Source organism: Bacillus sp. V33-4 (assembly GCF_002860225.1).
Lineage (GTDB): Bacteria > Bacillota > Bacilli > Bacillales > Cytobacillaceae > Bacillus_BJ > Bacillus_BJ canaveralius.
Genome location: NZ_PGVC01000054.1, coordinates 1 through 56,995, shown reverse-complemented (window position 1 = coordinate 56,995; position 56,995 = coordinate 1). Strand labels below are relative to the sequence as shown.

The following is a 56,995-nucleotide window of genomic DNA, read 5'->3' as shown; positions in this document are numbered from 1 at the left end:
ATACCATACTACGCGAATAACTACTGTCACAGGCCCAAAAAAAAAACATACAATACATTATAAAATGAACTAACGGGGGAAAGGTGTATGTCCAAACAGCATGTGCAAGATGATATCGATAAATTGTTGTACCAATTAAAAACGTACAAAAAAATAATTAAAAGCTATCAGGAAAATGACACAACCCAGGAGTATTTAGATACTAGAAAAAAATTAGAAAGTGAAATGAAGGAAAGAGAACTTGACCAACAGAGATACAAAGAGTTAATGAAAAAGTTCAAATCCAATTCAGAAAAACTCAAGTCGACTGAAGAAAAATACGATGAATTAAAAGAAAAATTCGAACGTAAGATTGAGGCAAAAGAAAAAAAGTATGATGAATTAAAAGCAGCCTATGAAAACCAGAAAAAAGAATATCAACAGTTAAAGACTACTTTTGAACAGCAGAATAACGTTGTTCGCCGTCAACAGCAAATTGATACTGAAGAAGACAAGACGTCTTCAGCCGAACTACAAAGACAGAATACGGATGCGGAACAACGACCAAAAAAACATTTGCACACTCCGCTTGATCTAGTAAGGATGTCAAAACAAAATGAAATGCAAACCATTACTCCAAAGCGGGTAACCTTCAGGGACATTCAGCGCAATCTGCAACAAATAAAATGTAAATAAACAAATGAAGTTTAAATCAAATCAATTTACCATTCTGTGCATGAGAATTCGCTTCTTCAATAAATGGATGGCTGTATAGCGAAGTAAAGATTAAATTCATAACAATCCTCCAGCCATCTATTACATATTTCTATTGCAAAGAAAAAGCTACCCCCATGACAAAGGTAGCTTTTGATAAGGAGTATAAAACTGAGCATGAGCGAAACCTAGGCAGTTTATGACTGGATTATAGTCCCAGCGTAAAATTGCCATTAGCATAAGGAGCATCCCGAGACACCAGCGATGGATTCACAGTATGAACACTACAGTCCGCAAATCCAAATTGTTAGAATAAAACATTTGCATAGGACATTCTAGTGATGCCTTAAATAAATTCAATCACCGTCGTAGTGATCGTCTTTAATAAATTTGCAAATCAGCTTCTTCTTTCGTTTTGGATGTTTCTTTTTCGGTTTACATGGATAGTGATGATCTTTCTCCACATACAATTCGACATCGAAATGCTTCACGTAATAATGTTTCTTGTCATCATGTTTCTTATCATAGTATTTTTTATCGTAGTCGTCATATTCTTTTTTATCGTAATCATCATAGCCATCATAAGATTTCTTATCGTAGTCATCATAAGATTTCTTATCATAATCGTCATACTTATCATAATGTTTTTTATCGCAATCGCAATCATAATACTTATGATCGTCATAACACATATAAATTCACTTCCCCTTTTTTCATAAATTTAAGATATCCCTTGAATATTTCCACACCGACGAAAACACACAATCCTGAATGAAGTTGTTAGCTGCTTGGTTGTACATGAGTTTCGATTGTTGCCACTACTTACATTCAATCAGTGTCGTAATGATCATCTTTAACAAACTTGCAAATCAGCTTCTTTTTTCGTTTTGGATATTTCTTTTTCGGTTTGCAAGGATAGTCATGATCATGGTCAAAATATACTTCCAAGTCAAAATACTTTACGTCGTAGTGTTTCTTGTCGTAATCATAGTGGTGTTTTTTGTCGTAGTCGTCGTCGTCGTAGTCTTTCTTATCATGCTTATCATCTTCATACCACATATGCTTTCACCTCCCTGTTGTGTATACTTCAAGATACGCAGGAGGTGTACAAGCCGAAGCGGCTGTTATCACTAAGGAAATAGCTCATTTTTTAATTTAGGATTTCAAATAGATAAAATGTTTCTATATACGTTTAAACTCTTCACATTAACGTTTTTCTTCTGATAAATTCAATTAGTTTAATAATCAATAAAAATAGGTATTTGCAATCATGATGAATGCCGTTTCAGCCTGTACATCAACTGCGTACGGTAAAGTATACAAAACAGGAGGTGAAATCAAATGTGGTTTGATAAATATGAAGTATCCAGAAAGAAAAAATACAGTTGTCCATGTTCTGAAAAGCATTATGAAGATTGGGACGATGAATACGAATACGATGAAGACTATGATGAGGATTATGATGAACCGAAAAAGAAATGTTCAAAGCATAAACCAAAAAAGAAGAAATTGATTTGCAAATTTGTTAAAGATGATTATTACGATAGCTATTGATTGTATTAATGTGCCGTGTAGTCATGTTGGGTACTGGCAGGAATTCTGAACTATAAATTGGTGTTCACTTTTGGTACCTAAAAGCATTAACTTAATTGTCGAAAGTTTATGCTCATGCTCAGTTTTATAGTCTTTTAAGCTACCTTATTCAGAAAGGTAGCTTTATTTGCCGTTATATGTTATTGAGGATCATAACAAGCTGGCAAACGAGTCCTTGTTACATGAATGGCTTCACTGGTGATCTTTGCTGAATTAATAAGCAAGTTCATAAAATATAAAAATGGATGGAGGAATCGAAATTTATGATCATTTCCCTTCGATTCTCCCACCCATCCTGTCAGTGGCAGGCGGATCAATATCCCAGTCAATATTTTATATTTTTCAATTTTCAAGGTTACTTTGAATGTCTCTGAAAGTGATCTGCTTTGCTGTTTGCATCCCATTCTGTCGAGACATTCTGGTTAAATCCAGCGGAGTTCGCATCTGCTTTTTTGGCCATTTATCCTCAACCATATTGGGTCCGTCTGTTTCCGATGGAGCCGTAATTTCTTCCGTATCAATATGGTCCGGAAGGCTAACACCGGTTTTCTGCTGGTCAGAAGTTGCCTTAAACTGTTCATATTCTTGCTTCTGCATTTCATAGGATGCTTTGGTCTCCTCATATTCTTGTTTTTGCTTCTCATACATTGCTTTGATCTCTTCATGCTCTTGTTGCTTCTGTTCGTATGAGTGTGTTAACTCTTCGTATTTTTTCTCGTTCGCCTCGAGTTTCTCTGAGTTGGTTTGCAGCTGTTTCAATAATTTTTCATATCTCTTTTGTTCGAGCTGTCGCTCCTTCATTAAACTTGTTAATTTTTTTTTCATATCCAGATAATCCTGGGTTGCATCATTTTCCTGATAGCTTACAATTATTTTTTTGTACGTTTTTATTTGATGTAGCATCTTGTCGATCTCATCTTGATCATAGTGTTTGGACATATATCTTTCCCTCCGTTTAAACTTTTATAGAGTATTGTATGTTTTCAGTTTAGGGCCGTGACAAAAGTTATTAGTAAAGCATAGTATATCAGCCCATTTTCCTGATTTTGATTAGAAACATGTCACTCATAAGGAGAGGTTGCCATATTTTGTACTATATCGAAATTCAAATAGAAGTAAGGAGTTGATCATATGGAAAACTCTGCTGAGTATGACGATGAGCTTTTGTGTATAAATACCGTAAAAGTTTATGATTGGGTGATTTTACAGTCTGCAATATCAAAATGCGTGCCCGCGGATGCTCTCCATTTAGATACCGATGTATGCAAGGCAAGAAACTTAAAAACGCGTTGTATTTTGGTAGATCCTAAGACCGGTTATCCTCTAGCCTATAATTCTGAAATCAAGATAGAGGAAACTGGTAAGAGAGACGACCGTCCTTTCATCATTGACAAAGATCTGGTTGAGTTACAGAGGGTCACGTTTACCAAAAAGCTATGCCTAGTTATAGAGTTTAGCGGAATTATTGACAAAGTTCCTTTTGTAGAAGTATCGAAGCCGATCACGATAGAAATGTCGGAGTCTTTATTCCTATGTGCCCCCCGTGGAACAAGATTAGTTGTAAAACTTGCCGATAGTGATTGTACAGTAAGGTTAAATTCTGACGATGAAAAAGATGAGTTATTAAGTGTAGACCTCACCCTGAATGTTTGCCAGAGCATTCAATCGGTGACGGATGTAACGCTAGAGCTATATGCTGCATTCTGCCTGCCGAGAGATATCCTGACGGAACAGTGTCCAGCTCCAAAAATTCCGAAACAGTGCAACAGCGTCTTCCCGGGCGACGAATATGAATATGAATACCATACTGATTGATGAAGAGTAAAGCAGTAAAAAGAGAGGAATAGTTCCTCTCTTTTTCTATAAGTGAATGAATTTCATAAAGCAATCCTTTAATTGAAAAACGAACAGTTTTTAAAATTAAGATAGTTTTTTCGTTTCCTACGGCATTCTCTGTTTATTGAGACAACTTCATTCGTTTTTCGGTTTTACCTTAATACATTGTGAAAATTTACTCGAGTACAAAATTTGTTGCGAAATGGACACTGATCTTGGTACACAAGCTAATTACGAAAGTAAAACTTACATATAAGAAACATTCAGAGAATTACAAAACAAGGAAATTTGCCAGGTTAGATCCGGATGGCTCATCTCAGCAAACGAAACGAGGGTTAGAAGCTTTCTTATGATTCGACCACCAATGCATCATCAGGCCTTCGGACCAAACTCAGGCAGGCAGATATTAAGTTTAGAGAAAGAGTTGTGCGCGCAGTTGCATTCCAGGCATTATTACGGACTAAACGCAACAAAATTTATTTTTCTACAATCAGCGATTGTAACAGTACCTGTACTGCTGACGAATGTTGCGCAATGATTGCCTTTGCAAAAATTCGCATTAATAACAGGCAACGATACACCATTAAATCCTAATGTGACACCTGTTCCTGGAGCGGTCTTACGCAGTACATCGCAGGCGCATCCGTTTGAACTATAACAGCCCATTTTTCACACCTCCTATAACTTGTCCACCCTTGCTTTTATGCTCTTAACAGAAGGGATAATTTATAATATGAAAAAAATCTATAACTTGATTGGGTATTACACAAAAAAATCAGGCTGCAGCAGCCTGATGGATTAAAAAAAATATATATATATTTTCTTTATACGGTTGGAGGGAATGCAAATGCATCGATTCGAAAACAGTCGACAATAAATACAGCGCCTGATGGGGTAATGCCTGCTCCTGTTATCAGAGTAACACAATGATCATCCTTACAGAACTTAGCAAAAACATAAGGTCCCGAAGGCACGCCATCTATGGTTAGAAATACAGTTGTTCCCGGCGTTATACGACGAAACTCTTTACAGATGCAACTTTTAATTTTGCATTTGTCATCATCGTCTTTGCAGCCACAGTCATGATCTTTTTTATGGCCGCAATCTTTTTTGTGACCCCAGTCATCATCATGGAAATAGCTTTTTTTACCGTAACCCATGGTTATCCTCCTTTTATCGAAATTCCTGAGTATGTCAGGGTTAATTTATTATATTAATACGGATAAAATTGTGTATGGGCTAAAAACCTACCAGTTAAGAAAATGGTTTACTGTTCCAAGCCCGGTGTGATTTGATTCACCCCGAAGTACCTCTAAGCATGATATGCATTGAGTCTATTTTAGTTCATCGACTACAAGTCATTAAATAAATTGCAAATCTAGATATTACATATTCAGATGCCGATAAAATTAAAAAGACATAAGTACACCGGCATTAATTTTGGCCAAACACAGCCAATTCTTTGGTGCATATAATAAAACACTGCTGGCAATGACAACAAAGATTAGAATCTAACGAAAAATATGATTAGTTGATTTGCTAAGGAATTAAATGTTTTAACTTTTCGATACTTATAAACTTATAAGGGGAAAATACAAATCACAATCTATCTCACCACATCGTTGCCCGAATTATCGCTATTTCCCCACTGAAAATATTTTAGAAAGTGGATGAAAGATGAAAATTATTTTACTATCTGGAGGATCAGGACAAAGACTATGGCCGTTATCAAATGGTTCAAGGTCTAAACAGTTTTTGAAGATGATGTTTAATGACAACGGAGTAGAAGAATCAATGATCCAGCGAATATGGCGGCAATTACAACAGGCTGGTTTAACGGAATCATCTTATATTGCCACGGGTAAGTCGCAAACAGATTTTATTCAAAGCCAAATTGAGAATATTCCTCCTCTTATCATTGAACCTGACCGCAGAGATACGTTTCCCGCGATAGCATTAGCTGCAGCTTACCTTCATTCCATTGAAAAACTAAGCTTAGACGAAATTGTATGTGTACTACCTGTCGATGCTTATGTCGAAGATTCATTTCTTGAGGCCATAAAGAAGTTTGGTCATGCATTAACAGATTCAAATGCTTCTCTCGCTCTTCTCGGCGTAAAACCCACCTTCCCTTCCGATCAGTATGGTTACATTGTTCCTGCACCGAATCATGAATCGCTATGTAACACCGGAACTTATGATGAGGTCGACTTTTTTATTGAAAAACCTGACCGTGATACAGCAAAAAAACTAATTAAGCAGGGAGCTTATTGGAACTGCGGTGTATTTGCCTTCAAGCTGGGATATTTGATCCAGTACCTGGCCGATAATGGAATTCCCTGCAATTTCGAACAACTAATTAGTCAGTATTCTGATATTCCAAAAAATAGTTTTGATTACGAAGTAGTGGAAAAAACGAATCACATTGTTGTCGTCCCGTATAAGGGAAAGTGGCGGGACTTGGGAACATGGAATACGATAACAGGCATTATGAATACGGATACGGTAGGAAAAGGAGTTATTGACAACAATTCAATAAACACTCATTTAATAAATGAACTCGATCTTCCTGTCGTTGTTGCGGGTATTTCCAATAGTGTAATAGTAGCAAGTTCAGATGGTATACTTGTTGCGGATAAAGCTGCTTCCGGTCGGATAAAAGAGTTAACTAAAGACTTTTGTCAGCGTCCCATGTATGAAGAGAAGCATTGGGGTCATTATCGAGTTTTAGATTTTCATAAACTGAGAAATGGCGCAGAAGTTCTAACAAAAAAAATAAGTATCTTCCAGGGAAAAAACCTCAGCTACCAGCTACATTTGAAGCGACAGGAAATCTGGACGATAACAGAAGGTGAAGGGGAATGTATCTTAGATGGACAGTTAACACACATGAAGCCTGGAACTGTGATTACGATTCCTGCTTGCACTAAACACGCGCTTAAAGCCATCACTGAATTACAATTCATTGAGGTGCAAATGGGCAGTGAACTAAGCGAAGCGGACATCATTCGTTTTCCAATGGAATGGTCAGAAATTGAAACAGAATAATGGTTAATCTGACCAGATGCGCCTATCAATCTTGGTATTTTTAACCTGTGTGAACGAAGGGGGTTGACCCAAGCGAAACGAATAATCACCTTGGGTGAACCCCTTTTCTTCATTTCCTGTAAGTGTCAAGCTGTGGTCCATTGACGAGACAGGAAGGAGTGTTTCCTGCTAACGCCTCAAGTAAATTATCAGCAGCAAGATTAGCCATTTTCATTCTTGTTTTAATGCTGGCACTCCCAATATGGGGCAGAGCAACAACATTCGCAAGTGACAGGAGCGGATGGTCCAGGTCGACCGGCTCCTCTGTAAACACATCAAGTCCCGCCCCCCATATCTGGCCATCTTTTAGAGCTTCGTATAGGGCCGTTTCATTGACAATTCCACCTCTCGCTGTATTTATAACAATCGCGGTTTTCTTCATCAATTGCAATTGCTCCTTACCGATTAAATTGACCGTTTCAGGAGTATACGGGGTCATGATGCAGATAAAATCGGAAACTTTCAGCAGTTCATTGAGCTCCGTATATCTGATCCCAAGCTCTTTCTCGGCATGCGGTTTTCTGCTTCGATTATAGTATAGGATATTCATATCAAAGCCCTTCGCCCGTTTTGCAACTGCTTCACCGATTCGCCCCAGTCCAACAATTCCTATAGTTGCCCCGTAAATATCCTGCCCTGTTAATAGCATCGGAGACCATGTGTCCCACTTCCCCTCACGAAGGTAATTCGAGGATTCGACCACTCTTCTTGCGGTAGCCATTAGAAGCGCGAAGGTCAAATCAGCTGTTGTTTCCGTTAAGACCCCAGGGGTATTGGTAACACGAATCCCGCGTTTTGAAGCAGCTTCCACATCAATATTGTTATAGCCAACTGCCATATTGCTGATGACCTTTAAGTTTTCTGCAATCTGTAACAGGTCTTCATCAATCGATTCCGTTATTAAGCACAAAAGCCCGTCTGCCATCGAAATTTCTTTTTTCAACACTTCACGGGGTACCGGCACGTTTTCTTTTGCCCACATTCGAACCTCGTATGAAATTTGCAGTTTGGATATAATTTGTTCGGGCAGCTTTCTAGTTACATATATTTTGGCTGTCACCTGCAACATCCACCTTTCTATCAAAAAAACTTTCCCAATACACCGAATGATCAGGTTATCTTAGCAGGAGAACAATTGCCAAGATGGCTGTACGTCATCCATTTCAACGATAACAATGTAATTCTCTATTACTAGCGGAAAACCTGCTTCCAAACAAAAAGAAGTGAATTGTAGATTTACGATTAAGCAAAACAAAGTTTTTTTAAAATAAAAAACTCCCCGCACTGGAGGAGTTCATGGTTTTATAGTGTTAGTGCGTCGCGCGTCCTTTAATCACTTTGTAGATAATAACGATTGCGGCAACTACAAGCAGAATGTGAATAAGCCCGCCAGCAATGTCAAAAATCAATCCAAGGACCCAAAGTGCAATTAAAACACCGATAATCATACCAATCACGATCAGTCACCCTTTCTATTTAAATCATCCATATTGTAAGATTACCCTAAATAGTAAGTCGCCAAACAGGAGCCATTCCATTGAATGTGTGCTCATTGCATGAATCGGCATAGAAGGCTGTTGACCTTTTCAGGCTTGAGCCATGGAAAATAGCCTCGAGCTATACCACTATATAAACAGCGAGACCGATAAGTGATAGCAATATTACCACTACATAAATCATCGTCAGATTAACTGTATTTCTTTTTGAAGAAGATGAATACTCTTGATCACTTTTTCCGGTTAGCAGCAATGTCGAGATAATCGCTATAATGATAATAATGATAACTAATACTATTGCAAAAGTCATGTCTTCCCCCCATGAATCTTCTTTACTACAATAATAATTAGATACTTACCAATAGTAAACCTTTTTGATGAAACACAACTATTCAAAGAATCTTGTTGAAAAAAATCACAGCAAACACTTAAAACCCCTCTACTTGAGAAGAGGAGTTGTTATATTGTGATATAGTCACAGAGCATCTTTCCAATTTGAACGGTTAAATTTCTTCCAGTTAGCTGATTTTCCAGGCCGTCGGTCAATACTGCCGCATAAGCTTTCTTTCCTTTATAGGAAATAATCGTACAGTCATGCTCAAGTCTGGGATCTGCTTCAATCATAACACTGACCCGCGCATCACATTCGTTTAACAGCGATCTTACTCGATTAGCAAAATCAAAGAAATCCATTGCCCTTACCTCGATGCGGCAACTTGCCTGGGGGCAGGTTTCCCTGTTATCTGCTTGTTGTATAAATGGCAAGCCACAAAGTGATTGGCCTCAATTTCTTGCCATTCAGGTTTCAATTCCGCACAAACCTGCATCGCATAAGCGCATCTAGTTCGGAACACACAGCCGCTCGGCGGATTGATTGGACTTGGGAGCTCTCCTTGCAAAATAATGCGTTCCCGCTGATCTTCGATATCCGGATCGGGAATCGGAATTGCCGATAACAATGCTTGTGTATAGGGATGGAGCGGTTTTTCGTATAATTGGCTGCTTGCTGTCAGCTCTACGAGGTTTCCTAAATACATGACGGCAATCCGATCACTGATTTGTTTGACCATCGAAAGGTCATGGGCAATAAATAAAAAGGTCAGCCCCTTTTCCTTTTGCAGCCTTTTCAACAGGTTCACAACCTGGGCCTGTACGGAGACATCAAGAGCAGAAATCGGTTCGTCAGCAATAATGAATTCCGGATCAAGGGCAAGCGCGCGGGCAATCCCAATTCGTTGGCGCTGGCCGCCGCTGAACTCGTGCGGATAGCGGTTTGCATGGTCCCTGTTCAAGCCAACATCTTCTAACAATTGGTACACCTTCATCAGCTTCTCTTGTTTATTACGGTGTAAGCCGTGCACCTCCATCGGCTCGGAAATAATCTCCCTGACCGTCGAACGCGGATTTAATGATGCGTATGGATCCTGGAAAATCATCTGCATTTTACGATGAAACGCAAACTTCTCCTTTTCATTTAAGGTATGGACGTTTTTCCCATCGTATTTGACCTCTCCGCCGCTAACATCATAAAGGCCGATAATCGTTCTTCCAGCCGTCGATTTTCCGCATCCCGATTCGCCAACAATTCCGAATGTTTCTCCTTTATAAATTTGGAAAGAAACATCGTCTACAGCTTTTAAAGTTTCCCCTCTGCCAAGGTAAAAATATTTCTTTAATCGATTTACTTCCAGCAAAGCTTTTTCAATCATGCTTACTCCTCCCTCTCCTGCCAGTAACGCCGTGCTGCACATAGCTCTTTTTCATATATGGTACCGGCAATAGGGATAATTTCTATTTCTTTTCCCGTTTTCGGTGAGTGCAGCAGTTGTCCATTGCCATAATAAATGCCGACATGGTGGATATGCCCTTTTCCTTCCTGGTAGGCAAAAAACAATAAATCACCCGGCTCGATTGCTGACAAACTTATCTCTTTTCCTGTTTCCGCCTGGTATGATGCATCACGCGGAATGATTGCGCCAATCGCTTTGCACATCGAATAGCTGAAACCTGAACAATCATAACCGTAACTGCTCAATCCTCCCCACAAATAAGGGAGGCCAACAAACTTTTCACCTGCTCTGACAAGATCTGTCCCGGTTCCTTTCGGAATATGTTGATAAGACTCGTAGATCGCAGTATCTTCATGTTTCAACAACGCGCTGCCAAGAGGAGATTTTACTTTCAGAGTATCACGGGAATTTTCTTGAACAGGAAGAATCGTTTGATAGCTTAATACTAGTTCAAAGTCAGAGTTAACCGGCCTGAGCACGGCTTGTTTACTTGTAATGACAGCAACCTCACTGTCAGTTATATTCCAATCTCCATACTCAGTTAGTTGTGTTATCGGTATCCAGCCCGGATAACCGTCCTTATTTTTCAAGGCAGGCTGGCCAGGAACAATGACTTCAGCCCAGTGCCCGTTTGTTCCAGTAACGATGACCTCTTCCCCAAATAATACCTGTGTCTGCAAAAGATTCGAACTGCATAATTCCAGCCGGGTGTCATACGTAAGCCCGTTGAGCCATGATCCAAGATCTACAGGGTTTGTAGTAACAGCTTCGTCAATCGGCCTTGCTGAATCGTACGAGGTCCAAACATTTGCAACAGATACATTAACGATCCGCTTTGTTTGATCCGCCATTATAACTCCTCCTTAATTTACCAGGACATTACGAATGCCCAGGCCAGGTTCTTTTGAAAAAGTAATTTTATTTATGTTGTATACAATGCCGCCTTCAACGATATCTTTAGCAAGCATCAGCGGTGCATCAAAATCCAAACGGGTAATATTGGCTTTGCTGGCGGCAAAATGAGCGGCAGCACTTATGCCGATCCGTGTTTCAATCATACTTCCGACCATGCATTCAATTCCGCAAACTTCTGCCAATTGATTGATGATCTGCGCCTTATAAATTCCGCCCGCTTTCATCAGCTTAATATTGAGCAAATCAGCACTTCTTGTTTTGATAACTTCGAACGCCTGCCTTGGCGAAAAAACACTTTCGTCGGCCATAATCGGCGTATCGGCGGTATCAGTTACTTGTTTTAACCCGGCGATATCTACTGCTTTTACAGGCTGCTAAGTAGCTCAACACAAGTAACCTTGACGACGATTGTTTCAGCTGTTTCCACCGTGCGCAACGCTGTTTTAAATGGCTTCACAAGCGGTACTGCTGCGCGATAAGTTTGCAAATGTTCTATTTTCATAACGAACCCCCTTACTGGATTCCACTCTCGATTGACAGTTTTTTTTGATCTGCATCCATGTGGGCCGTACACCCAAGTGGAAGCGATAGATTAGGGGAGCAGTGTCCGATCATAAATCCTGACAATGCCGGTTTACCTGCGGCCGCGATATAATGATTGACTACCTCTTCGAGAGTCAGCGAATCTTCTCTCTCGGGAAGGCAATTTTTAAAATCTCCGACTATAAAGCCTGCGGCATCATCCAGTTTTCCAGCCATCTTGAGCTGGTTCAGCATTCTGTCTATCGAGCGCGGTTCTTCATTTATATCCTCGATCAGCAAAAGCTTACCCTTTGTATCAACTTCAAAAGGAGTTCCCATTGTGCTGGTAAGCAGGGATAAATTACCGCCAACAAGTGGGCCGCGTGCACTTCCGGCAACGAGCGTTTTGAGGCGCGAATGCTGCTCCGAATAGTTCAATAGTTCAGGTTGAAACAACTGGCGAAATAGCTCTCTCGATACCGGATGCGAATCATCATTACCAATATCGGATGCAAGCATTGGACCATGAAAGGTTACGAGCCCTGTGAGCTGGTGTATGGCGGCATGTAAAAAAGTAATATCACTGTAACCCCAAAAAACCTTAGGATTATCCGAAATGATTTGATAATTGATTTGGTCTGCAATTCGGGCTGTTCCGTAGCCGCCGCATGCACAAAAGACTGCTTTTACCTGCTGATCCGCAAACATCGCATGCAAATCTTCCAATCTATCATGATCTGATCCTGCAAGATAGCCGTTCCTTTTAAATAAGTGCTTACCTAGCTTAATGGTCAATCCAAGCTCTTCAAGGAAGGAAAGGCCCCGCCGTAAATTTTCCTCGTTCGGAGGGCTGGCCGGAGCAATGACACCAACGGTATCTCCTTTGTCCAGTCGCTTTGGTTTAATGATCATATTCGCCTCCAGCTACTTTTTTATAAAAGGGGTGTTCCTGTGAACACCCCTTTTATGAGATTTGTGCCTATTTCTTATCCGCCCATTTTAACTCCAGATAACCAACCGGATGGCGGACGATTCCCGTGACCGCATCGTTTTGAAGATGTGGCTGGTTATAGAAGTGAACCGTGAAGATTGGTGCTTCATCCATCAACATCTTCTCAGCTTCGTACATGAGCTCAAAGCGCTTTTCTTCATCTGATTCTTTTTTGGCGTCCTGAATCAACTGATCATATTTTTCATTTCTCCATCCCGTCCTGTTCATCGAATGTCCGGTTTGGAAGTTTTCAAGGAAATTGATTGGATCCGCATAGTCGGCAAGGAACGAACTTCTGGACAGCTGGAATTTTAGTGCTGACTGCTGCTCTGCAAACACGCTTGATTCCATATTCGCCAACTTGACATCTACCCCGAGATTTTCTTTAAACATTTGCTGGAGTGCTTCGGCAATCTTTTGGTGAATATCATTAGTGTTATACGTTAAGGTGACTTCAGGAAGAGTGCCATATCCCTCTTCTTCCATTCCTTTTGCGAGAAGCTCTTTCGCTTCTTCAATATTGGTCTTCATTAGGTCGCCATTCACCTTGCGGAAGTCTGCCCCGGACGGATCTTTAAATCCAGGCGATACGAAGCCATAGGCCGGTTTCTCTTTATTCTTCGTTACAAAATCCACGATTTTCTTTTGATCAACGGCGAGTGCAAAGGCTTTGCGGATATTTTTATTTTGAAAAGGCTCGAGCCCAACATTGAAGCGGTAGAAATAACCTCCTGCCTGGTCGTCCACCTTCACTTTATTTTCTGCATACAGCTTTTCACTTAAATCAGGCGGAACATCAGAAGTATCCAATTCTCCGGTTTGGAACATTTGATACTCAGTATTTGTATCATTGACCATTGCCCAATGTACTTTGTCTAATTTAACATTGTCAGCATCCCAATACTGGTCATTTTTCTTCATCAGGAAGTAGTTATCATGCTGCCACTCGGCAAGTGTAAAAGGACCGTTTCCTACGAATGATTCCGCTTCTGAAAACCATTCAGGATTTTCGGTGGCCACCTTTTCATTAACAGGGAAAAACGCCGGGTTTGTTATCACGCTTAAAAAATAGGCTTGCGGACTTGTTAATGTAACCTCCAAGGTTTTTTCATCAACTGCTTTGACCATCACATCATCAGCAGTACCTTCTCCATTATTGAAAGCCTCACCGCCTTCAATAAAATAGCCTAAAAAGGCAGCCTGTGAACCCGTTTCAGGGTCTAAGAGCCGCTTCCAGGCAAACACGAAATCACCTGCCGTAACATTATCGCCGTTTGACCATTTTGCATTTTCCCGGATATGGAACGTGTACGTTTTTCGATCGTCTGAAACTTCCCAGCTTTCAGCTGTCGCTTCCTCCGGCTCATGATCAGGGCTTAACCGGGTTAATCCTTCCAGTAAATTATTCAAGGAATTCCATGAAACGGCGTTAAAGCCGATCGGCGGGTCAAAAGATGTTGGCTCCTCTGCGTTGTTCATGTATAATACTTTTTCATTCGCTTTCTTGCTACTTTCGCCGTCTTTCTTTTCGCCTGGACCCTCGCCGGCATTTTCATTGGCCGTACACGCTGTCAAAACAAGCAACAGCAATCCCGTCAAAAACAACTTTAAACATGATTTCATCAAGCCTGCCCCCTTCAGTTTTGTTTATATTAACTGCTTGAGAAATCCCTATATACATAGAGATTCCGTACAGACAATACCGTCTTCGCGTTTCTCTATCTGGCAGACGTGAGCAACTTCCGCGCGCGCTCATCCTGGAGCCAGCAATCAACTTGATGTTCCCTGTTTAACCGGGTTTGAAATGGATATACTTTGTCACACACTTCCATCGCATAATCACAGCGCGCCGCAAATGGACAGCCCGCAGGTGGTGAGAATAAATCCGGCGGTGAACCGGGAATCGGAATTAAATCGGCTCCTGCCTGATCAAGACGTGGGACCGAATTTAATAATCCCTTCGTATACGGATGCTGGGGATTATAGAAAATGTTTCTCCTTGTACCTGCTTCGACGATTTTCCCTGCATACATGACTGCAATCCTGTCAGCAACCTGGGCAACGACTCCAAGGTCATGGGTGATTAAGATAATCGAAACTCCCGTCTTTTGTTGGATATCTTTAAACAGTTCAAGGATTTGTGCCTGTATCGTTACGTCTAAAGCCGTTGTCGGTTCATCTGCAATTAATACCTTAGGCTGACAGACAAGTGCCATCGCAATCATGATCCGCTGCCTCATTCCGCCGCTGAATTGGTGGGGATACTGCTTAAGCCGCACGTGGGGGCTTGGAATGCCCACCAGGTCCATCATCTCCAGAGCCGTTTTTTTCGCCGCAACAGTTGAGACGTTGTTATGGCGGATAATACCCTCCATGATTTGGTCGCCAATTGTCAGTGTCGGATTAAGAGCTGTCATTGGGTCCTGAAAGATCATCGATATATCCGCACCGCGAATATTTCTCATTTGCGGCTCCTTCATTTTAGTTAAATCTTGTCTTTTGAAGAGGATTGAACCGGCCGTGATTTTTCCGGGAGGGATTGGAATCAAGCGCATAATGCTTTGCGCCGTTACGCTTTTTCCACAACCCGATTCGCCGACGATTGCAAGCGTTTCGCCTTTATGGAGGTCAAAAGTAACGCCTCTTACTGCTTTAACTGTGCCGCCATATGTAGTGAAAGTGACGTGGAGGTCTTTTACCTCAAGTACATTTTCCATACCTTTACCTCCTCAACCTTGGATCAAGGGCATCCTGCAATCCATCACCCAACACATTAAATGCAAACATCGTTAAGGAAATGAAAAAGGCCGGGAAAAATAGCCGCCACCAATGACCGGAAAGAATCGTCGACAAACCGTTATCCGCCATTACTCCCCAACTGGCATGTGGTGCCTGGATGCCCAATCCGAGAAAGCTTAAGAAAGCTTCAGCAAAAATAGCCGATGGAACGGTTAACGTCATTTGCACGATAATCGGGCCCATTGTATTAGGGAGAAGATTCTTGCGGATAATCCTTGGTGTCTTTGTCCCAAAAGTTTTAGAAGCTAAAATGAATTCATAATTTTTGATTTGCAGCACCTGCCCCCTGACAATTCTCGCCATGCCGATCCACCCCGTCACAGTTAAAGCAACAATGATCGTCGATAAACCAGGACCCATTACCACCATTAAAAGGATCACAACCAATAAATACGGGAGACCATATAAAATTTCGATAACCCGCATCATTACTTGGTCCGTTCTGCCGCCTTTATAGCCGGCAATGCCCCCATATATAACGCCTACCACAAAATCAATCAACGCGGCAACTACCCCGACAAATAAAGAGATTCTTGCCCCATACCATGTTCTTGTAAAAACGTCGCGGCCAAGTTCGTCAGTTCCAAACCAATAAGTAGAGGAGGGGGGAAGATTTTGCTGGCTAAGATCATTGTCAATGCTATGCGGTGAAATCGCCGGGCCGAAAATGGACATAAAGGTTATAAGCACTAAAAAGAATAACCCGCTCATCGCCAGCTTATTTTTGCGCAGTCGGCGCCATGCGTCCTGCCAATACGATTGGCTCGGCCTTGTAACCGCTTCTGCCTCTTTTTCATTCTTCACTTTTCGTACAAACCATTCGTCAGGGACTTGTGGCGAGATATTCGGTTCATGTTGTTTACGAAGCTCCACTATCTTCCCTCCTTTTTATGCAGCTTAATGCGCGGATCCAAAACGCCATACGCCAGGTCAACGAGAAAAAGCATGAATATTAAAATCGCACTGTAAAACACGGTTGTACCCATAATAACCGGATAATCCCGATTTCCGATGCTTTCAATAAAATATTTGCCCATTCCCGGTATCGCGAATATCTTTTCAATAACAAAGGTACCGGTTAGAATGCTTGCAGCAAGCGATCCAAGCACGGTCACGACAGGAAGAAGAGCATTTCTCAATGCATGCTTTATGACAATTTTGACAGGAGAAAGGCCTTTTGCCCGGGCTGTGCGGATGTAATCCTGGGTCAACACCTCAAGCATGCTTGAGCGTGTTAACCTTGCAATCAGTGCCATCGGCCCTGTTGCAAGTGCCAGCGTCGGTAAAATCATATGCCGAATGCTTGACCAGGTTGCCACCGGCAGGATTCCCCAATTTACGGCCACTTGCTGGATTAACAGCGTCGCCATCACAAAGTTTGGAACTGAAATTCCAAATACAGCAATCGTCATCGCTGCATAATCGATAATACCGTTATGGCGAAGAGCCGCTACAATTCCAAGGCTGATGCCGGAAACAATGGAAACAATCAGAGTCACCATGCCCAACTCAAAGGAGACCGGGAATCCTCTCCCGAGCAGTTCATTCACTGTCTGTGATGAATGACTAATCGAAGGCCCAAAGTCAAAGGTGATCAGAGCTTTTAAATACATCAAATACTGAACCGGAAGCGATTCATCGAGGTGATAATGCGCCGCAAGATTCCGCTGGATCGCTTCATTTGTCGTCCGCTCATCGGTGAAAGGAGAGCCAGGGATCGCATGCATCAGGAAGAAGGTTAATGTAATAATGACCCATAAGGTAACAAGCATGGAAAGCAGTCTTTTTAGAAGATATGTATGCATCGTTTCACACTTCCTAACAGAATGTGGTTCTCATCGCTAATTCAGTCATGACAAGCATCGCTTGGTAGGCTTCGAGAATGTTCTTTGCTTGAAAACGGACAATCGTAGTACCTTCCTCGATTTCGGTTCCAGGCATCAGGTTTGCCCATTCTGCCTGTCCGTAATTGGCAAATTCAATTCGCAACAGGGGATTTTCCGGCGGAGTCAGCGGCTTCACTTTATCTTTGTTTTCCAATGCAAAAACCGTTTTTTCCTGAAGCAGCTCACCTGCTTTTTCCGGTGTTAATGTAAGCGCTGCAGAGCGAGAAATCTGCTGTTTCACCGCTGCAGTCGTTACATTTGGAATCAATTCTTCTGCTTCAAGCGCAGCCCGGTCATCACCTGCAACAAGCAGCACTGGTACGCCAAAATAGCCGGCCACGTATGCATTAAAGCCCAGTTCTCCGATTGCGATGTCATTTATGTACATATGGCGAACTCCAAAGATCATCGAGTGGGACATCACTCCTTTCAACGAAGCTCTTGCATGGTAGCCGACAAACATAGCTCCCGTATAGGTGTCGTCCAATCCTTGGACCATTGAAAACGGCTTTACATCTCCGCTGATTAACTGAGTGTCGCGGTGCAGCTTTTCTACTAAAAGATTATTCATTTTTGAATGGCTGTCGTTTACAATGACTTCCGAGCAGCCGTTGTTAAATGCTGTGGTGATCACATGATTCGCCTCGGCGGTCATAATCTCGCGCCCGCGCCCATAATTGTGTTTGGAAGAATCGACATGTGTATGGTCAACTAGACCAGAAATACCCTCCATATCAACAGATACATATAGTTTCATTCTTTTTGCCTCCTTTCAGCTTGAATTATAATTATCTTAATATTATAAATTATAAAACTACTTTAAGCAATTCTTTCGACAATAAAAATAGCGTTGGCGATTGATAGCTTTTCAGAGTTATTTTTTGAATGATTGCTTTGTTTAGCAGTCTATTTCCCTATCCACTTATCATTTGGGTGATTCTTTTTCATGCTTGTCTTCTTTGTCAAAAAAAAACACGGTCGATACCCCGCGTTAAAAAAAGCAAAAATTTTTTTATGATGTTTTCTGATTATACGGTTTTGTTCCATGGATTTAGGATTTTGCAGTCATCTTTCCGCATCAGTCAAAAAATTCCCGATAAAGCGCCTGAACTGCCCGTGCTTCTTCTGCTTCTTTTACACCAAACATCATGCTTACTTCTGATGAGCCCTGGTTAATCATCTCGATATTGATGCCCGCTCTGGCTAGTGCCGTCGATGCCCTCGCCATCGTCCCCACATTATGGCGCATTCCTTCCCCGACGATCATCACTAGTGCCAGATTGCGTTCAATCTTTACTTCATCAGCATGGAGCTCTTCGTAGATTCGGTCGATGATTTGCTGTTCGAGTTCTTCATTGATTTGCGACTGCCTGATGATAATTGATATGTCGTCAATACCCGAAGGCGTATGTTCATATGATAATCCCAATTCAACTAAAATTTGCAGAAGCGTTCGACCGAAGCCGACCTCCCGGTTCATTAAGTATTTGCTTACATAAACGCTGCAAAAACCTTGATCACTGGCAATACCAATTACCGGGCCATTGACGGCTTTTCGTTCGTTCATTACCTTTGTTCCCGGTGCATTTGGATTGTTCGTATTTTTAATATGAACTGGAATTCCCGCCTTAAAAGCAGGGATCAGCGCTTCATCATGAAATACGGAAAATCCAGCATATGAAAGCTCCCGCATTTCCCTGTAGGTGAGTTCCTTGATTTCTTTAGGATCATCAACAACATTCGGATTCACTGAATAGACGGCATCGACGTCAGTGAAATTTTCGTATAAGGAAGCCTTTATCCCGTTTGCAAGAATTGCGCCGGTAATATCCGAGCCGCTGCGTGAAAAAGTCAGGACCTTTCCATTCTCTGTGTAGCCAAAAAAGCCTGGGACGATTAAAATTCCCGATCGACTGCGCAGGGAAAAAAGATGATCGTATGCCTCAGGCAAAATCCGTGCGTTCCCGGGCTCATCCGTTACGATCATTCCGGCTTCACCGGGATTCACATAATGTGCTTCGACTCCCTGAGCTTGAAAATAGGCAGCAATGAGTTTGGCCAGATTATCTTCGCCACTTGCTTTTACCGCATCAAGGTAATGGTCTGGACTGCTTTTATCACCATTGATGACGTTAAGCAAATCGTCATGAATTCTTGAGATGATCCCCTCGGGCAGCTTTAGTTGTTTGGCAATCAAAATATATCGATCTAAAACACTATGAAATAAATCTCCTGCATCACCGAGCCGCAGCGCTCTGTCGGCACAGTCAATCAATAAATCGGTCACTTTCAAATCGTCAGGATTGCGTTTACCGGGTGCGGAAACGACGACCACCTTGCGCTCTGGATCGGAAACAATGATGCGAAAAACCTTTTCAATCTGCTCTCCCGAAGCAAGTGAGCTTCCGCCAAACTTCACAACCTTCATTGCACGACATCTCCTGCTCTTTTAAAAAATTTATCTTTATTATTACTCTAAAAGCAGCAAAGACGCAAGTAGTTTTTCCTTCTCATAAGTACAAATGTATTTTTAAGAAGGACTTTTTTAAACGATATGAACCAGAAAATTATCACACTGAAAATAGTAAATTTCATAATTGAATTAAAGGTTACGACTAACCTTTTTATATGTAGTAAAGTTCGCCTGGAATATATGTTACCCTGGCTTTAAAAAATTGCATAAAAAAAACCCCTTAATAAGGGCATGTCAATGGAACGGCACATTTTCCGATTGGCGTTGTCTTTGATTGTAATACCAAATTTTAATTTGGGTGAGGATCGCAAAGACGAAGAAAATATTCATAGCCCACACACTTGTAAAAGGGCCAAGGCCACCGTAATCAATCGTGTGATAATTTTTCAGCTCCATGACAATCATTGTTTCAATCATAAACAAGACAAATCCCAAGATGCTTGCAACTGCTAAGCGTAACATCCAATTCCTCCCTTTATTTCGAAAATTCTGTGACAATTTTATTGTAATTCAGATATTAGTCACTAAGCAACAATAATTGCTTGTTTTTTCTATAAAAATAGAAAAAAGCCAGCTTGCATGAACCAGCTGACTGTCTTATTTAGACACCCCGTTTATTTCCCCAAATATAGGTATGCAATTGCGGAAGTACCTTCACGTTCTTTAAATCCTGGTCGTTCATAACCTTATCGATTAATAGCTGATATTTCTCCAGCAGATTAAGGATTAACTTTCCATCATCTTTCGTTGTGGTATCCTCATTCCCGACCTGTAAAAAAAACGGAACTTCAGGGTAGCGGAAATGCAGGCTGCGTGCATAATCATAATCATCATCTGTAAAAACCACAACTTTCAAACTTATATTTTTGTTTGGCGGTCTTTGCTCAAGATTAGTGATGATCATATCAAGGGCACCAAAATCAGTGACCATTCCGGAACTTGGCGGTTTTGGAGATAACGTCAATTCATCAATCTCATAAAACCAGTCCTGCCATCTGCTCCCTTGCGTTTCAAGACAAACTTTTATTTGATTTTGTTGTAACAGCTCAATCAAGCTGCCCATGTTTTTCAGCAAAGCCGGATTGCCGCCCGAAATCGTCACAAACGAAAAGCCGTCTCCGCCGATCCTTCTTAACTCTGCCAAAATTTCTTCTGCACTCATTTGCTTAATCAGTTCTTTCCCAGTTCCATCCCATGTAAATGATGAGTCACACCAGGAGCAGGAATAATCACAGCCAGCAGCCCTCACAAACATCGTCTTTTGGCCGATCACCATTCCCTCACCTTGAATGGTCGGTCCGAACACCTCCATAACAGGAATTTTACTCAACTTCCATCCACTCCCTTCGCGCTTCGGCATAGCTGGTCGGAGTTTCATAAAGCCGGACAAATTCAACTCGTGCCCCATCATATTTTTGCTGTCTGTCCTGCCGCTTAAGAGCTTCTGCCATTTGTTCATAAATCCAGACAACGATGTTTTCAGCCGTCGTATTCATTGGCGGGAGCGTTTCGTTTAAATACTTATGGTCTAGATGAATTTCAATCTCGTTTTTCCAAATTTCCTTAATATCAGCAAAATCGATCAGCAAACCCCTATGATCAACGAATCCGCTCAGCCCGAAGATGACCTTGTATGTGTGGCCGTGCAGATTTTTACATTTCCCTTCATAACAATGCAAATGATGGGCAGCATCAAAGGTAAATTCCTTGCTGACAAGGACGCGTTTAGCATGGTATTTCAACTGGTCTCTGTTAATATCTTCATCGATCTTTTGGAGTTTATCGACAATCCGAAATCCGTACATTGTTTTTAAAACTCCTTCCGGTTTTTCATATATTCATCAAGGCCTTTTTGTCTCAGCTTGCATGCAGGACATTCCCCGCATCCAGAGGCAACCACGCCGTTATAGCAGGTTAATGTTTTTTCACGGACGAATTCAAATGCATTGAGCTCATCAGCCAGTTTCCATGTCTCGGCTTTATCGAGCCACATTAAGGGAGTGTGAATCACAAACTCGGCATTCATCGCCAGGTTCAGCGTTACATTAAGCGATTGTATGAACACATTCCGGCAATCAGGGTAACCGCTAAAGTCTGTTTCGCACACACCGGTAACAATATGCTTTGCGCCAATTTGCCTTGCTAAAACTCCGGCAAAAGACAGAAACAAGAGGTTTCTGCCCGGAACGAACGTTGATGGCAGTTCTCCTTCTGCCCCTTCTTCAACTTCAATTTCACTTCTAGTTAATGCATTTGGTGCTAATTGATTCAACAATGACATATCAAGAATATGGTGAGTGATCCCGAGTTCTTTCGTAATCTCTTTCGCACAATCAATTTCATTGCTATGTCGTTGATTGTAATCAAATGTAACAGCCTCCACTTCAGCAAACTGTTCCAGTGCCCAGAACAAGCAAGTCGTGCTGTCCTGGCCACCGCTAAAAACAATTACTGCTTTATCTTTTTTCACTTATTCATTCTCCTTAAATAGAAAAAACAGCACCACTAAGAAAGCAGTCCTGTTTCTCTTAGTTTTTTTAAGAGGGTAGCTAGAACCTCTACCGTATCATAACGGATTTTTATTTAGCTATTGCTATTCTAGCATAGTTTGAACTCAAATTGGAATGATAAAAGCGCAGAAGATCTAAGATTGAATGTTATTGCGAACATATTTTGAAAAAGTTAAGTACCACCATTATATTAAGTATGACTAATATATATTCTAATAAGATCGATTTTTGATAACATAAATTTCCTGGTAAATGTCGGAAATTTTTCGATCAAAATAATGGATATCTTCTTCTGTGCCATCAGTTCTTGTTGATTGTGTGTTTTCTCCGTTAAGTTTGTTCACATCCATTGTGAAACTTTCAAAGCTTAGCGTCTGTGTCATCGTGACGATGATGAGGTTGCCCGAGTTCATCAGTAGGAAGATATTATTATAACATTTCGCTCATTCGAAAGTTGCATTTTTTCATATAAAAGCCATCCATTACAAATCGGGAATAGCTATTGTTTGTAAAAAATGAGGACCAATTTTTATTTTTCGGGACTTACATAGCCCAATGCCTGCTGCAATCGTTGTTCAGCATCTGTGTCCAGTTTGAATTGCTGGTTCTCAAGCCGTTCTACCTGGGTGTCTAGAATATAGGCTCCAGCTAGCAGGGTAGTTGCTCCTAATGCTGCTAATACAGGTTTTAACGCGTAATCAATCATTAATAAGTGGCCAAATGTTCCTCCTAAAACGAGCGGCAGCACTGTCTTATCGACAAGCCCTTTTTGTGGGAGCAGATCGAGATACGTTTTTAAGACTCCTGTGAAGGAAGCTTTATAAACAGGAGTCAAAATAATAACGATTTCTGCCTCTTCTACCTTCGCGTTTGCCATGATAATATCAGGACTGTCATACTTCCCATAAATTAAATCGGCAGGCGGTAAATCGCGAACATTTATTGTATCAAAGGTAATCCCTTCAGAATTTAAATAGTTCTCTACAAAATCGGAAATACCATTAAGGCGGGAATTTTCTGATGTTCCTCCCGAAATAATCACTGCTTTTGCCATACTTTCCACACTCCAGCTGTTTTTTATCGAAGACTGTTGATGGATCGATCTAAGGATCCTTCTTGAATAGTACCGCGGTATATTTTTCAACATGAATATTAGCGGGTCTTCGATTCAATTTTTTTGCTCAGTTTCGTTCCTTCTATTTTCACCATTTTTTTTGCTGAATTGCAAGCGATTAGGATTATGAACGAATTTAGTCGATACTTTGATGTTAGCTTAATTAGATATAATGAATATTTGTTTACATAATAATATTATTGAATTCCAGATACTTATGTAGCAGTTTAAAGATGCATCACTAATCCAGGTGCCTGCCTTTTGAGCAGTTTGCGAAATGCACCGCCTGCATGCTGTTCTTTTTTATAAAATTTTAACATATGAATGTGAGTCCGCGATGAAAAAAACTGGCCACTAACTTGAAAAGAATATAATAAAAGCATACAGTTTTTCCTGTATGCCCGGGTCATCATCACTTATAAATCTTGACACGTTCTTCCAACGGTTGAAAATCCTTATCGCCTGCGGGTACTGTAACTGCACCAAATGGCATTTGCGCCGTGATTTCCAGGTCTCCGGAATGTTCCACTGTACGCGGACTTGGTCGTCGATCAACGGATTATAGTGCTGCAGTGATGCTCCCAATCCTTCAATGTCCAATGCCGTCCAGATCAATTCTTCCCTCTGAAATGTCGACGTTCTTGCTGATTCCATATATTGACCGTCGCTCTTTTACTGCTTCATAAAAATCTTTAGCCATGATTGCATCTCTCCATAATATGTTTTTCCACCTTTTAGTCTGGTCATGATTTCGCTGTTTATCCCTTGTTGTGAGGGTTCTTTTCACATTAAATAATTAACTTTTTTAAAACCAAAAAGCTCATTTAGTCAAACAGGGCTTTTATAAAATGAAATATGTTTGTTAAAATAATGAAGTCATGGGGAGGTTTTCATGTATAAAAAGTATGTTTTAGCATTTTTAACTACATTCACTTTTCTTTTCATTACCGGTTGTTCCGCAGAAAATTCCAATACTGACCATCCCGGAACGTTCGAGAATGCAGATCCCACAGAAAATGTCGGAACAGATCGTATATCGAAACGAGAACAAGTTGAAACTGAAGCAGCTCAGTCCGCTAGCAGTGCAAATAACAGTGGATTATTAGCTGTTGAGCTGCCCGAGCTGAAAGTCCATTACATAGATGTTGGCCAGGCTGATTCAACCCTATTGCAATTCTCTGACGGTAGCGAAGATTATACGATTCTGATAGATGCCGGCAATTTTAACCGCACTGATGTGATTCACTACTTGAAGTCACTTGGAGTAAACCAAATCGACATTGCGATCGGTACGCATCCTGATGCCGATCATATTGGGCAGCTTGATGACGTCGTAACCGGCTTCAAAGTTGGTGAGGTGTGGCTGTCAGGAAATACGAGCACTTCAGAAACCTACCAGCGACTGCTGGCTGCAATCGATTCATCCGGTGCAGATTATTATGAACCAAGAATGGGCGATCAATTCGAAATCGGACCGTTGAACGTCGAGGTTTTATATCCGAAAACCATTACCGGCAAGACGAATGAGGAATCTATCTCTTTAAGGCTGACCTATGGTGAAGTTCGCTTCGTATTTACAGGAGATGCAGCTGTTGAAAATGAACAGGAAATGCTCTCCAGTGGGATGGACTTATCAGCAGATATCCTTCATCTCGGGCACCATGGATCTTCCACTTCGACAAGCGCGGCGTTTGTAGATGCGGTCAATCCAAAACTGGCAATTTACAGTGCTGGAGATGACAATCCGTACGGGCATCCACACGAAGAAGTTGTCAATTTACTCAAAAATGCCGGGATTCAATTATATGGTACCGATATCCATGGAACGATAGTCGTTTCGACAACTGGCACTGATTATAAAATCAACACAAAAAAAGCGGGGATAGTCACAGAATCAACTGACTCTGGTGCCAATCCAGCAACAGAGACGGCAGCAAGCAACAGTAACTGCGTAGATATCAACAAGGCAGCTCCTGGTCAGCTGCAAGAAATTATTCATATTGGGCCTGCCCGGGCGGTTGAATTGCAAAGCTTGCGGCCGTTTAACTCTGTTGATGATTTACGCAATATCAACGGAATCGGAGCTTCAAGAATCGCAGATATCAAGAAGCAAGGACTGGCCTGTACAGGAGGTTAACAAATGAAAGGCTACTTGGACAGAATCGAGGAAAACCAATATGCGGTCATTTTAGTAGAAGCCGTTAACAAGGAATTCATTATTCACAAAGAAAAGCTGCCTGCTGGAAGCTCCGTTCATTCATGGTTTGACGTCACCTTGGAAGACGGACACATTACGGGCTTAACCTTAAACGAGGAAGCGACCGCATCCTCAGAGCAGAAAGTGGACAATTTGACGCAAAAGCTTCGCAACAAAAGCAGAAGCAAATTTAAGAAAAATTAGACAAGCGAAAAGGAACAGCCAGTGTGTAAAGCTGGCTGTTTTTATCATTACTCGTCATATGGAAGTTCTTTATCAATCCAATCATAGCCAGGTATCATTTCCGATACCGGTACAATTTCGGATTCGCTTTGATAAATTGGAATATATTCTTTTAAAACCCTGTATAGCTTCGTCCCTGTTATACCAACATGGCCGATCGCAATTAACTGTTGCTGCTCGTCCAACCTTTTAGCCACTTTATTTGCCTGCTTTGCGATATGGCGGGTGGTATAAATATCATCAAAAAAAATGTTATTTTCCAGATAAGGAATACTCATTTCATCTGCAAGCTTTTTGATCACTTTCTTGCCGGTTGTCTTACTGTCGAGGTAATACAGTCCGTGTTCCTTGCAAACCTCTAAAACAATTCCCATCACCCGCTCGTCACCTGCTGCCTTTGACCCCATATGGTGGTTCATCCCTATAGCGCCTGGAACATTTTCAATCGCTGCTTCAACCCGCTTACGAATTTCCTGATCGCTTAAATTGGTCGTGATCGCACCCGGTCCGAGCCAGCTCTTCTTGCCGCGCCTCGGTTCCATCGGCAAATGAACAATCACTTCATGGCCATACTGTTTTGCCATTTTTGCATCCTCGGCTGTAGTCGGAAGAAACGGCATCACCGCAACCGTTAAGGTAACTGGAAGCTTCATAATATCCTCCGTTCCTTTCATGTTGTTTCCAAGATCATCAATCACAATCGCCAATTTGTTTTCCTCTGCAACAAGCTCCTCTTTATGTAGTTCAGTCGCTGCAGAATTGATATATGGTACGAAGAGAAGAATAGAAACAAATAAGGCCTTCATACGACCACTCCTTTTTTTTAGCTTATCCAAACTTTTTTTGCAATATTATTAGTGGAATGAATTTCATAAAGCCAATTCTTTGAATTGAAAAACGAACAGTCATTTAGTATTATTTATTTCCCATGACATAATTTACTAATAAAATTCATTCGTTTTTCGGTTTAGCTATAACATTGTGAAATAGACTGAGGTGGCAAAATGATATAAGAAAAACGCCATAAACTATTGATGAGTTCAGGCGTTTAATCTTCACAATTCCATATTCTATTTCAAAAAACTTTTTAATCTCCTTGCTGTTCGTCTTTTCTTTGAACGATATCAATATTTCTGTGACTACCATTTTCAACAAAATGCTTAAGCATTGATAGCTTGTTGTCCCAAAACTGCTCGTAAAAGGACAGCCAATCTTTTAATTCGGTTAGTGGTTCGGCATGAAGACTGTATCTTTTCTCTCTGCCAGCTTTCCGTCCGCGTACAAGATCTGCTTCCGCAAGAATTGACAAATGCTTCGCAACCGCAGTACGACTGATCGGAAAGTGGCTGCTAATTTCTGAAATAGGCAATTCTTTTTCAGCCAGCAATTTTAACAGTTTTCTTCTGTTTGGATCAGCAATCGCCTGAAAAACATCATGTTTGGCTGCTGATGTCATATTAGGCCTCGACTACGTTACGGAGTTTTTCATTGACAAGCGGCTCCCAACCATTCTTCATCCTATTGCGAATCACAGCAAATGTTTCCTGTGCCCCTGGTACCAACTGATCAGGCTTACCCCATCCTGCATGAATAAGAGTGAATTCCGTTTTATCTTCCAAATCTTTGAGTTCAAATGTGACAACCCAGCCGAACACATCCCATGAAAACACGAGACGCTTCGGAGGATCCAACTCTAATACTTTGCAGGGTGATGGTCCAAATGGTGACTGTAAATGAAAATCATGACCGATTTTTGGCTCGAAATTATTTGGCATGAACCATGTCGCAATCCCCTCTGAAGTTGCAACTGCATCCCATACTTTTTGTATAGGCGCATTAAAAATAACCGTTTTTTTGATATCTGGCAAAGTCGCTGTATTGTTTTCCTGCATGATAATCCTCCATATGCGAAAATATAAAACCATTTGGTTTCACATAAGATTATATACAACCATTTGGTTTCATGTCAACATTCAAATTTTAAATTAGAAAATGTGATGAATTTTTTTGTTGACATAGATTGCAGTTTCATTTTATAATTTATCTCGAAGTAAATTATCTCGAATTCAAAGTAATTTCGAATTAAAATTGTGGAGGAATGGTAAAATGACTAGAACAAAATGGGCAGTTGACCCTACACACAGCAGTATTGATTTTTCTGTAAAGCATATGATGATTGCAAGAGTAAAGGGTACATTTCATCAATTTGAAGCTACTATTGATGCAGATCCGGCTGACTTAACAACAGCTGATATTGCATTCAGTGTAGATGTAACCAGCATAGATACACGTAATGCTGACCGTGATAACCACCTTCGGACTGCAGACTTTTTCGATGTAGAAAAGAATCCGAAGATTACGTTTGAATCTACAAGCATTGTGAAAACAGACGATGATCAGTACGATGTGACTGGTGACGTGACAATTGCGGGCACTACTCGCTCTGAGACATTCGCCGTTACTTTTGAAGGCCAGGGAAAAGACCCTTGGGGCAATGAAAAGGTTGGATTCAGTGGCGAAGGCAAAATTAACCGCAGTGACTATGGCCTTACTTACAATGCGGCACTAGAAACTGGCGGCGTCCTGATTGGCGACCAAATCAAAATCTCACTTGTTATTGAAGCCGCTGCACAAGCATAATCAGCTTAGTTGTGTAGTAAAAAGAAAACAGCCGCAATCTGACGAAACCAGTCGGGATTGCGGCTGTTTTTAATAATTTTTACAGCAATTATTATTCTATGAGCTTCGCCTGGAATTGCTCATAAATCCGTGTCGTAATTTCCCCCGGCTCCCCTGTCCCAATTGCCTGTCCGTCGATTTTTACGATTGGAAGGACTTCTGAGGTTGTGCTTGTAATGAATACTTCATCTGCTTGGGTTAATTTTCCCGGAGCAAAATGTTCTTCATTAAATGGTATGTAGAGAGCTTTTGAAATTTCTTTTACAACGATGCGGGTAATCCCTGGCAAAATGTGCCGAGTGAGCGGTGCTGTATAAATATTTTGATCCTTCACGTAAAAAACGTTCGAGCTTGTTCCTTCAGTAACGACTCCATCTCTTACTAAAATCGCTTCGAAGCAGTCTGCTTCTGAAGCAATTTGCTTAGCTAATATATTCGGCAGTAAATTTAACGATTTTATGTAACAATTGGACCATCTTTCGTCCTCGAGGATGATCGCATTAGCGCCTTTTTCTCTCATTTCGATTGGCAATGCTTTAGCCGGCCTTATCGTCATCGAAATAGAAACCGGAACATCAGGGAACAGATGGAGCCTTGCGGCAATCCCTCTTGTAACTTGCAGATAAACGCTGCAATCAGCGAGTCCCGCCTTTGTAATTCCTTCGTTTATCAGCGATCGCAATTCTTCAATTCCGTCGGTTAGAGGCAATTTAATCGCCTCTGCACTTTTAATCAGCCTCTGCAAATGCTCATCCATCATAAATGGCTTTCCATTATAAACGCGGATAACTTCATAAACACCATCTCCGAATTGATGTCCTCTTTCATCAATTGGAATCACTGCATCCTCCAAAGAAATAAATTTGCCATTAAAATATCCAATTTCCAAAACTGCAACCCCCTTATCTAATTTTGCTTTCAAAGAACTTCCTAAAATACGGAAACTCTGTCCAGCTTGTAAATACCTAATCTGTATCCGATCATAGCCAGCACCATTGATTGAGCGAAAAAGAATAGCCCCCAAATTTGAGCCGGCTCCCGATAAGATTATTCATTATTCAATCATACAATAGAAAGAACTAATTTGGGTAAAAATTCAGATTTCGACAATAAAGTTGAATATTCATTATGATATAATGAACGGGAAAAAGCATATTTTCTGGGGGGCTCCTGCATGAGTAGAAAGATTATTTTTAATGAACAGGAATGTATCCTGGAGCTTAAAGGACTTTTGAGTTTTTATGCATTAAAACGCAGAGTAGTTATGCCCTATTCATTGATTAAGAATGTTTTTAGCTTCTTGCGATTTTAATTGAATATCTATTTAATTCGCGTCATACTGCGTTTTAAATGTTATCATAAAAATTGAATTTTTAATAAAAATCACGAGAAAAACGGGGGAAGAAAATGATAGCACTTACCAATGTAAGCGGATTTGATGGAACCGGAAAAAACAATTAAGATTGTATTATTCAATCCCTACGGCCGACTCTTGTGTATCTAGAAAACTTCATTCGTTCTTCGGTTTAACTTATTACATTCTGAAATTAACTCAGCTGTATATTTTAATGGCAAACAAAAAAGACCTTCAAACTTTGTGAAGATCATCGGAATATTTCTATATATAAAGTTTGGTATTTATACTCATCTTTGTACACCGAAGGCTGGTCTACTATTTATAAATTCCGCTCGATATCCTGCATCATTTCATCGATTGTTTCTGAAACCTCGTTTGTTTGTCTTGCAATGGAAATACTGAATTCCAGCAACTCTCGATAATGTTCAATTGGAATGGTTGAATTCGATTTCTGATATTCATTCAACTGCAATCCGATATCCTGCAACAGCATTAAAGCTTCCTCTAAAGATCCTTTTTCAATCCCATACATTAAAATGCTCCCCCCCTTTTTCTATATGGTCTATATTATGGGGCAAACAAGCGTATTTTTAAATGGTAAAGTTTTCTTTATAAAGACCGCTATTTTAGATCTTCTCATATTCGAAAAAATTTTTAGTTATACATACCGGTGACAAACTCTCTGACTACAAAATTGAAAAAGTCTCGTTGTTCTAGAAACGGATAGTGATTGCTTTTTCCAAAGATGTACAGGGATTTGTATTTACAAGCTCTTGTTTCCAGGCCTGCATTCCGACCGCCTCCTACCAATTTATTATATCGTAAACAATAAATCATCACCAAATTCGCCGCAGACCCCTTCACCAAAATATGTTGTCCAATCCTGCCTTTCCAAGTTGAAAATTTAATCGTTCCTCATTATAAATTTTGCTGGTTCTGATGAATTCCGTCTTGTTTTGATAGCTTTTGTCGTCTGGCAGGAAATGAGATAGGCCGATAGGGAATATAGTTATAATTAATTTTTCGCACCGAGCACGTATACTCAAAATTTATTTTCTGAAAGAAAGGGCTGGCAAAATGGAAAGTCAAGATATAAGAACATATACGATAAAAGAAGTGTCTGAACAAATTCAAATTCCTTCGCGAACGATCAGGCAGTGGGAAAAAGATCTGGACGGATTGCTTGTTATCCCGCGAACAAAACAAGGAGCAAGATATTTCACAGAATACGAAATAGACCTCTTGATCACTGTTAAGCAAATGCAAGAGCAGAACTTGGGCAATGAGCTGATCCGCGGTCTTCTCGAGAGGCATATTCAACAGCTGGACGCCGAGTACAGTACTGAACTGATCGATATCACCACAGATACTGAAACCGTTGAAGTGGATAGAATAGAGTATCAACATGGAGAAACACCTGATTTTACCGAGTTCTTTAATACACTTGAAACATACAAAGATAATCTGTTAATCGAAGTAAAAAATGAGATTCGTAACGGGATTCGTAAAGAAGTGTTGGATGATGTTAAAAAAGAGGTTTCAAAAGCGTCACTGCATACCGTTAAGGCATTATCCGACTCGATCTATAAATCGGCTGAAAAAACGAAAGAAGATATTGACGAGCTCGCCACCAGGATAAACAAAGCTGCCGACGAAACTTCAATGTCTATTGAAACATATTCAAATGACACTTCCGAACAAATTTTAAGTCTATCAAGACGGTTAACCGAAGCATCCGAGGCTTCATCGGAGGAATTCAAAACCTTAGTACATTACATTTCAAATGCAACGGAAGTAACAAACCATGAAATCTCAACACTAGTTGACACATTAAATGAGGACCGTGAATATTACATCGAAACAATTAATCAAGAACGCCAACAATACCGTGCAGAAATTAAGAAAAGAGAAGAAGTGTTTCAGGAACTGGTAGTCAGTTTTCGCAAAGCGGCTGTGGCAGAGCAGAGCAACCCTAAAAAATGGTGGCGTTTTTGGGAAAAGCGATGACCTAAAGAAATGTATTTACATGAGTAAATTTCACAATGTAACAAGCAAAACCGAAAAACGAATGAAATTGTCTAAATTAACAGGAGTATGCCGTAGGAAACGAATAATACTGTCTTAATTATAAATAACCGTTCGTTTTTCAGTTAAAGAATGCTTTTATGAAATTCACTCACATAGAAATAATGTTGTGCCGAGCCGCAATTCGATCTCTTTCAGACTATAGGGTGTATTAATCAGACGTGGAGCAATTGAACTCCACGTCTGTTTTATCTTACATATCTTTATGTATGGATGTCAGCGATAGCGTTCTTCCTTATATGGATTGGCTGTCATCGAGTAACCGAGCTCTTCCCAAAATCCCGCTTCATCGTCTTTCATGAATCGAATGCCTGAAGCCCATTTAGATCCCTTCCATAAATAAAACGATGCCGGCGGGATAAACCTTAACGGATAGCCATGCTTTGGTGAAATATCCTGCCATTCATGATTTTCATCCTTCCAGCGATAAACAAATAAGGCGTCGTCCCCTAACAGGGCTTCGAGCGGCATATTGGCGGAATAGCCAAACCGGTCACCGTTGTAATATCCGTATATTTTTACAAAGCGCGCATCTCTGTTTACTTGTACCAATTTTAGCAGCTCATGTAATGCAATGCCCTCAAAGCTGGTCCCGAATTTCGACCATGTCGTCACGCAATGCATGTCGACCGTTGAGATTGTTTTCGGCAGCTGCATAATCTCAGCATATGAAAGTGAAATATCCTTTTTCACTTCTCCAAACATCCTGAAATCCCATGTTTGCTCATCAAATTGATAAACATCTCCCTGATGGAGAATCGGCCAATTTTCCGTTTCAAACTGGCCGGGGGGAAGAATTTTTCCCATAGTTACTCATTCCTTTCAATTCCGCAATATACTGTCTGGCTTTCCAGCGTTTCTTTTTTAAAATGATAACGATATTGAAGCTGAAATTCAAGAAATTGAACGGACCAACATAATGTGGTGTTTTGTTTTGTCTAAAATTTATATTAACGGTCGGTTGCTCCAAATCCAGAACGTATTATTTTGTGCCGGGAGGACAAATTGATAAAATGTAGATAGGTTTTAGAACCGAATGCTAATAGGAAACAGAAATACTCAAGCTTGAAGAAAGAAGATGAAAAAATGCAAAACACTTCAAAAGATAAAAAACAATTGAGCGACATTCGTTTTTCCGTGCTTGACCTGGCACCGATTGTCAAAGACAGTACGGCTTCTGAATCGCTCCGCAATACACTTGATCTTGCCCGCCATGCGGAAAAATGGGGCTATACCCGGTATTGGCTGGCGGAACACCATAATATGCCCGGCATCGCCAGCTCCGCAACATCTGTTGTTATTGGCCATGTTGCGGCTGGTACTTCAACGATTCGTGTCGGCTCAGGCGGAATCATGCTTCCGAACCATGCTCCACTCATCATCGCTGAGCAATTTGGAACACTTGAATCATTGTTCCCGGGAAGGATTGATCTTGGTTTAGGGCGTGCACCGGGAACAGACCAGCTTACAGCACAGGCCTTAAGAAGAGAACGGAGAAGTGACGGCCATGATTTTCCTGAACAGTTGGAAGAGCTTAGGACATACTTTGACCCATCAATGGCATCTGGAAAAATGCATGTTAGAGCGGTTCCCGGAGAAGGACTGAACATACCGATTTGGCTGCTTGGATCAAGCGGCTTTAGTGCACAGCTTGCCGGCCAGCTCGGTTTACCATTTGCATTTGCAAGCCATTTTTCCCCGGCCCATACAGTACCAGCACTGGATTTATACAGGAGCAGCTTCCGCCCGTCGGATGTGCTTGAGGAACCATACGCAATGGTTGGAGTAAATGTGATTGCAGCAGATAACGAAGAAAAAGCGCGGCGCCTGGCGACTTCGATGCAGCAACAATTCCTTAATTTAATCCGTAACAACCCGGTCCCGCTTCAGCCTCCGGTTGATAATATGGATGACCTGTGGAGCGATTATGAAGAAGCTGCACTTGAGCAGCAGCTCGGCTCTTCGATCATTGGCAACCCGGATACCATTAAAGAAAAGCTGGAAGCATTCCTAAACAAAACCGGTGCAGATGAAATGATGATCAATGCGCAAATCTTTGACCATCAGGACCGCTTGCGTTCTTTCGAAATAGTGTCTGAAGTATTTAAAAAATAACTATAGTTGTTGAAAACACATCGTAATAATTTTAAAAGGAGCTAGACCGTTATTAATGGTCCAGCTCCTTTTTTGAAAGTATAAAAATTTTCCTTTACTTCTGTCACGATGATAAAAAACAATATTCAAGTTCTAAGCCAGGGACTGCTTGTACCGAAAAATAATAAGCTAAGCTGCCAGGAAGCTTTTGAATTTATTAACTCGAGATCGAAAAATTGCCATTTAGCAATTCTAGTTTTTCTGCAATTTTTTCTGCAGCTTTGTCAACATCATCGCCTGGGACATGAAAAAATTCGCCGATATAATCGGTCCGTTTAAACTGATAGCGCGAATCATAATAATAATCAAGGAGAAGCCGAATGATTTCTTGATAATCTTTGTGCTCGGCGTTTTCATGAAGCAAGCGGTTAACTTCGCGGTTTTTCAAGCGCTTCTCGATTTTCATTAGCCCTTCCACTACTTTTTCGTGAAACCAATGCTCGTCCTGAAAAGGAATAACATATTCCTTGTAAATCCTGTCGATCCTGGCTGAATTTGAGGTATCAATATGGATGTGGATACCGTTAATTTTTTTATCCAGCAGCATTTCAGGCTGAAGCGCGCGCCCGATTCGCTTGCTCTCTGCTTCCATAATAAAATAAGGTGAGTCTTTCAGCTTTTCCAAGCCTGCAAACAGAAGGCTGTCAAATGTTTTCTGGTTATGGCCTGTTCCCGTACCTACCTGCCCAAATACTGAACCACGGTGGTCAGCAATCTCTTCTAAGTCGAGAACTGGATAACCTCTGCTTTCAAGAAGCTTTAGGATTTCTGTTTTGCCAGAGCCTGTCATTCCATGCAGAACAACCGCTTTCGGGGGAATAAGTTCGGGCATCCTGTCGAGAATATATTGACGGTAAGCTTTATAACCTCCGATCAGGCGCGTGGCCGGCATTCCAGCGAATTGCAGAAATGTCGCGACAGAACCGCTGCGCATTCCTCCCCGCCAACAATAAACAACTGGCTGAAGTTTTTGCTCCGATAGCTGTCTGATTTCTTTAAGAATCGCTGGAAGCTTTGGGGAAACGATTTCCATGGCCCGCCATTTGGCTGCATTGGCGCCGGCCTGCTTATAAAGCGTTCCAACTTCCTGTCTTTCCGTATTCGTAAACAAAGGAATATTCACTGCACCTGGAACAGAACCTTCTGCAAATTCTAGCGGGGAGCGCACATCCACTAGTATTCCATTTTTCATATGTGAAAATTGTTCGTACGTAACTTCCTTCAAAGTAATGCCTCCATTTATTGCTGTTTTACCGTTTCTATCTATTTTATCATGAACAAACCGCAACTAAAAATGTTCGATACAGCGATGGCTCTGCTTAGAAAGTTCAGCTTTCTCGTTCAGCGATAATTTCATCAACAAGTTTTTCTGCTGCCCTTCGATATAATTGGCTTATATTCACTAGTGAAGCGACCAATAAGATTTTCTCTAACTGTGCAGGCTGCTTGTCTTCCAGCTTTGCTACTTCTTCCATTGTTTCTGAAGCCCGGTGTTTTAAATCCTCTTTGAAGCTTTCAATATTTCGGCGGGAAAGGGAGAGATAGCTGTTATAGAAGCGCTCTAAATCAATGTCTCCATCGATGATTTTTTCGTTAATACCATCAAGAGTTGCTTTAATATCATTGATGGATAAACCACCTTTTAATTGATAAATCAAGCTAATTAAAATGAGGTGTTGTTTAGAATATTTTTTATTCTTAATCGGGATAAACAACTTTCCTTTAGCATAGTTGTTTATCATTGTCTTGGTTAAAACTTTCTCGTTTTCATTCCTTTTAGATCCGGCGAATTTATTTTCAAATAGTTGAATCACCTGGTCCATGTATAAGTCTATTGATGGAATATCCTCCAGGCCTATTTGATTTTCCAGACTGATTTTTTCAATCAGACGATTTAGATTGTCCATTATAAAACCTCTGTTTTATTTTTTTTAGTATACTGAACGCTGTAAAGCTTCTTATGTATTTTAGCTTATTTATCCTCTCACGTAAATCTTGACTATCTATTGTGATATGTATATTATTATATGTAGTATCGAAAACTACATATTTGAATTGGGGGAGTATTTAAATGTTGTCTCATATTCGCGAACCGATTAATGGGCTTACCCATTTAGGCGGAGCTATTCTGTCATTTGCCGCATTGCTTGCAATGGTTATCAAAGCTTCACTATCCAGCGGTTCTATACTTGCAATAGCTGCCGTAATGATTTTCGGAATTAGTCTGATCCTTCTGTATTCTGCTTCAGCGACATATCACATGGTCATTGCCAAGGATAAAGTAATCGCACTGTTAAGACGTTTCGATCATTCAATGATTTTTGTTTTGATTGCCGGATCATATACTCCTTTTTGCTTGATTAGTTTAAATGGAATAACTGGTTGGATTATGTTTTCCATTGTGTCTGTTATCGCGATATGCGGAATTGCTTTTAAAATGATTTGGTTTAATTGTCCGAGATGGTTATCAACTGCATTGTATATCGCGATGGGCTGGATCATCGTTGTTGCTGCTGCCCCGCTCTCTTCCGCGTTAAACGCAACTGGTCTGTTTCTTTTATTGTTTGGGGGAATTCTTTATACAATTGGCGGGGTTATTTATGCGATCAAACCAAAATTTTTAGAATTTAAATATATGGGCTTTCACGAAATCTTCCACATATTCATCCTGCTTGGCAGCCTCGCCCATTTCTTGTGCGTGTATATGTTTGTTATTTAGGCCTTTCATGATATTCAAAGAGCAGCAGTGAAAGCTTGCTGCTCTTAATTTTTTATTATTTTTTTCCCGCGGCGTATATAGTTTACACCTTTCGGATCCTTTATGAGCTGAATCCCATCACCTTGTTCAATCGAGTAAAAACCATTTCGATTTTTTCTTTCTTCGACCTGGCTTTTCAGTGTATAAGTCACTTGCCTTTTCTTTATTAGCCGCCGTATTGTCATATCGATCGTCACCGTGTTTCCTTCTGTTAAAACCACTTCCGTACGATTTTCGCTGATGTAGATAAAGTCAATAATGTGTGCAGGAGTAAGCCAGATACAACTGTTTTTTCGGGGAGACAGTGTCGGAAACCAGTAAAGCTCTACATCAGCGTGAATCTTAATCGGCGCCATTCTGATATTTCCGAGAATCGCTCGTGTACCTCTTACTGCCCCTATCATACTATCACCATAGTATTCTAAACACTCGTTCAATAATTTTCGCGGCGGGACTTTAACAAGAAAATTCTTTTTCCCTTCGATAACCTGGGACCAAAGCCTCCCTTGGCGGTCGTAGTCCGGTAAAACGGCAGAAGTATTGCGGTTCACTAAATATTTCCTTACTATGTCCATTGATTCTGATGCTCTCCTTCCTTAATTAATCGCTCAGCAAAACAGTAAAGATCATTAGCAGCTGAGTTTATATACTCCAACTGAGCTTGATACTAATGCGAATTCTGAGTAAAAAGAAAGTAAACAGAGAAGTTTAGTAAGTATTCATGCTAGTAATAAGCACTAAGATTGCCCGTTCAAACACAAAAGACAAGATTCTGTTACTATATTTACATTTCCAATTAATTACCACCTCAAAATCTATTATAAATAAAATCTTTCGTTGTTGTAAAATACTTTTTCGTTATTTATATAACAAATTTATTTAGTATCCTGCTGACAGCGGTTTTCTAGTTTTCCTTACATTGACCGCCTTTGTCCTATAGCAGTATAATATTTCAATGTCGTTTACAAATTGCACTTATTCCCTACAGCAACGAATGAGCAATGTAAAATCCGCTTCTTTATTTCTAATATCTTTTTCAATCCTTTGTTTGCAATAATCTGGTTAAAATTTGATGTAAATGATATTTACTTTTTTTACAACGGGTTTCCAAATTTTAAGCTGCAAGCATTCCAATTTTTTTTTAATTTTAATCTTAAAATTAAATATTCAGAAAGTATTCATATTTGTTTTTCCAAACACGATTAGTTATATTAGCCTAGTTTGTATGTTGTTCACCTTTTGTCCTAAAAGAGTACTTTTGTTCTATAAAATGGTAATTATATGTTGATAGATTTATTGAAAAGCGCTATGCTTGACACACAGGAAAGATTCCTAAAAATGTAAACAAAGGAGCTTGATAAGAATGAAGTCAACCGGCATTGTACGAAAAGTAGACGAACTTGGAAGGATAGTGATTCCAAAAGAATTACGCAATACTTTTGAAATCCAGGAAAGAGATCCGCTCGAGATCTTTGTGGACAATGAAAAAATTGTTCTGAAGAAATATAGCCCATATAAAGCTTGTCTTATCACAGGTGAAGTATCAGACCAGAATTTTAGACTTGCAGATGGAAAGATCGTTTTAAGTCCGGCTGCAGCAGAACAGCTATTAAACGATTTAAAGGAAATGCTTAATATCGAATAACAGCTGCTTCGCATACTAACAAATTTCGGAGATAAATGATTACATGTTGCCGCTACTACATAATAAAAGAGGCTTAGCATAAAGTTGGATGACTTTACGCTAAGCCTCTTGTTCGTTACATTATTGAACGCGGACGACACGTCCGTTGAAGTGTCCTTGCCAATAGCCGCTAGACATATCGGCAATTGCTACACCCGTGCTGTCTTGAGAGCCGATGAACTTGCCGCCGCCAATGTAAATGCCTACATGCCCATCTGTTTTATATGTATTAAAGAATACCAGATCTCCCGGTTGCATTTGGCTTGTTGGAATTTGAGTTCCTGCGTTTTTAAGTTGATCTGTGCTGGCTCCGACCCTTATACCAGCCTGAGCGAACGCCCAGTGAACAAAACCTGAACAGTCAAAGTATCCATTTGCAATATCTGATGCGTTTCTTCCGCCCCCAAAACGATAAGCAGAATTGCCGATATATTTGTAGCCTGCTGTAATGACATCATTGATGCTTCCGCTTGCTTTCCGTTCACTGGCGGGAAAGCTGGCAGCAACAGCATTTTTTTGGACAGCTGCTGCGGCCGCACGCTGTTCTTGCTCAATGGCCTGCTGAATGGCGGTTATCCTTGAAGCGATCTGACTGTCTTGTGATTGGAGATCAGCAAGTGTTGCAGCATTGTCCTTTTCCTTCTGTTCTACTTCTGCTTTAAGACGATCGTTTTCTTGTTTTTGCTCGAGGATTTGTGCTTTCATTCCTTCAAGCTCGATTTTCTGGTTGTTAAGATCGGTCAGTTTCGTTTGTACTGTGCCCTGTTTTGTTTCAAGATCTTTTTTATCAAGATCATGCTGTTCCAGAAGTGTCTGGTCTGCTTCAACTATCTTCGATACAGCATCAACGCGATCAACAAAATCACTAAAGCTTGAGGAACCAAGTAAAACTTCTATATAGCCAACATTCCCACCGCTTTCCTGGAAGGAAAGAGCACGGTCTTTTAATACTTCGTTACGCTTGGCGATGCGCTCCTGCAAAATGGCTATCTCTTCTTCCAGCTTTTGAATTTCCGCTTGTGCAGCAATAATATCCGCTTCTGTTTTCACAATCATGTGATTATTATCCTCGATAGCCTGGTCGATTCGCTTAATTTGTTCATTTAAATTGGCTATCTCCACCTGTGCCGCTGCTAAAGCTTGCTCCGCCTGCGATATGCTCGCTTTAATTTCTGTTCGTTGGTTTTGCAAGCTGTTAATTGATTCTGCATTTGCATTCGGTATCGCAAATGTACTTCCTAAGCCAATCATTACTGTCGTGTTTAAAACCAATAGCCTCTTTTTCATCTTTTCGTCCCCTGCTTTCCCTTAATCCAAACCATTAAAAGCCTCTCTAACTATCCATGGAGATGTTTCCAAGCATCGATAAAAATTACCGTTGTTTTTAGCCGGTTTGGCATATTTGTTTTCCGGTAAAAAGTATGTGTTTCAAAGAAGCGTGCATCGTTATATGTACCTATGACATTTATCTGGAAAATAATCTAAATTAAACCTTCATTTGCTACAAATAGTAGTATATCATCATATTTTGTCAAATATGTTATGAGAATATTACATTTATATTTCAAAAGTAACACTAAACGTCTTTTTCTATCAAAATCTTAAACTCGTTCTTTTCTACTAGCCGAGGCGATTAATGATTGCGGCTATGAAGAAAATAAATGGCGAAAAAGTGAAACTTGCACTTAAAGCTTCAATTTTTCAAAAAATTTCGGTATTATAATATTTAGGAAAACGAAATGTTTTAGGAAAGAAGTGTACTTTACATGAATCAACAAGATATAGCGAAACGGAACTTAGTGATCATGTGGTTTGCTAATGTATTCATTTCCGGCAGTATGACGATGGTATTGCCCTTTATATCGCTATATATAGAAACCTTAGGTGAATATTCCGATCAGTATGTGCAAAATTGGTCCGGCCTTACATTTGGAATTACGTTTGTAATCGCCTTTGTCTTTTCTCCAATTTGGGGGCGGGTCGGTGATAAAATCGGCCGTAAGAAGATTCTTATTTTTTGTGCTTTCGGAATGGCAATCTCGATTTATCTAATGGGGGCTGTTAATACAGTATGGCAGCTATTTATACTAAGATTATTTATGGGGGTATTTGCGGGCTTTATTTCGATGTCCCAGGCATTTATTTCAACGCAAACAGCGAAAAATATTGCGGGGCGGGTTCTTGGAACGTTGCAAACAGGCAGCATTACCGGCTCTCTCATTGGACCGCTGCTTGGCGGACTGATGGCGGATTCATTGGGGTATGCTACAACTTTTCAGTGGACTTCCCTGTCCATTTTTATTTCAGCATTCCTTGTGATTGCGACAAAGGAATTCATGATCGAATCAACTTCGGGTACAAAAACGAGCTATACCAGTAAAGAAGTCGTCACGCATATTTTGGCGAATCCTGTACTCCTTACCGTCCTGCTTATCTCAATGCTTGTACAAATAGCCCATTTCAGTATTCAGCCGATTTTATCCTTATATGTCAGCGAATTGCACGGAGATGCGAATTTGGCCTTCTATTCCGGAATTGCCTTTTCTGCGGCGGGGCTCGGCAATTTATTAATGGCGCGGAAATGGGGAGAACTGGCGGACAGGATCGGATATATCAAAATTTTAGTCGTGCTTCTGTTTATCGCGGGGATTATTTATTTTCCAGGCGGCTTAGTGACTGATTTTTGGCAGCTTGTGATCATCCGCTTCATACTTGGTATTTCGATCGGCGGAATCATTCCGGTCAGGGTTGCCTATATCCGCCAGGAAGCTCCGATCGCCATGCAAGGGGAAGTTCTTGGTTACAATACAAGCTTGAGGTTTTTAGGTAATGTTGTCGGCCCTGTAATGGGCGGGATGGTCTCCGGTTATTTCGGTTTTTCGGCAGTATTTTTCATCACAAGCACCTTGCTGCTAATCTGTGGATTTGTCCTTTCAGCTGCGTTGCACCGCCATCCAGAACCTGTAAATCACTCCGGATAAATTTAAAAGCACTTCTCTTGATCCCTGAAATGGGAATAGAGAAGTGCTTTTTTCACAAATTACACTCCTGGAAACCAGCCTGGTGTATTGATAATCGCCTGCCAGAGAGGATCCGGTATAACAAGGCGATCCTGTGCATCTTTATCAATCTTTGTTTCGATGTCATCTTCCCTGCCGCTTGCAACCTTTTCAACCCAATCCGGTTCGATAATCAAACCACGGCCCAATGCAATTAACGGCACTCCGCTTTCAAGAGCCTCAAAAGCGTCTTCTACAGTATAGATAGAACCTACTCCGATTACCGGGACGAGATGACCTACACGTTCCTGTATAATCTCCAGACGGGTACGGCTATCCTCGACACCGCGTTTTGGAGTTGACCTGAAATCCTGCAGTGAAACATGTAGATAATCCAGATTTTTCTGAGCTAAGTTGTCGATTAAGAACAATGTATCTGCCATCGTGATTCCAGGTGTTTCCGGCTCCTCAGGCGAAAAGCGATACCCTACTATGAATGGCTTGTCCGCATATTTAGCTACCGTTTTCTGAACTTCATCAACTACCGCGAGAGGGAAGTTGAGACGATTTTCAAGACTTCCGCCCCAGCGGTCTTCCCGGCGATTGGAATGTGGGGAAAAGAACTGCTGGATGATATATCCGTTTGCTCCATGAATTTCGACACCATCGTAGCCTGCTTCAATGGCCCGCCTTGTTGCTTCGCCAAAGTCGCGGATCAGTGACTCAACATCTCCCTCGCGCAATGCGCGCGGAGTTTTCACCCCTGCCCGTTCTGACGGGACCGCACTTGCACTAACGATATCGCCATTCGGAACGAGTTCCGGCGGACATTCTCGGCCACCGTGAAAAATTTGCAATATCGCTTTTGCGCCTTGTTCTTTAATCGTAGAGGCAAGACTGTGCAGGCTCGGTATTAAATCGTCGCGGTCCGCACCGAATTCTCCATGAAATCCCTTTCCATTTTCTGTAACATATGTACAAGCGGTGATCACCATGCTTACATCTTTTGCACGGCGGGCATAATAGGCAAGTTCCGCATCGCTTACCCTTCCGTCTGGATTGGATGAGAAATTTGTCATCGGTGCCATCACAAGTCTGTTTTTCAATTGTACTTCCGGTTTTAAAGTGAAATTTTCGAATAATGGTGCGTATTTTTTATTCATTTTAACCTCCATGTCTGTCTTTGATGATAATCAGTTAATAAGAGGATACAACGCCTTAAAGCTTTCTCGCTATTTCATACCTTTCAGCGCGCAGCGGTTCAACCAGCATCTCGCTTGTTTCATCCATAAAATTTTTAAAGTGGTCCGTTTCCCCATGGAACTGGATCGCAGCAAGATCTTTCCACTCTTCCAGCATCACAAATGAATTCGGCTGATCTGCCTCTTCATACAGCTGGTAGCTAATGTTCCCTTCTTCCGCCTGGGAATTCTTGATGATTAGCTTACTAAGCTCAAGAAATTTTTCACGCTTTGCTGCATCGATCGTAATAAATGCATGAATCACAATCACCTGTATTCCTCCTCGCTGTATAGCCATATAATAGTATTTGCTGTCCCTGTCCAAATCTTTCATCGTCCCCGCTCGATTTCATCATAAATAATCTTATCTTGAAATACAATTTTCCTGCTTCAACTAGATTAGATCATTTTAATATTCGATACCCATTGAAGTGGGGCAGCTTTAAATCTTCTCGCAGCTCGTTATACTTCGTTCTTACATAGTTGTATAATTCTCCGTCATGGTCTATCAATACATCGTTGATACCCCATAATTCAATACTTTCCAAAATGAGGTCATTGCGGATAATCATATCCTCGAATTCAGGATCGATATAGGACAGGTTAGTGTCAACTACTTCTCTGAGCAGCTTATAATCATCCTTGGTTATTCCTTTATACCCTTTACTTTTTATATATTCCTCAAAAAAGATCTTCCATATTGGTTCATAAATTTGCTCCAGCATTTTTTCTTTTATTTGACGATCCTTTTTAAAATTTTCAATAGAAACCGCAGATTTCACGCCCAAAAATGCGCTTAAAAAAACAGCAACCAGCTGCGTGATTACGATTCCAGCTTCAAGCCAAAAATTCATAGCATCCTCCCTCTCCTGAAGTTTTCCAGCAATAATATTTATACTTATGCAAATATTTTCGAGCGTATTAGTTTTTTTGGGAACATACCTTTATCAAAATAAAATTTAAATGATCTTCTTTAAGTGATATACATCATCACTTTATCCATTGATATTCATTATCATTAAGGAGAAAACGAAAACAAATGAAGGAGAAATCATTATGGAAAAGAAATCTGCTGCCCTTTTACAAGAATTTAATGAAAATCATTTTACGAAGCGTGTCATTTTTAACAAGGGAGAAAGTACCGTTTTCTTGCTTAATTTTATGGCAGGCCAATATCTTCCGCCCCACAAGCATCCAGGCGCTGAAGTTTATTTAATGGTACTGCAGGGAAACGGGGTTATCACCATTGATGGCGTCAAGACAGAAGTAACCGAGAAGGATGTTATTCTGGCCGATGGAGCTGAGGAGTTATCGTTTCAACATACAGGAGCTGATCCAACCTGCTTATACGTGATGTTGAATAAAATTCCTGATGAAAGGTTTGTACAGGATATTTAAGATGTTTACCCTTAGTCACTTGTAATATATTTGAAAGGCAGCACCTGTTATAAGATGCTGCCTTTCTTTAAGCAACTGATTGCTGTTACCCGCTCAAGTATTCCGCTTTTATCCTTTCAGGGACCATGCCACCCCCGGTTGCCCAAATAACATGAACGGCGTTTTTCATGTTTTCATGCAATTGGTGCTCTTCTATGTACTGCAGTCCAAGGCCAGTGCGGAAAAGTGAAATGGGCCCGAGTGCTCCCGCCGCCGCAGAAGCCTCGATAAAGATTTTCTCAGCTTGCCAGAAATCCTTCATTAATTGGAGCAGTGTTTCATCATTGATGGTGAAAATACCGCTCAACAAGCTTTTCATATTCCGACTTACAAAACCAGATGCTCTCCCAACGGCCAAGCCGTCGGCTGCTGTTTCATTATCGAGACCGAATTGCTGTACGGATACGTTTTCATGTAACCCTGTAGCCATTGCCGCCAGCATGCATGGAGATTGGACGGGTTCTGCGAAGAAGCAATGAACATTTTCCTTGTATAAACTCTTTAAACCGAAAGTGATACCACCCGGCCCCCCACCAACACCGCAAGGAAGGTAGACAAAAAGGGGTTGATCTTTCCCGATCATTTTACCGAGTGCCATTAGCTGTGTTTGCAGGCGCAAGGCTGCCACAGCATAACCAAGAAAAAGATCCCTTGAGTTCTCATCATCGATAAAATGACAAAACGGGTCTTGTTCAGCTTGCTTTCTGCCCTCAGCAACCGCCTGTGAATAATCCGAGTTATATTCAATGACTCCGACACCCAGTTTCTTGAGCAAATCTTTTTTCCAGGCTTTTGCGTTGGCGGACATATGAACGGTCACTTTGAATCCCAGCTTAGCAGCGATGATTCCGATGCTTAAACCAAGATTGCCGGTAGAACCGACCGATATAGAATAGTTGGAAAAGAATTTTTTAAATTTGTCGCTGTTGATAACCGTATAATCGTCTTCCATACGAAGCATACCGTTCTGCAATGCGAGACTTTCCGCGTGCTTTAAAACCTCGTATATTCCGCCTCGCGCTTTAATCGATCCTGAGATGGGAAGTTCGTTGTCACACTTAAGCCAAACTTCACCGCTTATCTTTTGCTGAAACCTGTCCTCCAGCAACCGTTTCATTCTGGATATCATCAAAAGCGGTGATTCAATCACTCCCGCTGTTACTCTTGTTTCGGGGAAAACCTTGGCTATATACGGGGCAAACCGTTTCAGCCTTGATGAAGCTTCCATCAATTCTTTCTCTGTCACGGAAACATTCCAGTTCTCACCATAATCTGGATTCAACCAAAACGCTTCTCGCTCATCTATGAGCTTTTTAAGGATCGGAACACGATTTGTCCATTCTTCAATTGTTTTCCCGCCAATCAATCCAGCTCGCATTATACCGTCTCCTTATCTTCCCACACCTATTGGCTCACTTTTTTTGTATCTGCATTTTAAATTTACAAAAAAAGAGGATGGGGAAAAACCCCTTCCCCAGTTGACTAAGAAAGTTGATTTGTTTTTTTATTGATTCGCCAGAGACAGGATCGATTCCTTTAATACCTGAACACCATTCACACAATCAGGGAGTGAGGTCCATTCTTCAGGGGAATGACTTTTTCCATTATGGCTCGGTACAAAAATCATTCCAGATGGCACATATCTTCCAAGCGACATGGCATCATGCCCGGCACCACTTATAACGGTAAGAACGGATAAGCCGTTATTTTCCGATGCAGTCCTAATCGTTTGCTGTATATGCTCGGGAACGATCACAGGTGGGATTTTAATCCCTTCTTCAACTTCGAATGAAAGTCCCCTCTTTTTTGCAATTTCGTCCGCCTTTGCTTCAAGATGTGCAAGCAAATTGTCCCTTGCCTGTTCATCAATATCCCTTACATCAACAGAAAGCTCTGTTCTGCCGGAAATGACATTTGATCCGTTTGGAAAAACAGTTATTTTCCCGACTGTGGCAACGGCAGTTTGGCTGAACATCCTTGGCGATTTTTCGACTTCCAGAATAAACTCTGCCGCAGCTGCCACCGTGTCTTTCCGATATTCCATCGGTGTGTTGCCGGCATGGTCTGTTTCGCCATAAAAAATGATCGAGCCCCACGATGGCCCGGCTATTCCGTGTACAACGCCGATTTGTTTGTTTTCCGACTCCAGCCGTTTCCCCTGCTCAATATGAAGTTCAAGAAATGCAAATATATCTTCATGCTTACGATAACAACTGGCAAGCCCGTCAGGATTGAAACCAGCTTTTTTCATTTCATCGTAAAGGAGATTACCTTGATCATCCTTGAAATTTTTCAAATCGGAAGCGGTTACTTCCCCCATCATCACCCTGCTGCCAAAAAGTCCGTTTCCAAATCGCGCCCCTTCTTCATCGACAAACACAACGAGCTCAATCGATCTCTTTGGCTTCGTTCCTGTTTCCGTGATTGCTTTCATGGCAAGCAGGCTGCTTAAGCAGCCGAGCGGTCCGTCAAACGCTCCGCCATTTGGCACGCTATCCAAATGTGAGCCCGTTAACACAATGGGCAAAGAAGGGTCTTCTCCTTCAAGAACGCCGAATATATTCCCAAGCGAATCTTCTCTTACAATAAGACCTATTTCCTCCATCCAGCTTTTAAAAATTTCTTTTGCACTTTTTTCTTCGTCAGTATAAGGAAAGCGTGTAATGCCGCCCTCCACAGTTGTGCCGATCCCGGCTAAAATTGATAATTTTCCAGCCAACTCTTCAGGATCAATCCCTGGATAGAAAGAACAGTTGTTTAATTCTGCAAGCAATCGCTGCTTTGAAAAGACTTTTCCCATAGATAGCACCAGCTTTCAACAAGTTAATTTATTCCCTTCTTATTTTACAAAACTAATAGATATATAGAAAATTATAAATATAGATTATATTGAAAGAAAATATAAAGGGCTGACTCAAGAGAGTCAGCCAAATAATTATTTAATACATTGCAAACGGAGGATCGATGCCTAAAACCGGTTCTCCATTAACAGTCAGCCAAATATAATAATGATCAATTTCGATGTTGAATTGTGTCTCAATTTTCGCTATTAGTTCTTCTTGATATTGAAAAGAAAGTTTTGCTGTCTCTTCCCCGAGCGGAATATCTTTCAAGCCAAGTAGATCTGCAAGCTGCCTTGCCTCTTCATTCGATACTTCAACATACTTATCATGTTCGGATAAATAAGCAGCTTCTGCAGGCTGAACCGCGATGAAAACGCCAACCAATAAAGCCATTAGCATAAAACCCAACCTTTTCATTATTTTCTCTCCTTTAAAATTCATCTTTTTGTAACTCTAGGAATGTATCAACAATGTACGGATTGTACAAAGTTCCCCGGTTTTGATAGAGCTCGTTTAGTGCTGCCTCTTTTGTTCTTGCTTTTTGATACACTCTCTCGGTAGTCATCGCATCATAAGAATCGACAACCGCAATGATTGCTGCTTCAATCGAGATTTCATCCCCTTTTAAACCATGCGGGTAGCCGCTGCCATCGTATCTTTCATGATGCTGTTCGACAATTTTTCCGGCCTCCTTTAAAAAAGGCAAGCCAATTTCCTCAAGTATTTTTCTGCCATGTAAAGAATGCTCTTTCATAATATTCCATTCTTCTGGAGTTAACTTCCCGGGTTTCTGCAAGATGTCGAGTGGTATCCTTAATTTTCCAACATCATGTAAAAAAGCGGCAATGTTTAAGCATTTTAACTGGTTTGTTTTTAAGCCGATTGTTTCTCCTACCAGCATTGATAATTTTTTAATACGTTCACAATGCCCAACCGTATAGCCATCTTTTTCTTCAATCGAGACAGCCAGCTCTAACAGTTCTTTCGTAGCCTTACTGTAAAGGTGGTATATAGGCTGGGAAGTAATATATAAAAATTCGGTTGGACCGTTAGCCTGAAAGAAATAAGTTACTGCAACAGGATTCTTAAAAAAGGAATCCCCCGGTTTTAAAAACGTTTCTTCCTCCGGATCCAGCAAATGAAGTTCGCCGGAGAGTACATATATGTATTCCAATGCTTCCCACTGCTCTGCAGGCTCAAGCCCCCATCTTGTACCGTTTTCCAGCTTATGATAAATCACTTCAGTCCCATCACCGGAAGCAATTAAGGAAATTTGCAGCCCTTTCATGTGGACCGTTTCAATGAAACTTTTTTCATTTATTATGCCCACTCAAAAACCCTCTTTCTGCCGTGACTATGTATATGCTAAGATACTCTGTACTGAAAAGCACCTTGAGTTTGCATTAGGGATTATACAATTTGACATAAAAAATAGCTTTAATCTCATTCTAGTACATAATTTTCCATAATTCCACAAATTTTTATAGGTATATATTCTTATATTTATAGATTTTACTTTTTTTGATGTTTTTTTGCGGATTTTCAACTATAAACAAGAGAAAAAAAGACTACCAAATGGCAGCCTTTCCTTTCTCCCAAATTACCATGTATTTTTCAATACAATTTTTCCAGTCGCTTTGCCTGATTCCAAATATTGATGGGCTTTGGCAGCTTCATCAAAAGAAAAAGAAGTTTCATCCAACAAAGGACGCAGCTTTCCTTCTTCGATTATCGCAGTTATCTTGTTTAAAATTTCACCGTGTTCATGTCGGTGATCTTCATCCAATATCTTCAATAACATAAATACAACATGCAAAGAAAGGGCTTTTGAGTGCAATGGAGAAAGGTCGTGCGTTGAACGGGCTGCGATCGCCAGTACGGTACCATGAGGGGCAGCTGCTTCAAACGATCTATCCAAATTTTCGCCTCCGACCGTGTCAAAGACGACGTCAAATCCTTTTCCGTTTGTATATTTTTGAACATAATCTTTAACAGATTGCTGACGGTAATTGATGACCGTATCGGCTCCAAGCTTCTGGGCGATTTCTTCTTTCTCTATTGTCGAAACCGTTGTAAAAACATTGGCACCCGCCCATTTTGCGAGTTGGATCGCTACATGTCCGACACCGCCGGCTGCAGCATGGATAAGAATATCCTGCCCTGCTGAGATTTTTCCTTTGTTAAACAGTGCTTCCCATGCTGTGATTGCAACAAGCGGAATCGCCGCTGCTTCTTCCATTGTTATATTTTTTGGCTTATGGGCGAGCAAGCGGACATCTGCAAGCATGAATTCTGCCAGCGCTCCACCAAGTCCTTTAAAACCGCCAGCGCAGCCGTACACTTCATCGCCGGCCTTGAATTTCGTTACCCCGTCCCCAACTTCAGCAACCACACCAGCTACATCTCCGTGTAAGACGGCCGGGAATTCAGGAGCAGCGGCTGGAACTGCCCCGCTGCGAACCTTCGTGTCGATCGGATTCACGCTTGTTGCCTTCACATGAATAAGAACATGGCCTGGCACCACTTCGGGCTTTTGTAGTTCTTCTAATTGAAATGCTGATGGTGCACCAAATGAGTGAATAACTTGAGCTTTCATTCGAATCTCCTCCAGGGATCTATATATGTAAACCTGTGATTTTCGTTTAGCCTTGGACCTTATCTCTTATTGCCCATTTTCGGATTGCTTTTGCTACACCGTCTTCATTATTTGTCGCTGTGATCCAATCGGCTGTTTCTTTCACTATAGGCTGGGCATTCCCCATTGCGATCCCCAATCCTGCCTCTTTGATCATTGCAATATCATTCAAACTGTCACCGACGGCCATGACCTCTTTCATTGTTATGTCGAGCCTGTCGCAGACACTTTTGATTCCCAGCGCTTTATTGATGCCAAGCGGATTGACTTCAATATTTGTCGGGCTTGAATTGGTCACTTCAAACATACCTTTTGTTTCCAATTCGTTTAAGATGATTTCCCTGATTTGGTCGTCCTCAATATCAAAGCCAAATTTCAGCCATTCAAGTGCTTTGATATCGTCAGGCATTTCATTGTTCCAGACGCTATCGCTGCTGATTGCCCAAAAATTTGCTTTATGAGTTTGTGTCAGCCCCCACATCCATTGAACGAGGTCATGCTCGACCCGGTTTCTCTCAATCAGTTCTCCTTTTTCGTTCCATATTTCACTTCCATTCACGGTGACTAAATAAGAAGAAAGTTTAAGCGATTCGGCATATTCCCGGCACGTCATCCGGGAACGTCCGGTACTGAGCACAACATGGATGCCCTGTTGTTGCGCCTCCTCAATCGCCTGTCTGTTTGCCATCGATATTTCTAGCTGATCATTCAATAATGTTCCATCCATATCAAGGGCGATCAGTTTAATATCGTGTTCAGCCTGCTGTTCTGTCATTTGAGTCTTCCTTTCATCTGTTCAGTATAAAATTAGCATACCATCTCAAAATTATTTCCACCATGAATCAAACTTTGTGGCCGGAAGTCTGCGTTTGTGTTCTGAGACCATATAACGATTCTCGATCTTCTCAGCAGCTTCGGCTGAAACTGGTTTTCCCTCAAGATAATCATCAATCACCGCGTATGAGATCCCAAGTTCCGTCTCATCAGCCTGTCCGGGGACGTTATCGAGCAGATCTGCTGTCGGTACTTTTAAATAAAGGCGTTCGGGAGCTCCCAGCTCTTTTAATAAAGCTTTACCCTGGCGTTTCGTTAAACCTGATAAAGGCAGGATATCCGCACCCCCGTCCCCATACTTTGTAAAAAATCCGGTTATAGCCTCTGCCGCATGATCCGTACCAATGACAAGAAACCCTTTTTCACCCGCTGCCGCATATTGCGCGATCATTCTCATTCTTGCTTTTATATTTCCTTTTTGAAAATCGCTCAGTGACTCTTTTACAGCGTTGGTGTACTCGTCTTCTGCCACATCGACCGCTTCCTTAATGTTATACGTAAACTCCTGATCAGCTTTAATGAAATCCAATGCGACCTGGGCATCATTTTCATCAAACTGCACGCCATACGGCAGGCGAATGGCGATAAACCGGGCATTATAGCCCTCATTTCGTAATTCTTCAACAGCCAACTGGGCAAGCCGGCCAGCCAGCGTAGAATCCTGACCTCCACTAATCCCTAATACAAACCCTTTAGCCTTCGACTTTGTTAAATAATCCTTTAAAAAATCGATTCTTTCCCTGATCTCTTCTTTTGGGTTTATTTCTGGTTTAACGTGTAAATCCTCAATGATTTGTTTTTGCAGACTCATCAGTTTAACACCTCTCCATTTCGCAAAAAATTTAAAACTGAATAACAGAATATTATGTAATTCTATGATCGCTGTTTCGCAGAAACCCTTGATTCCCTTCTACTTTGCCTTGGATGAGTAATCTTAAACATATTAGATAATTTTTTAGAAATGAGGCCATTCGGTTGTTCTTATTTTAGCATTCTGTCTATATGAATGTAATCCGAAAAGAAAGGTATTGAATTTACCCTGTTTTTAAAGGTATAAATGCAAAAAAAAGCAGCGGAATAGACTGCTCTTTCCGCTGCTGGACGATCTTAAGCCGGGAATAGAATTTCATCGATAATCCCGTATTCCTTCGACTCTTCGGCACTCATAAAGTAATCTCTGTCCGTGTCTTTTGCAACCTTTTCGATCGGCTGCCCGGTCCGTTCTGCGATGATGTTGTTAATATGCTCTCTCAGCTTCAATATGCGCCGGGCCGATATCTCGATTTCAGTAGCCTGGCCTCGCGCACCGCCGAGAGGCTGATGGATCATCACCTCACTATTTGGCAAAGCATAGCGCTTCCCCTTCGTGCCGGCGAGAAGAAGCATTGCTCCGAATGAAGCCGCCATTCCGGTACAGATCGTCCTGATATCGGGCTTGATGTATTGCATCGTATCGAATATCGCAAATCCTGCCGAGGTTGAGCCGCCCGGACTGTTAATATAGAGCGAAATATCCTTATCCGGTGCATCTGCAGCCAAAAACAATAATTGGGCGATGATCGAATTTGCCATCTGGTCATTAATTTCGTCGCCCACCATAATGATCCGGTCCTTCAAAAGCCGTGAATAAATATCATAGGAACGTTCGCCGCGATTTGATTGTTCAATTACATATGGAATTGCCGTCAACCGTATTCCTCCTGTCATATAAATGGCTATGCTGCCATGCAGAAGGTGCTGAAAGGAGAATGGGCCTGTTTTGCGATTTTTCTTTTTCGAGCCCGCATTTGGACCGGCGCTTCATTCACTAATGAACGAATAGATGGAATTGCTCTAATCAGAACAGCTGGATCCTGTTCATGCAAAGACTCGTAAATAAGCTCGGAGATCTGTTTTTGCTCCCCGTCCTCCCAAAAGGTTGCAACCTCGTAAAACTTGTCGTTAGTCAAACGTTGTTTTGCCCGGAAAAGTGAGCTTTTGACAGCCATTTCGCTTACACTCAAAATGTCCGCAATCTCCTTAACCTGATATTGAAAGGCTTCCTTTAATGTAAAAATGATCGCTTGCTTCGGTGTAAATTGCTGCATTAATAACTCCGTCGTTTCCATTAGCCCGCTGTGTAGTTCCCTGATGGACAATTCAGGACTTGCATCAATCATTTCTTTTTTTCGTTTTCGAACCGTATCAATCCAAAGATTGTAAGCCATTTTGTTCAGTAAAGCAGCGCTGATTACCGGCTTGTGCTGGTAATGCTGAATCGCCTTCAGTATGGTTGCCTGCGCAATGTCGTCTCCATCCCATTTATTTTGGGCCAGAAACCGGCAATATTTTTGCAAACCGGGATATAACGTAACCAAGATATTTTCTGCCTGTTCTGGGCGCGGAGTTTCCAGTTGTTCATTTTTGCCGAGCCTGTTATCCATCATTTCACTCCTTCAGCACCTTTCTGTCTTTTAAACGATTTCGAACGGGAGAAAGATACGGGGTCTAAAATTTTATTTATTTTTTATCCCATATGCTGATACAAGCCTGTTAGTTACGGCAAAAAATGTTATCTTTACAATGATTTCAGTGCGTCTGGGATGGGAATTTCCCCTGAAACGAGATCAAATGAGCGATAAAAAGTGTTTTCTTCATCTAGAGCAGCAAAAATGGTGTGGGCTACATCTTCACGGGGAATCGAACCTCTTTCCAAATTCTCTGCAGCTGACACTTTTCCGGTTCCGGCTTCATTGATGAGACCGCCCGGGCGGATAATCGTATAGGTCAACTCGCTTTGCTCAAGGATTTTATCAGCGTAATGTTTGGCAACATAATATGGTTTTATTGCTTCACTCCAGTTTTCCCTGTTGTGCGACTGGAGAGCACTAACCAATACAAACCTTTTTATCCCGGCTTTTTCTGCTGCTTCAACCGTTTTTGCAGCTCCATCCAAATCGATAAGCAGAGTTTTGTCTGCGCCTGTGTGTCCGCCAGACCCTGCAGTGAAAACAATCGTATCGCAGCCTTTCGCTGCTTCAGCAATAGCATCAACTCTATCCTCCAGATTGGCGACTGCTGTCTCGATCCCCTGCTGCTTTAATTCATTTGACTGTTCTTCCGTTCTGACCATCGCTCTCGGTGTATGTTCCTTGCTTTCTTTTAACAGCTCAATAAGCTTCTTGCCAATTTGCCCGTTTGCTCCCACTACAAGTACTTTCATTTAGCCATACTCCTTTCTTGATTTCATTTTCTGCATCAATTATTTCAAAAATAAAATACGAGGGCAAATCATTGGTTTCATAACAGCCTTTTTATGATTCGTTAATTTCATTGGAAATATAAAAAACCTTTTCCTATTTATGAGAAAAGGCTTGAAATTTAGTAGTTATTAGATACTTTTCAACTCCAGCTCAGCATTAACAAGGGATCCCGGTCAGTTTCGCGACTTGATTATTCATTCTCTGGATGGCGCTATAGTATTCTTTTTCTAAAGAGTCGACAATTTCTGCCACTGTTTCGATTTTATTAATCGCGCCTACCCCCTGGCCTGCGGACCAAATGTCACGCCACGCCTTTGCGTTCGTTTCTTTTTGCATCCCATCAAAATCAACTTCTGCTTTCTTTGTTAATTCGGCTGGATCGAGGCCTGCTTTCACAATGCTCGGTTTCAGCATATTAGCTTTTACTCCTGAAAAGGCGTCGGTTAAAATAAGATCCTCCTGGGTTGCTTCTATGAGCATTTTCCTGTAATCGTCATTTGCCATGCTTTCTGTCGCAACGATAAAGCGCGTGCCTATATAGGCGAGGTCTGCACCAGCAGATTGTGCAGCCAGCAAGCCGCTTCCAGTTGAAATAGCTCCGGCCAGGATAATCACTCCATCCCAAAAAGAGCGGACAATATCGACGAAGGCAAAGCTGTTCAATTCACCAGCATGGCCGCCCGCACCAGCAGCAACAAGAATTAAACCATCCACTCCAGCCGCAGCTGCTTTCTTCGCAAATGCAACATCACTGACATCTGAAAAAACAAGACCTCCGTAACTGTGGACGACTTCGACAACTTTTCGGGGGCTTCCTAAAGACGTAATGACCAGCTTTGGCTGATGTGTTTGAAGCAGTTCCAGTTCATTCTCAAGACGGCTGTATGAACTATGAACGACCATATTCATTGCCCATGGTGCAATCTTCCGTTCAGGCTCTTTTTTGTTTGCTTCAGCCAGTTCCTCATTTAATTGCCCCATCCATTGATCAAGAACCTCAATCGGTCTGGCGTTCGGTGCCGGGAAAGAACCAATCACACCGCTTAAACACGCATTTTTTACCAAATCAGGCCCTGAGACAAGAAACATTGGTGCTGAAATAACAGGAAGCCTTAAATTGCTCCACCACTCATCAGGGATTTTTTTATTCATCTCTTACCCTCCAAGCATTTTTTTAAAATTCAGAATTCCATAGATTTACTTTATCACAAAAGTGAATGAATAGCCATTCAATTTATAAGTTGTAAAAGCGGGAAAAACCCGCTTTTACAACCAGGAGCTTTCCCCCAATGCGAGCACCTTCAACTGGTCTTTATCCAATTCAAGCCGCTCCCATTCTGCATACATTCTTTCTAAAGCTTCTGGTCCTGTATCATCCGCCAAGCGGTAAGCTCCATAATGCATCGGGATAAATGTTTGTCCTTTTAATTGTAAAAAAGCTTTTATCGCATCTTCAGGATTAATATGAGAAGTGGACATAAACCATTCCGGTTCATAGGCACCAATCGGCATAAGGACAATGTCCAGCGTGAATCTGTCAGCAATCTCCTTAAAACCGTTAAAGTAACCGGTATCACCGACAAAATAAACAGATCTGGCCCCGGCTTCAAGCCCTTCAAACACCCAACCGCCCCAATGGGATGTATTTGTATCCGTTAAAGACCTTTTCGTCCAATGCTGGGCAGGGACAAACGAAATTTGCAGGCGAGCCTCTGTAAAAGAGTCCCACCAATTCGCTTCAACTACTTTTTTATATCCTCTTCGCCTAAAGGCTGATTTCAATCCGGCCGGTACATAAAAGACTGGCGAACCTTTCAGTCTTCGGATCGAACCGAAATCAAGGTGATCGTAATGGCCGTGCGAAATGATGACCACATCAATTTCAGGGAGCTGATCAATCTGGATGCCGGGAGCAGTCTGTCTTTTATGCAAGCCCATTCTGCTTGCCCAAACCGGATCAGTTAATATATTGAGTCCGCTCATTTGTATTAGAAATGTTGAATGTCCAACCCATGTAATCGAAAAATCAGTCCTGTTTTCCCGCAGTCTGGCTACTTCTTTAAGGTCAGCCTGGGGAATTTGAACTGTCAAATCCTTCGTTTTCCCCCTTCGTTCCTTTGACCATTTCAGCATATCGGAAAACGAATGTAGATTTTCTACATCCTCATAGTTTTTGTATCTTGTTCGTTTCATCATCTAACCCCTTTTGACCAATTGTAGAACGTTATAGCTTTTTGGCACTCTCTAGGGGATATTATAATGAACTAATATTTTGATAGCAAAAATTCGGTATCATCCTGCAGTCACTTAGAGATTAAAAAAAGTCCACAAGCATTAATCAGCAAGTGGACAAGAAGCTACTTTTGCTTAATTCATTAGCACTTCGATTTAATAAGTATTATACACATTTTCGCATTCTTCGCCTGTTGGCTGGTAAAAACAGTGCAGCTTGTAACGGCCAACGTGTGGCTGGTTATACCAGGTTGGCGGACAGTCGCCCGGAGGTCTGAAATACCACAAGCTAAATTTTGCTGGCCAGCGTCTTTCACCATTTATAACGCGGCGGGCCAGTTGTTTCTCACTTTCTCGTACCCGTTGATAAAAGTAACCCTTCTGTACGGCTTCGAAGGCATGGGGCTGATAGATCATTTGCGGTATGGTACGCAACCCTCTAAAATCGGAGCAATTTGCCCTGATCCGATTTATGCCAACATTGCCAACGAGCAGCATACCAATGTCTCCTTCTCCTTCAGCCTCTGCCCTGAGCAGCCTTGCCAAAAGGTCAATATCAGACTCCCTTGCCTTAACAACTGCCATATCTTCACCTCCCATGTTTCTTCCGTATTGTCAAAAATTAAATATATAAATCAAGCAAATACATTGATATCAGAGGGTTTATAAG

63 protein-coding genes, 2 pseudogenes and 1 riboswitch are annotated in these 56,995 nt (G+C 41.2%); of the genes and pseudogenes, 13 read left to right on the top strand and 52 right to left on the bottom strand.

Going from position 1 to position 56,995, the window contains the following annotated elements; all coding sequences use genetic code 11:
* Positions 1-87: 87 nt before the first annotated feature.
* On the top strand, positions 88-675 hold the full coding sequence (locus CVD23_RS18300; RefSeq protein ID WP_101666768.1) for a hypothetical protein: 588 nt from the start codon (positions 88-90) through the stop codon (positions 673-675).
* A 374-nt stretch (positions 676-1,049) separates the two neighbouring features.
* On the opposite strand, the gene CVD23_RS22085 is transcribed toward CVD23_RS18300, so the two are convergent.
* Positions 1,050-1,385 carry a hypothetical protein gene (locus CVD23_RS22085; RefSeq protein WP_180955717.1) on the bottom strand — a complete coding sequence of 112 codons (336 nt, stop codon included), beginning with the start codon at positions 1,383-1,385 and terminating at the stop codon, positions 1,050-1,052.
* Between the two features lie 136 nt (positions 1,386-1,521).
* On the bottom strand, positions 1,522-1,752 hold the full coding sequence (locus tag CVD23_RS18290; protein WP_101666767.1) for a hypothetical protein: 231 nt from the start codon (positions 1,750-1,752) through the stop codon (positions 1,522-1,524).
* Positions 1,753-2,034: 282 nt separating this feature from the next.
* On the opposite strand from CVD23_RS18290, the gene CVD23_RS18285 reads away from it, so the two are divergent.
* Entirely contained in the window at positions 2,035-2,247 is a 213-nt protein-coding gene (locus tag CVD23_RS18285; RefSeq protein ID WP_101578566.1) for a hypothetical protein, read from the top strand.
* 381 nt (positions 2,248-2,628) lie between these two features.
* Here CVD23_RS18285 and CVD23_RS18280 read toward each other — a convergent pair whose 3' ends face one another.
* The gene (locus tag CVD23_RS18280) at positions 2,629-3,225 is read right to left on the bottom strand and encodes a hypothetical protein (protein ID WP_101578565.1); all 597 of its coding nucleotides are present in this window, start codon (positions 3,223-3,225) and stop codon (positions 2,629-2,631) included.
* Between the two features lie 192 nt (positions 3,226-3,417).
* Between CVD23_RS18280 and CVD23_RS18275 the strand changes: the two genes are divergently transcribed.
* On the top strand, positions 3,418-4,101 hold the full coding sequence (locus CVD23_RS18275; RefSeq protein WP_101666766.1) for a hypothetical protein: 684 nt from the start codon (positions 3,418-3,420) through the stop codon (positions 4,099-4,101).
* A gap of 474 nt (positions 4,102-4,575) precedes the next feature.
* Here the strand turns inward: CVD23_RS18275 and CVD23_RS18270 are convergent, their stop codons facing one another.
* Positions 4,576-4,788 carry a hypothetical protein gene (locus CVD23_RS18270; RefSeq protein ID WP_101578563.1) on the bottom strand — a complete coding sequence of 71 codons (213 nt, stop codon included), beginning with the start codon at positions 4,786-4,788 and terminating at the stop codon, positions 4,576-4,578.
* Positions 4,789-4,946: 158 nt separating this feature from the next.
* Positions 4,947-5,282 (bottom strand): hypothetical protein, encoded by a 336-nt coding sequence (locus CVD23_RS18265; RefSeq protein WP_101666765.1) that lies wholly within the window; start codon positions 5,280-5,282, stop codon positions 4,947-4,949.
* 517 nt (positions 5,283-5,799) lie between these two features.
* Here CVD23_RS18265 and CVD23_RS18260 point away from each other — a divergent pair.
* Positions 5,800-7,170: a sugar phosphate nucleotidyltransferase gene (locus tag CVD23_RS18260; protein WP_101666764.1), complete on the top strand. Its 1,371-nt coding sequence runs from the start codon at positions 5,800-5,802 to the stop codon at positions 7,168-7,170.
* 109 nt (positions 7,171-7,279) lie between these two features.
* Here CVD23_RS18260 and CVD23_RS18255 read toward each other — a convergent pair whose 3' ends face one another.
* The 21 genes and pseudogenes from CVD23_RS18255 to CVD23_RS18165 form a co-directional block, all read right to left on the bottom strand.
* Positions 7,280-8,269, bottom strand: coding sequence for a 2-hydroxyacid dehydrogenase (locus tag CVD23_RS18255; RefSeq protein ID WP_101578560.1), 990 nt, complete (start codon positions 8,267-8,269; stop codon positions 7,280-7,282).
* Between the two features lie 250 nt (positions 8,270-8,519).
* A complete protein-coding gene (locus tag CVD23_RS21675; RefSeq protein WP_308303494.1) occupies positions 8,520-8,657 on the bottom strand; it encodes a lmo0937 family membrane protein in 138 nt (45 codons plus the stop codon).
* 169 nt (positions 8,658-8,826) lie between these two features.
* Complete coding sequence (locus CVD23_RS18250; protein ID WP_101666763.1) at positions 8,827-9,015, bottom strand: hypothetical protein; 189 nt, start codon at positions 9,013-9,015, stop codon at positions 8,827-8,829.
* Between the two features lie 149 nt (positions 9,016-9,164).
* A complete protein-coding gene (locus CVD23_RS18245; RefSeq protein WP_101578558.1) occupies positions 9,165-9,398 on the bottom strand; it encodes a hypothetical protein in 234 nt (77 codons plus the stop codon).
* Between the two features lie 5 nt (positions 9,399-9,403).
* Positions 9,404-10,414, bottom strand: a complete 1,011-nt coding sequence (locus CVD23_RS18240) for an ABC transporter ATP-binding protein (RefSeq protein WP_101666762.1) — start codon at positions 10,412-10,414, stop codon at positions 9,404-9,406.
* A 2-nt stretch (positions 10,415-10,416) separates the two neighbouring features.
* Positions 10,417-11,346 carry a C40 family peptidase gene (locus tag CVD23_RS18235; protein ID WP_101666761.1) on the bottom strand — a complete coding sequence of 310 codons (930 nt, stop codon included), beginning with the start codon at positions 11,344-11,346 and terminating at the stop codon, positions 10,417-10,419.
* A 12-nt stretch (positions 11,347-11,358) separates the two neighbouring features.
* Positions 11,359-11,784: pseudogene (locus tag CVD23_RS18230) on the bottom strand (enolase C-terminal domain-like protein); the annotation flags it as partial.
* Positions 11,775-11,912: a hypothetical protein gene (locus CVD23_RS22080; protein ID WP_180955716.1), complete on the bottom strand. Its 138-nt coding sequence runs from the start codon at positions 11,910-11,912 to the stop codon at positions 11,775-11,777. The pseudogene CVD23_RS18230 and the gene CVD23_RS22080, both read right to left, overlap by 10 nt.
* Positions 11,913-11,923: 11 nt before the next feature.
* Positions 11,924-12,844, bottom strand: coding sequence for a S66 peptidase family protein (locus CVD23_RS18225; protein WP_101666760.1), 921 nt, complete (start codon positions 12,842-12,844; stop codon positions 11,924-11,926).
* Between the two features lie 67 nt (positions 12,845-12,911).
* Entirely contained in the window at positions 12,912-14,546 is a 1,635-nt protein-coding gene (locus CVD23_RS18220; RefSeq protein ID WP_101666759.1) for a peptide ABC transporter substrate-binding protein, read from the bottom strand.
* Positions 14,547-14,641: 95 nt separating this feature from the next.
* Complete coding sequence (locus CVD23_RS18215) at positions 14,642-15,640, bottom strand: ABC transporter ATP-binding protein (RefSeq protein WP_101666758.1); 999 nt, start codon at positions 15,638-15,640, stop codon at positions 14,642-14,644.
* 4 nt (positions 15,641-15,644) lie between these two features.
* Positions 15,645-16,595 (bottom strand): ABC transporter permease, encoded by a 951-nt coding sequence (locus CVD23_RS18210; protein ID WP_101666757.1) that lies wholly within the window; start codon positions 16,593-16,595, stop codon positions 15,645-15,647.
* Positions 16,595-17,527, bottom strand: coding sequence for an ABC transporter permease (locus CVD23_RS18205; protein WP_101666756.1), 933 nt, complete (start codon positions 17,525-17,527; stop codon positions 16,595-16,597). Before CVD23_RS18205 ends, CVD23_RS18210 begins: the two co-directional genes overlap by 1 nt.
* Before the next feature lie 13 nt (positions 17,528-17,540).
* Complete coding sequence (locus CVD23_RS18200; protein ID WP_101666755.1) at positions 17,541-18,365, bottom strand: M55 family metallopeptidase; 825 nt, start codon at positions 18,363-18,365, stop codon at positions 17,541-17,543.
* 321 nt (positions 18,366-18,686) lie between these two features.
* Positions 18,687-20,036 (bottom strand): aspartate kinase, encoded by a 1,350-nt coding sequence (locus CVD23_RS18195; protein WP_101666754.1) that lies wholly within the window; start codon positions 20,034-20,036, stop codon positions 18,687-18,689.
* A 279-nt stretch (positions 20,037-20,315) separates the two neighbouring features.
* Positions 20,316-20,543 (bottom strand): hypothetical protein, encoded by a 228-nt coding sequence (locus tag CVD23_RS18190; RefSeq protein ID WP_101579398.1) that lies wholly within the window; start codon positions 20,541-20,543, stop codon positions 20,316-20,318.
* A gap of 139 nt (positions 20,544-20,682) precedes the next feature.
* Positions 20,683-21,411 carry a 7-carboxy-7-deazaguanine synthase QueE gene (queE, locus tag CVD23_RS18185; protein ID WP_101666753.1) on the bottom strand — a complete coding sequence of 243 codons (729 nt, stop codon included), beginning with the start codon at positions 21,409-21,411 and terminating at the stop codon, positions 20,683-20,685.
* Positions 21,404-21,886, bottom strand: coding sequence for a 6-carboxytetrahydropterin synthase QueD (queD, locus tag CVD23_RS18180; RefSeq protein WP_101579400.1), 483 nt, complete (start codon positions 21,884-21,886; stop codon positions 21,404-21,406). The genes queE and queD overlap by 8 nt, the downstream gene beginning before the upstream one ends.
* Positions 21,887-21,891: 5 nt before the next feature.
* Positions 21,892-22,551, bottom strand: a complete 660-nt coding sequence (gene queC / locus CVD23_RS18175; protein WP_101579401.1) for a 7-cyano-7-deazaguanine synthase QueC — start codon at positions 22,549-22,551, stop codon at positions 21,892-21,894.
* 52 nt (positions 22,552-22,603) lie between these two features.
* A riboswitch (PreQ1 riboswitch) is annotated at positions 22,604-22,646 on the bottom strand.
* 474 nt (positions 22,647-23,120) lie between these two features.
* Positions 23,121-23,645 (bottom strand): NADPH-dependent FMN reductase, encoded by a 525-nt coding sequence (gene ssuE / locus CVD23_RS18170; protein WP_101579402.1) that lies wholly within the window; start codon positions 23,643-23,645, stop codon positions 23,121-23,123.
* A gap of 472 nt (positions 23,646-24,117) precedes the next feature.
* Positions 24,118-24,317, bottom strand: a pseudogene (locus CVD23_RS18165) (nitroreductase family protein); the annotation flags it as partial.
* Between the two features lie 280 nt (positions 24,318-24,597).
* Between CVD23_RS18165 and CVD23_RS18160 the strand changes: the two are divergent.
* Together CVD23_RS18160 and CVD23_RS18155 are read left to right on the top strand one after the other, a co-directional pair.
* Positions 24,598-25,842, top strand: coding sequence for an MBL fold metallo-hydrolase (locus tag CVD23_RS18160; protein ID WP_101666752.1), 1,245 nt, complete (start codon positions 24,598-24,600; stop codon positions 25,840-25,842).
* A 3-nt stretch (positions 25,843-25,845) separates the two neighbouring features.
* The gene (locus tag CVD23_RS18155) at positions 25,846-26,106 is read left to right on the top strand and encodes a DUF3006 domain-containing protein (RefSeq protein WP_101579404.1); all 261 of its coding nucleotides are present in this window, start codon (positions 25,846-25,848) and stop codon (positions 26,104-26,106) included.
* A gap of 47 nt (positions 26,107-26,153) precedes the next feature.
* Here the strand turns inward: CVD23_RS18155 and CVD23_RS18150 are convergent, their stop codons facing one another.
* The 3 genes from CVD23_RS18150 to CVD23_RS18140 form a co-directional block, all read right to left on the bottom strand.
* Positions 26,154-26,951: a divergent polysaccharide deacetylase family protein gene (locus CVD23_RS18150; protein ID WP_101579405.1), complete on the bottom strand. Its 798-nt coding sequence runs from the start codon at positions 26,949-26,951 to the stop codon at positions 26,154-26,156.
* Between the two features lie 281 nt (positions 26,952-27,232).
* On the bottom strand, positions 27,233-27,601 hold the full coding sequence (locus tag CVD23_RS18145) for an ArsR/SmtB family transcription factor (RefSeq protein WP_101666751.1): 369 nt from the start codon (positions 27,599-27,601) through the stop codon (positions 27,233-27,235).
* A gap of 1 nt (position 27,602) precedes the next feature.
* Entirely contained in the window at positions 27,603-28,037 is a 435-nt protein-coding gene (locus CVD23_RS18140) for an SRPBCC family protein (protein WP_101579407.1), read from the bottom strand.
* 214 nt (positions 28,038-28,251) lie between these two features.
* Here CVD23_RS18140 and CVD23_RS18135 point away from each other — a divergent pair, with 214 nt between their 5' ends.
* Entirely contained in the window at positions 28,252-28,785 is a 534-nt protein-coding gene (locus CVD23_RS18135; protein WP_101579408.1) for a YceI family protein, read from the top strand.
* Positions 28,786-28,876: 91 nt separating this feature from the next.
* On the opposite strand, the gene dat is transcribed toward CVD23_RS18135, so the two are convergent.
* Positions 28,877-29,713, bottom strand: coding sequence for a D-amino-acid transaminase (gene dat / locus CVD23_RS18130; protein WP_101579414.1), 837 nt, complete (start codon positions 29,711-29,713; stop codon positions 28,877-28,879).
* 787 nt (positions 29,714-30,500) lie between these two features.
* The gene (locus tag CVD23_RS18125; RefSeq protein ID WP_101579409.1) at positions 30,501-30,713 is read right to left on the bottom strand and encodes a hypothetical protein; all 213 of its coding nucleotides are present in this window, start codon (positions 30,711-30,713) and stop codon (positions 30,501-30,503) included.
* A 545-nt stretch (positions 30,714-31,258) separates the two neighbouring features.
* Here CVD23_RS18125 and CVD23_RS18120 point away from each other — a divergent pair.
* Complete coding sequence (locus tag CVD23_RS18120; protein ID WP_101579410.1) at positions 31,259-32,188, top strand: MerR family transcriptional regulator; 930 nt, start codon at positions 31,259-31,261, stop codon at positions 32,186-32,188.
* A 294-nt stretch (positions 32,189-32,482) separates the two neighbouring features.
* Here CVD23_RS18120 and CVD23_RS18115 read toward each other — a convergent pair whose 3' ends face one another.
* Positions 32,483-33,073, bottom strand: a complete 591-nt coding sequence (locus CVD23_RS18115) for a molybdopterin-dependent oxidoreductase (RefSeq protein WP_101579411.1) — start codon at positions 33,071-33,073, stop codon at positions 32,483-32,485.
* Between the two features lie 279 nt (positions 33,074-33,352).
* Here CVD23_RS18115 and CVD23_RS18110 point away from each other — a divergent pair, with 279 nt between their 5' ends.
* Positions 33,353-34,381, top strand: a complete 1,029-nt coding sequence (locus tag CVD23_RS18110) for an LLM class flavin-dependent oxidoreductase (RefSeq protein WP_101579412.1) — start codon at positions 33,353-33,355, stop codon at positions 34,379-34,381.
* A gap of 196 nt (positions 34,382-34,577) precedes the next feature.
* Here the strand turns inward: CVD23_RS18110 and mnmH are convergent, their stop codons facing one another.
* Positions 34,578-35,645: a tRNA 2-selenouridine(34) synthase MnmH gene (mnmH, locus tag CVD23_RS18105; RefSeq protein ID WP_101579413.1), complete on the bottom strand. Its 1,068-nt coding sequence runs from the start codon at positions 35,643-35,645 to the stop codon at positions 34,578-34,580.
* A gap of 103 nt (positions 35,646-35,748) precedes the next feature.
* A complete protein-coding gene (locus CVD23_RS18100; RefSeq protein ID WP_101578547.1) occupies positions 35,749-36,327 on the bottom strand; it encodes a DUF1836 domain-containing protein in 579 nt (192 codons plus the stop codon).
* A 164-nt stretch (positions 36,328-36,491) separates the two neighbouring features.
* Here CVD23_RS18100 and trhA point away from each other — a divergent pair, with 164 nt between their 5' ends.
* Complete coding sequence (gene trhA / locus CVD23_RS18095) at positions 36,492-37,139, top strand: PAQR family membrane homeostasis protein TrhA (protein ID WP_101578546.1); 648 nt, start codon at positions 36,492-36,494, stop codon at positions 37,137-37,139.
* A 44-nt stretch (positions 37,140-37,183) separates the two neighbouring features.
* On the opposite strand, the gene CVD23_RS18090 is transcribed toward trhA, so the two are convergent.
* Positions 37,184-37,753: a competence protein ComK gene (locus CVD23_RS18090; RefSeq protein ID WP_101578545.1), complete on the bottom strand. Its 570-nt coding sequence runs from the start codon at positions 37,751-37,753 to the stop codon at positions 37,184-37,186.
* Positions 37,754-38,541: 788 nt separating this feature from the next.
* Between CVD23_RS18090 and CVD23_RS18085 the strand changes: the two genes are divergently transcribed.
* On the top strand, positions 38,542-38,823 hold the full coding sequence (locus tag CVD23_RS18085) for an AbrB/MazE/SpoVT family DNA-binding domain-containing protein (RefSeq protein WP_101578544.1): 282 nt from the start codon (positions 38,542-38,544) through the stop codon (positions 38,821-38,823).
* A 120-nt stretch (positions 38,824-38,943) separates the two neighbouring features.
* Here the strand turns inward: CVD23_RS18085 and CVD23_RS18080 are convergent, their stop codons facing one another.
* Positions 38,944-40,149, bottom strand: coding sequence for a coiled-coil domain-containing protein (locus tag CVD23_RS18080; protein ID WP_101578543.1), 1,206 nt, complete (start codon positions 40,147-40,149; stop codon positions 38,944-38,946).
* Positions 40,150-40,628: 479 nt separating this feature from the next.
* Here CVD23_RS18080 and CVD23_RS18075 point away from each other — a divergent pair, with 479 nt between their 5' ends.
* Positions 40,629-41,843, top strand: coding sequence for an MFS transporter (locus CVD23_RS18075; RefSeq protein ID WP_101578542.1), 1,215 nt, complete (start codon positions 40,629-40,631; stop codon positions 41,841-41,843).
* 59 nt (positions 41,844-41,902) lie between these two features.
* Here CVD23_RS18075 and CVD23_RS18070 read toward each other — a convergent pair whose 3' ends face one another.
* The 3 genes from CVD23_RS18070 to CVD23_RS18060 all read right to left on the bottom strand — a co-directional run bounded on the left by CVD23_RS18070 (position 41,903) and on the right by CVD23_RS18060 (position 43,956).
* Positions 41,903-43,024, bottom strand: coding sequence for an NADH-dependent flavin oxidoreductase (locus CVD23_RS18070; RefSeq protein ID WP_101666750.1), 1,122 nt, complete (start codon positions 43,022-43,024; stop codon positions 41,903-41,905).
* 55 nt (positions 43,025-43,079) lie between these two features.
* Entirely contained in the window at positions 43,080-43,373 is a 294-nt protein-coding gene (locus CVD23_RS18065) for a putative quinol monooxygenase (RefSeq protein ID WP_257988589.1), read from the bottom strand.
* Positions 43,374-43,506: 133 nt separating this feature from the next.
* Positions 43,507-43,956 (bottom strand): hypothetical protein, encoded by a 450-nt coding sequence (locus tag CVD23_RS18060; protein ID WP_101578540.1) that lies wholly within the window; start codon positions 43,954-43,956, stop codon positions 43,507-43,509.
* A gap of 202 nt (positions 43,957-44,158) precedes the next feature.
* On the opposite strand from CVD23_RS18060, the gene CVD23_RS18055 reads away from it, so the two are divergent.
* A complete protein-coding gene (locus tag CVD23_RS18055; protein ID WP_101578539.1) occupies positions 44,159-44,500 on the top strand; it encodes a cupin domain-containing protein in 342 nt (113 codons plus the stop codon).
* Between the two features lie 85 nt (positions 44,501-44,585).
* On the opposite strand, the gene CVD23_RS18050 is transcribed toward CVD23_RS18055, so the two are convergent.
* The 13 genes from CVD23_RS18050 to CVD23_RS17990 form a co-directional block, all read right to left on the bottom strand.
* The gene (locus CVD23_RS18050) at positions 44,586-45,917 is read right to left on the bottom strand and encodes a D-serine ammonia-lyase (protein ID WP_101666749.1); all 1,332 of its coding nucleotides are present in this window, start codon (positions 45,915-45,917) and stop codon (positions 44,586-44,588) included.
* A 126-nt stretch (positions 45,918-46,043) separates the two neighbouring features.
* Positions 46,044-47,339 carry a Zn-dependent hydrolase gene (locus CVD23_RS18045; RefSeq protein WP_101666748.1) on the bottom strand — a complete coding sequence of 432 codons (1,296 nt, stop codon included), beginning with the start codon at positions 47,337-47,339 and terminating at the stop codon, positions 46,044-46,046.
* Between the two features lie 139 nt (positions 47,340-47,478).
* Complete coding sequence (locus tag CVD23_RS18040; RefSeq protein WP_101666747.1) at positions 47,479-47,799, bottom strand: 8-amino-7-oxononanoate synthase; 321 nt, start codon at positions 47,797-47,799, stop codon at positions 47,479-47,481.
* A gap of 13 nt (positions 47,800-47,812) precedes the next feature.
* Positions 47,813-48,712, bottom strand: a complete 900-nt coding sequence (locus CVD23_RS18035) for an HD-GYP domain-containing protein (RefSeq protein ID WP_101578535.1) — start codon at positions 48,710-48,712, stop codon at positions 47,813-47,815.
* 270 nt (positions 48,713-48,982) lie between these two features.
* On the bottom strand, positions 48,983-49,978 hold the full coding sequence (locus tag CVD23_RS18030) for a zinc-dependent alcohol dehydrogenase family protein (RefSeq protein ID WP_101666746.1): 996 nt from the start codon (positions 49,976-49,978) through the stop codon (positions 48,983-48,985).
* Between the two features lie 46 nt (positions 49,979-50,024).
* A complete protein-coding gene (locus CVD23_RS18025) occupies positions 50,025-50,792 on the bottom strand; it encodes a Cof-type HAD-IIB family hydrolase (RefSeq protein WP_101666745.1) in 768 nt (255 codons plus the stop codon).
* A gap of 51 nt (positions 50,793-50,843) precedes the next feature.
* The gene (gene nadE, locus CVD23_RS18020; protein ID WP_101666744.1) at positions 50,844-51,662 is read right to left on the bottom strand and encodes an ammonia-dependent NAD(+) synthetase; all 819 of its coding nucleotides are present in this window, start codon (positions 51,660-51,662) and stop codon (positions 50,844-50,846) included.
* 296 nt (positions 51,663-51,958) lie between these two features.
* Positions 51,959-52,540, bottom strand: coding sequence for an ATP-dependent Clp endopeptidase proteolytic subunit ClpP (gene clpP / locus CVD23_RS18015; RefSeq protein ID WP_101666743.1), 582 nt, complete (start codon positions 52,538-52,540; stop codon positions 51,959-51,961).
* Positions 52,541-52,566: 26 nt separating this feature from the next.
* Positions 52,567-53,274, bottom strand: coding sequence for a sigma factor-like helix-turn-helix DNA-binding protein (locus tag CVD23_RS18010; RefSeq protein ID WP_180955714.1), 708 nt, complete (start codon positions 53,272-53,274; stop codon positions 52,567-52,569).
* Between the two features lie 134 nt (positions 53,275-53,408).
* The gene (locus tag CVD23_RS18005; protein ID WP_101666742.1) at positions 53,409-54,053 is read right to left on the bottom strand and encodes an SDR family oxidoreductase; all 645 of its coding nucleotides are present in this window, start codon (positions 54,051-54,053) and stop codon (positions 53,409-53,411) included.
* 196 nt (positions 54,054-54,249) lie between these two features.
* Positions 54,250-55,245: an NAD(P)H-dependent flavin oxidoreductase gene (locus CVD23_RS18000; protein WP_101666741.1), complete on the bottom strand. Its 996-nt coding sequence runs from the start codon at positions 55,243-55,245 to the stop codon at positions 54,250-54,252.
* 114 nt (positions 55,246-55,359) lie between these two features.
* Positions 55,360-56,286 (bottom strand): MBL fold metallo-hydrolase, encoded by a 927-nt coding sequence (locus tag CVD23_RS17995; protein WP_101666740.1) that lies wholly within the window; start codon positions 56,284-56,286, stop codon positions 55,360-55,362.
* Between the two features lie 195 nt (positions 56,287-56,481).
* Positions 56,482-56,910: a cell wall hydrolase gene (locus CVD23_RS17990; protein ID WP_101666739.1), complete on the bottom strand. Its 429-nt coding sequence runs from the start codon at positions 56,908-56,910 to the stop codon at positions 56,482-56,484.
* Between the last annotated feature and the right edge of the window lie 85 nt (positions 56,911-56,995).

Bases quoted from the DNA above. Each gene is read 5' to 3' on its own strand.
- CVD23_RS18030 (WP_101666746.1), bottom strand. From the start codon at position 49,978: ATGAAAGCTCAAGTTATTCACTCATTTGGTGCACCATCAGCATTTCAA.
- CVD23_RS18010 (WP_180955714.1), bottom strand. From the start codon at position 53,274: ATGGATAACAGGCTCGGCAAAAATGAACAACTGGAAACTCCGCGCCCA.
- CVD23_RS18140 (WP_101579407.1), bottom strand. From the start codon at position 28,037: ATGCAGGAAAACAATACAGCGACTTTGCCAGATATCAAAAAAACGGTT.
- CVD23_RS18025 (WP_101666745.1), bottom strand. From the start codon at position 50,792: ATGACAGAACAGCAGGCTGAACACGATATTAAACTGATCGCCCTTGAT.
- CVD23_RS18285 (WP_101578566.1), top strand. From the start codon at position 2,035: ATGTGGTTTGATAAATATGAAGTATCCAGAAAGAAAAAATACAGTTGT.
- CVD23_RS18190 (WP_101579398.1), bottom strand. From the start codon at position 20,543: ATGTTACGCTTAGCAGTTGCAAGCATCTTGGGATTTGTCTTGTTTATG.
- CVD23_RS18150 (WP_101579405.1), bottom strand. From the start codon at position 26,951: ATGAAGGCCTTATTTGTTTCTATTCTTCTCTTCGTACCATATATCAAT.
- CVD23_RS18160 (WP_101666752.1), top strand. From the start codon at position 24,598: ATGTATAAAAAGTATGTTTTAGCATTTTTAACTACATTCACTTTTCTT.
- CVD23_RS18225 (WP_101666760.1), bottom strand. From the start codon at position 12,844: ATGATCATTAAACCAAAGCGACTGGACAAAGGAGATACCGTTGGTGTC.
- CVD23_RS18235 (WP_101666761.1), bottom strand. From the start codon at position 11,346: ATGGCGGATCAAACAAAGCGGATCGTTAATGTATCTGTTGCAAATGTT.
- CVD23_RS22080 (WP_180955716.1), bottom strand. From the start codon at position 11,912: ATGAAAATAGAACATTTGCAAACTTATCGCGCAGCAGTACCGCTTGTG.
- CVD23_RS18090 (WP_101578545.1), bottom strand. From the start codon at position 37,753: ATGGACATAGTAAGGAAATATTTAGTGAACCGCAATACTTCTGCCGTT.
- CVD23_RS18135 (WP_101579408.1), top strand. From the start codon at position 28,252: ATGACTAGAACAAAATGGGCAGTTGACCCTACACACAGCAGTATTGAT.
- CVD23_RS18300 (WP_101666768.1), top strand. From the start codon at position 88: ATGTCCAAACAGCATGTGCAAGATGATATCGATAAATTGTTGTACCAA.
- CVD23_RS18045 (WP_101666748.1), bottom strand. From the start codon at position 47,339: ATGGGAAAAGTCTTTTCAAAGCAGCGATTGCTTGCAGAATTAAACAAC.
- CVD23_RS18215 (WP_101666758.1), bottom strand. From the start codon at position 15,640: ATGGAAAATGTACTTGAGGTAAAAGACCTCCACGTCACTTTCACTACA.
- CVD23_RS18070 (WP_101666750.1), bottom strand. From the start codon at position 43,024: ATGAATAAAAAATACGCACCATTATTCGAAAATTTCACTTTAAAACCG.
- CVD23_RS18200 (WP_101666755.1), bottom strand. From the start codon at position 18,365: ATGAAACTATATGTATCTGTTGATATGGAGGGTATTTCTGGTCTAGTT.
- CVD23_RS18050 (WP_101666749.1), bottom strand. From the start codon at position 45,917: ATGCGAGCTGGATTGATTGGCGGGAAAACAATTGAAGAATGGACAAAT.
- CVD23_RS18220 (WP_101666759.1), bottom strand. From the start codon at position 14,546: ATGAAATCATGTTTAAAGTTGTTTTTGACGGGATTGCTGTTGCTTGTT.
- CVD23_RS18100 (WP_101578547.1), bottom strand. From the start codon at position 36,327: ATGGACAATCTAAATCGTCTGATTGAAAAAATCAGTCTGGAAAATCAA.
- CVD23_RS18280 (WP_101578565.1), bottom strand. From the start codon at position 3,225: ATGTCCAAACACTATGATCAAGATGAGATCGACAAGATGCTACATCAA.
- trhA (WP_101578546.1), top strand. From the start codon at position 36,492: ATGTTGTCTCATATTCGCGAACCGATTAATGGGCTTACCCATTTAGGC.
- CVD23_RS18115 (WP_101579411.1), bottom strand. From the start codon at position 33,073: ATGGGAAAAATTCTTCCCCCCGGCCAGTTTGAAACGGAAAATTGGCCG.
- CVD23_RS18265 (WP_101666765.1), bottom strand. From the start codon at position 5,282: ATGGGTTACGGTAAAAAAAGCTATTTCCATGATGATGACTGGGGTCAC.
- CVD23_RS18245 (WP_101578558.1), bottom strand. From the start codon at position 9,398: ATGGATTTCTTTGATTTTGCTAATCGAGTAAGATCGCTGTTAAACGAA.
- CVD23_RS18145 (WP_101666751.1), bottom strand. From the start codon at position 27,601: ATGACATCAGCAGCCAAACATGATGTTTTTCAGGCGATTGCTGATCCA.
- CVD23_RS17990 (WP_101666739.1), bottom strand. From the start codon at position 56,910: ATGGCAGTTGTTAAGGCAAGGGAGTCTGATATTGACCTTTTGGCAAGG.
- CVD23_RS18195 (WP_101666754.1), bottom strand. From the start codon at position 20,036: ATGAAGGTTGTGAAGTTTGGCGGAAGCTCACTTGCTTCGGGAGAGCAG.
- CVD23_RS18250 (WP_101666763.1), bottom strand. From the start codon at position 9,015: ATGACTTTTGCAATAGTATTAGTTATCATTATTATCATTATAGCGATT.
- CVD23_RS18075 (WP_101578542.1), top strand. From the start codon at position 40,629: ATGAATCAACAAGATATAGCGAAACGGAACTTAGTGATCATGTGGTTT.
- CVD23_RS18290 (WP_101666767.1), bottom strand. From the start codon at position 1,752: ATGTGGTATGAAGATGATAAGCATGATAAGAAAGACTACGACGACGAC.
- CVD23_RS17995 (WP_101666740.1), bottom strand. From the start codon at position 56,286: ATGAAACGAACAAGATACAAAAACTATGAGGATGTAGAAAATCTACAT.
- CVD23_RS18155 (WP_101579404.1), top strand. From the start codon at position 25,846: ATGAAAGGCTACTTGGACAGAATCGAGGAAAACCAATATGCGGTCATT.
- CVD23_RS18060 (WP_101578540.1), bottom strand. From the start codon at position 43,956: ATGAATTTTTGGCTTGAAGCTGGAATCGTAATCACGCAGCTGGTTGCT.
- CVD23_RS21675 (WP_308303494.1), bottom strand. From the start codon at position 8,657: ATGATTATCGGTGTTTTAATTGCACTTTGGGTCCTTGGATTGATTTTT.
- CVD23_RS18110 (WP_101579412.1), top strand. From the start codon at position 33,353: ATGCAAAACACTTCAAAAGATAAAAAACAATTGAGCGACATTCGTTTT.
- CVD23_RS18055 (WP_101578539.1), top strand. From the start codon at position 44,159: ATGGAAAAGAAATCTGCTGCCCTTTTACAAGAATTTAATGAAAATCAT.
- CVD23_RS18275 (WP_101666766.1), top strand. From the start codon at position 3,418: ATGGAAAACTCTGCTGAGTATGACGATGAGCTTTTGTGTATAAATACC.
- CVD23_RS18120 (WP_101579410.1), top strand. From the start codon at position 31,259: ATGGAAAGTCAAGATATAAGAACATATACGATAAAAGAAGTGTCTGAA.
- nadE (WP_101666744.1), bottom strand. From the start codon at position 51,662: ATGAGTCTGCAAAAACAAATCATTGAGGATTTACACGTTAAACCAGAA.
- CVD23_RS18005 (WP_101666742.1), bottom strand. From the start codon at position 54,053: ATGAAAGTACTTGTAGTGGGAGCAAACGGGCAAATTGGCAAGAAGCTT.
- CVD23_RS18260 (WP_101666764.1), top strand. From the start codon at position 5,800: ATGAAAATTATTTTACTATCTGGAGGATCAGGACAAAGACTATGGCCG.
- CVD23_RS18080 (WP_101578543.1), bottom strand. From the start codon at position 40,149: ATGAAAAAGAGGCTATTGGTTTTAAACACGACAGTAATGATTGGCTTA.
- CVD23_RS18240 (WP_101666762.1), bottom strand. From the start codon at position 10,414: ATGATTGAAAAAGCTTTGCTGGAAGTAAATCGATTAAAGAAATATTTT.
- CVD23_RS18040 (WP_101666747.1), bottom strand. From the start codon at position 47,799: ATGAAAAGGTTGGGTTTTATGCTAATGGCTTTATTGGTTGGCGTTTTC.
- queD (WP_101579400.1), bottom strand. From the start codon at position 21,886: ATGTACGGATTTCGGATTGTCGATAAACTCCAAAAGATCGATGAAGAT.
- ssuE (WP_101579402.1), bottom strand. From the start codon at position 23,645: ATGGCAAAAGCAGTGATTATTTCGGGAGGAACATCAGAAAATTCCCGC.
- CVD23_RS18270 (WP_101578563.1), bottom strand. From the start codon at position 4,788: ATGGGCTGTTATAGTTCAAACGGATGCGCCTGCGATGTACTGCGTAAG.
- CVD23_RS18205 (WP_101666756.1), bottom strand. From the start codon at position 17,527: ATGCATACATATCTTCTAAAAAGACTGCTTTCCATGCTTGTTACCTTA.
- CVD23_RS18125 (WP_101579409.1), bottom strand. From the start codon at position 30,713: ATGTATGGGATTGAAAAAGGATCTTTAGAGGAAGCTTTAATGCTGTTG.
- CVD23_RS18000 (WP_101666741.1), bottom strand. From the start codon at position 55,245: ATGAATAAAAAAATCCCTGATGAGTGGTGGAGCAATTTAAGGCTTCCT.
- CVD23_RS18085 (WP_101578544.1), top strand. From the start codon at position 38,542: ATGAAGTCAACCGGCATTGTACGAAAAGTAGACGAACTTGGAAGGATA.
- CVD23_RS22085 (WP_180955717.1), bottom strand. From the start codon at position 1,385: ATGTGTTATGACGATCATAAGTATTATGATTGCGATTGCGATAAAAAA.